This window comes from Glutamicibacter sp. NPDC088483, assembly GCF_044753145.1.
Taxonomy (GTDB): domain Bacteria; phylum Actinomycetota; class Actinomycetes; order Actinomycetales; family Micrococcaceae; genus Glutamicibacter.
Genome location: NZ_JBIVMP010000010.1, coordinates 1 through 54,522, shown reverse-complemented (window position 1 = coordinate 54,522; position 54,522 = coordinate 1). Strand labels below are relative to the sequence as shown.

The 54,522-nt window shown below is 56.9% G+C and carries 69 protein-coding genes and 4 tRNA genes (1 of these 73 only partly in view); 13 read left to right on the top strand and 60 right to left on the bottom strand.

The genetic code is table 11. The features are described 5' to 3' along the window. On the top strand, nt 1-113 hold the end of the coding sequence (locus ACIP6G_RS18060; protein WP_332488239.1) for a hypothetical protein. The gene continues 427 nt to the left of window position 1, outside the view; the window shows 113 of its 540 coding nt (coding positions 428-540); its start codon lies off the left edge, out of view; the stop codon is at nt 111-113. 83 nt (nt 114-196) lie between these two features. Here the strand turns inward: ACIP6G_RS18060 and ACIP6G_RS18055 are convergent, their stop codons facing one another. Both ACIP6G_RS18055 and ACIP6G_RS18050 read right to left on the bottom strand, forming a co-directional pair. Next, nucleotides 197-877 (bottom strand): response regulator transcription factor, encoded by a 681-nt coding sequence (locus tag ACIP6G_RS18055; protein WP_105658784.1) that lies wholly within the window; start codon nt 875-877, stop codon nt 197-199. Then, on the bottom strand, nt 874-2,088 hold the full coding sequence (locus ACIP6G_RS18050) for a cell wall metabolism sensor histidine kinase WalK (RefSeq protein ID WP_388024205.1): 1,215 nt from the start codon (nt 2,086-2,088) through the stop codon (nt 874-876). The genes ACIP6G_RS18055 and ACIP6G_RS18050 overlap by 4 nt, the downstream gene beginning before the upstream one ends. 227 nt (nt 2,089-2,315) lie before the next feature. Between ACIP6G_RS18050 and phoU the strand changes: the two genes are divergently transcribed. Continuing rightward, nucleotides 2,316-2,969 (top strand): phosphate signaling complex protein PhoU, encoded by a 654-nt coding sequence (gene phoU, locus ACIP6G_RS18045; RefSeq protein WP_133835063.1) that lies wholly within the window; start codon nt 2,316-2,318, stop codon nt 2,967-2,969. Between the two features lie 425 nt (nt 2,970-3,394). On the opposite strand, the gene ACIP6G_RS18040 is transcribed toward phoU, so the two are convergent. The 4 genes from ACIP6G_RS18040 to ACIP6G_RS18025 form a co-directional block, all read right to left on the bottom strand. Further along, nucleotides 3,395-3,697: a DUF4193 domain-containing protein gene (locus ACIP6G_RS18040; RefSeq protein ID WP_038993831.1), complete on the bottom strand. Its 303-nt coding sequence runs from the start codon at nt 3,695-3,697 to the stop codon at nt 3,395-3,397. Between the two features lie 198 nt (nt 3,698-3,895). Next, nucleotides 3,896-4,642 carry a phosphoglyceromutase gene (locus ACIP6G_RS18035; protein ID WP_332488251.1) on the bottom strand — a complete coding sequence of 249 codons (747 nt, stop codon included), beginning with the start codon at nt 4,640-4,642 and terminating at the stop codon, nt 3,896-3,898. Between the two features lie 128 nt (nt 4,643-4,770). After that, entirely contained in the window at nt 4,771-5,088 is a 318-nt protein-coding gene (locus tag ACIP6G_RS18030) for a DUF2516 family protein (protein WP_105658787.1), read from the bottom strand. A gap of 70 nt (nt 5,089-5,158) precedes the next feature. Further along, nucleotides 5,159-6,316 (bottom strand): aminotransferase class I/II-fold pyridoxal phosphate-dependent enzyme, encoded by a 1,158-nt coding sequence (locus tag ACIP6G_RS18025; protein WP_332727722.1) that lies wholly within the window; start codon nt 6,314-6,316, stop codon nt 5,159-5,161. Between the two features lie 147 nt (nt 6,317-6,463). Here ACIP6G_RS18025 and tmk point away from each other — a divergent pair, with 147 nt between their 5' ends. The 5 genes from tmk (at nt 6,464) to ACIP6G_RS18000 (ending at nt 11,005) form a co-directional block, all read left to right on the top strand. Then, nucleotides 6,464-7,117 (top strand): dTMP kinase, encoded by a 654-nt coding sequence (tmk, locus tag ACIP6G_RS18020; RefSeq protein ID WP_400291617.1) that lies wholly within the window; start codon nt 6,464-6,466, stop codon nt 7,115-7,117. Continuing rightward, nucleotides 7,114-8,268 (top strand): DNA polymerase III subunit delta', encoded by a 1,155-nt coding sequence (locus ACIP6G_RS18015; RefSeq protein WP_400291616.1) that lies wholly within the window; start codon nt 7,114-7,116, stop codon nt 8,266-8,268. Before tmk ends, ACIP6G_RS18015 begins: the two co-directional genes overlap by 4 nt. A 23-nt stretch (nt 8,269-8,291) precedes the next feature. After that, nucleotides 8,292-9,827, top strand: a complete 1,536-nt coding sequence (locus ACIP6G_RS18010; protein WP_400291614.1) for an alpha/beta hydrolase — start codon at nt 8,292-8,294, stop codon at nt 9,825-9,827. Between the two features lie 82 nt (nt 9,828-9,909). Beyond that, nucleotides 9,910-9,981: transfer RNA gene (locus ACIP6G_RS18005), tRNA-Thr, on the top strand. Nucleotides 9,982-10,252: 271 nt separating this feature from the next. After that, nucleotides 10,253-11,005 carry a YqjF family protein gene (locus ACIP6G_RS18000; protein ID WP_400291612.1) on the top strand — a complete coding sequence of 251 codons (753 nt, stop codon included), beginning with the start codon at nt 10,253-10,255 and terminating at the stop codon, nt 11,003-11,005. Nucleotides 11,006-11,084: 79 nt separating this feature from the next. On the opposite strand, the gene ACIP6G_RS17995 is transcribed toward ACIP6G_RS18000, so the two are convergent. From ACIP6G_RS17995 to ACIP6G_RS17975, 5 genes are all read right to left on the bottom strand, one after another. Then, entirely contained in the window at nt 11,085-11,927 is an 843-nt protein-coding gene (locus ACIP6G_RS17995; RefSeq protein ID WP_105662502.1) for an aldo/keto reductase, read from the bottom strand. A 68-nt stretch (nt 11,928-11,995) separates the two neighbouring features. Beyond that, nucleotides 11,996-12,445 carry a hypothetical protein gene (locus ACIP6G_RS17990; protein WP_105662501.1) on the bottom strand — a complete coding sequence of 150 codons (450 nt, stop codon included), beginning with the start codon at nt 12,443-12,445 and terminating at the stop codon, nt 11,996-11,998. Between the two features lie 153 nt (nt 12,446-12,598). Next, complete coding sequence (locus ACIP6G_RS17985; protein ID WP_073707480.1) at nt 12,599-12,790, bottom strand: YbdD/YjiX family protein; 192 nt, start codon at nt 12,788-12,790, stop codon at nt 12,599-12,601. A 2-nt stretch (nt 12,791-12,792) separates the two neighbouring features. Continuing rightward, on the bottom strand, nt 12,793-15,027 hold the full coding sequence (locus ACIP6G_RS17980) for a carbon starvation CstA family protein (RefSeq protein WP_400291610.1): 2,235 nt from the start codon (nt 15,025-15,027) through the stop codon (nt 12,793-12,795). 109 nt (nt 15,028-15,136) lie between these two features. After that, complete coding sequence (locus tag ACIP6G_RS17975) at nt 15,137-16,114, bottom strand: NAD(P)H-quinone oxidoreductase (RefSeq protein WP_400291626.1); 978 nt, start codon at nt 16,112-16,114, stop codon at nt 15,137-15,139. 62 nt (nt 16,115-16,176) lie between these two features. On the opposite strand from ACIP6G_RS17975, the gene ACIP6G_RS17970 reads away from it, so the two are divergent. Next, nucleotides 16,177-16,264, top strand: a tRNA-Ser gene (locus tag ACIP6G_RS17970). A 49-nt stretch (nt 16,265-16,313) separates the two neighbouring features. On the opposite strand, the gene ACIP6G_RS17965 is transcribed toward ACIP6G_RS17970, so the two are convergent. Beyond that, nucleotides 16,314-18,329 (bottom strand): FAD/NAD(P)-binding protein, encoded by a 2,016-nt coding sequence (locus ACIP6G_RS17965; RefSeq protein WP_332488268.1) that lies wholly within the window; start codon nt 18,327-18,329, stop codon nt 16,314-16,316. Nucleotides 18,330-18,385: 56 nt separating this feature from the next. Here ACIP6G_RS17965 and ACIP6G_RS17960 point away from each other — a divergent pair, with 56 nt between their 5' ends. The 3 genes from ACIP6G_RS17960 to ACIP6G_RS17950 all read left to right on the top strand — a co-directional run bounded on the left by ACIP6G_RS17960 (nt 18,386) and on the right by ACIP6G_RS17950 (nt 21,894). After that, nucleotides 18,386-20,473 (top strand): prolyl oligopeptidase family serine peptidase, encoded by a 2,088-nt coding sequence (locus ACIP6G_RS17960; RefSeq protein ID WP_365945922.1) that lies wholly within the window; start codon nt 18,386-18,388, stop codon nt 20,471-20,473. Nucleotides 20,474-20,536: 63 nt separating this feature from the next. Continuing rightward, nucleotides 20,537-20,628 (top strand) — tRNA-Ser (locus ACIP6G_RS17955). Between the two features lie 84 nt (nt 20,629-20,712). Further along, nucleotides 20,713-21,894 carry a tyrosine-type recombinase/integrase gene (locus tag ACIP6G_RS17950; RefSeq protein ID WP_365945921.1) on the top strand — a complete coding sequence of 394 codons (1,182 nt, stop codon included), beginning with the start codon at nt 20,713-20,715 and terminating at the stop codon, nt 21,892-21,894. A 143-nt stretch (nt 21,895-22,037) separates the two neighbouring features. Here the strand turns inward: ACIP6G_RS17950 and ACIP6G_RS17945 are convergent, their stop codons facing one another. The 5 genes from ACIP6G_RS17945 to ACIP6G_RS17925 form a co-directional block, all read right to left on the bottom strand. Then, the gene (locus ACIP6G_RS17945) at nt 22,038-22,361 is read right to left on the bottom strand and encodes a hypothetical protein (protein WP_365945920.1); all 324 of its coding nucleotides are present in this window, start codon (nt 22,359-22,361) and stop codon (nt 22,038-22,040) included. 168 nt (nt 22,362-22,529) lie between these two features. Beyond that, nucleotides 22,530-22,730: a hypothetical protein gene (locus ACIP6G_RS17940; protein ID WP_400291607.1), complete on the bottom strand. Its 201-nt coding sequence runs from the start codon at nt 22,728-22,730 to the stop codon at nt 22,530-22,532. Beyond that, nucleotides 22,731-23,528: a peptidoglycan-binding protein gene (locus tag ACIP6G_RS17935; protein WP_365945918.1), complete on the bottom strand. Its 798-nt coding sequence runs from the start codon at nt 23,526-23,528 to the stop codon at nt 22,731-22,733. It abuts the gene before it with no gap. A 77-nt stretch (nt 23,529-23,605) separates the two neighbouring features. Then, entirely contained in the window at nt 23,606-24,016 is a 411-nt protein-coding gene (locus ACIP6G_RS17930; RefSeq protein ID WP_365945917.1) for a hypothetical protein, read from the bottom strand. Then, nucleotides 24,013-24,489 (bottom strand): hypothetical protein, encoded by a 477-nt coding sequence (locus ACIP6G_RS17925; protein WP_365945916.1) that lies wholly within the window; start codon nt 24,487-24,489, stop codon nt 24,013-24,015. Before ACIP6G_RS17925 ends, ACIP6G_RS17930 begins: the two co-directional genes overlap by 4 nt. A 111-nt stretch (nt 24,490-24,600) precedes the next feature. Here ACIP6G_RS17925 and ACIP6G_RS17920 point away from each other — a divergent pair, with 111 nt between their 5' ends. After that, nucleotides 24,601-24,801 (top strand): hypothetical protein, encoded by a 201-nt coding sequence (locus tag ACIP6G_RS17920; protein ID WP_400291604.1) that lies wholly within the window; start codon nt 24,601-24,603, stop codon nt 24,799-24,801. Here ACIP6G_RS17920 and ACIP6G_RS17915 read toward each other — a convergent pair. The 4 genes from ACIP6G_RS17915 to ACIP6G_RS17900 form a co-directional block, all read right to left on the bottom strand. Then, the gene (locus tag ACIP6G_RS17915) at nt 24,798-27,056 is read right to left on the bottom strand and encodes a hypothetical protein (protein ID WP_365945914.1); all 2,259 of its coding nucleotides are present in this window, start codon (nt 27,054-27,056) and stop codon (nt 24,798-24,800) included. The genes ACIP6G_RS17920 and ACIP6G_RS17915 overlap by 4 nt on opposite strands. Before the next feature lie 64 nt (nt 27,057-27,120). After that, a complete protein-coding gene (locus ACIP6G_RS17910) occupies nt 27,121-28,581 on the bottom strand; it encodes a hypothetical protein (protein WP_365945913.1) in 1,461 nt (486 codons plus the stop codon). Nucleotides 28,582-28,583: 2 nt separating this feature from the next. Further along, nucleotides 28,584-29,084, bottom strand: a complete 501-nt coding sequence (locus ACIP6G_RS17905; RefSeq protein WP_365945912.1) for a hypothetical protein — start codon at nt 29,082-29,084, stop codon at nt 28,584-28,586. Between the two features lie 30 nt (nt 29,085-29,114). Next, nucleotides 29,115-29,276, bottom strand: coding sequence for a hypothetical protein (locus tag ACIP6G_RS17900; protein WP_365945911.1), 162 nt, complete (start codon nt 29,274-29,276; stop codon nt 29,115-29,117). Between the two features lie 29 nt (nt 29,277-29,305). On the opposite strand from ACIP6G_RS17900, the gene ACIP6G_RS17895 reads away from it, so the two are divergent. Beyond that, nucleotides 29,306-29,701: a hypothetical protein gene (locus ACIP6G_RS17895; protein ID WP_365945910.1), complete on the top strand. Its 396-nt coding sequence runs from the start codon at nt 29,306-29,308 to the stop codon at nt 29,699-29,701. Here ACIP6G_RS17895 and ACIP6G_RS17890 read toward each other — a convergent pair. From ACIP6G_RS17890 to ACIP6G_RS17700, 39 genes are all read right to left on the bottom strand, one after another. Further along, a complete protein-coding gene (locus ACIP6G_RS17890) occupies nt 29,698-30,492 on the bottom strand; it encodes a hypothetical protein (protein WP_365945909.1) in 795 nt (264 codons plus the stop codon). The two genes, ACIP6G_RS17895 and ACIP6G_RS17890, sit on opposite strands and share 4 nt — an antisense overlap. A 2-nt stretch (nt 30,493-30,494) precedes the next feature. After that, on the bottom strand, nt 30,495-31,412 hold the full coding sequence (locus ACIP6G_RS17885) for a hypothetical protein (protein ID WP_365945908.1): 918 nt from the start codon (nt 31,410-31,412) through the stop codon (nt 30,495-30,497). 367 nt (nt 31,413-31,779) lie between these two features. Then, nucleotides 31,780-32,535, bottom strand: coding sequence for a hypothetical protein (locus ACIP6G_RS17880; RefSeq protein ID WP_365945907.1), 756 nt, complete (start codon nt 32,533-32,535; stop codon nt 31,780-31,782). Nucleotides 32,536-32,549: 14 nt separating this feature from the next. After that, entirely contained in the window at nt 32,550-34,529 is a 1,980-nt protein-coding gene (locus tag ACIP6G_RS17875; RefSeq protein WP_365945906.1) for a tape measure protein, read from the bottom strand. A 64-nt stretch (nt 34,530-34,593) separates the two neighbouring features. After that, nucleotides 34,594-34,920 carry a DUF5361 domain-containing protein gene (locus ACIP6G_RS17870; protein WP_365945905.1) on the bottom strand — a complete coding sequence of 109 codons (327 nt, stop codon included), beginning with the start codon at nt 34,918-34,920 and terminating at the stop codon, nt 34,594-34,596. 80 nt (nt 34,921-35,000) lie between these two features. After that, nucleotides 35,001-35,324: a hypothetical protein gene (locus tag ACIP6G_RS17865; protein ID WP_365945904.1), complete on the bottom strand. Its 324-nt coding sequence runs from the start codon at nt 35,322-35,324 to the stop codon at nt 35,001-35,003. A 99-nt stretch (nt 35,325-35,423) separates the two neighbouring features. Then, nucleotides 35,424-35,993 (bottom strand): hypothetical protein, encoded by a 570-nt coding sequence (locus ACIP6G_RS17860; protein ID WP_365945903.1) that lies wholly within the window; start codon nt 35,991-35,993, stop codon nt 35,424-35,426. A gap of 17 nt (nt 35,994-36,010) precedes the next feature. After that, the gene (locus ACIP6G_RS17855; RefSeq protein ID WP_365945902.1) at nt 36,011-36,388 is read right to left on the bottom strand and encodes a hypothetical protein; all 378 of its coding nucleotides are present in this window, start codon (nt 36,386-36,388) and stop codon (nt 36,011-36,013) included. Further along, entirely contained in the window at nt 36,388-36,630 is a 243-nt protein-coding gene (locus ACIP6G_RS17850; RefSeq protein WP_365945901.1) for a hypothetical protein, read from the bottom strand. Before ACIP6G_RS17850 ends, ACIP6G_RS17855 begins: the two co-directional genes overlap by 1 nt. Then, nucleotides 36,630-36,950 (bottom strand): hypothetical protein, encoded by a 321-nt coding sequence (locus tag ACIP6G_RS17845; protein ID WP_365945900.1) that lies wholly within the window; start codon nt 36,948-36,950, stop codon nt 36,630-36,632. The genes ACIP6G_RS17850 and ACIP6G_RS17845 overlap by 1 nt, the downstream gene beginning before the upstream one ends. Nucleotides 36,951-36,976: 26 nt before the next feature. Beyond that, a complete protein-coding gene (locus ACIP6G_RS17840) occupies nt 36,977-37,450 on the bottom strand; it encodes a Gp19/Gp15/Gp42 family protein (RefSeq protein WP_365945899.1) in 474 nt (157 codons plus the stop codon). A 175-nt stretch (nt 37,451-37,625) separates the two neighbouring features. Then, a complete protein-coding gene (locus ACIP6G_RS17835) occupies nt 37,626-38,534 on the bottom strand; it encodes a hypothetical protein (RefSeq protein ID WP_365945898.1) in 909 nt (302 codons plus the stop codon). 12 nt (nt 38,535-38,546) lie between these two features. Continuing rightward, on the bottom strand, nt 38,547-38,990 hold the full coding sequence (locus ACIP6G_RS17830) for a hypothetical protein (RefSeq protein WP_365945897.1): 444 nt from the start codon (nt 38,988-38,990) through the stop codon (nt 38,547-38,549). Between the two features lie 62 nt (nt 38,991-39,052). Beyond that, nucleotides 39,053-39,955: a hypothetical protein gene (locus ACIP6G_RS17825; protein WP_365945896.1), complete on the bottom strand. Its 903-nt coding sequence runs from the start codon at nt 39,953-39,955 to the stop codon at nt 39,053-39,055. Further along, nucleotides 39,955-41,403 (bottom strand): phage portal protein, encoded by a 1,449-nt coding sequence (locus ACIP6G_RS17820; RefSeq protein WP_365945895.1) that lies wholly within the window; start codon nt 41,401-41,403, stop codon nt 39,955-39,957. Before ACIP6G_RS17820 ends, ACIP6G_RS17825 begins: the two co-directional genes overlap by 1 nt. After that, complete coding sequence (locus tag ACIP6G_RS17815) at nt 41,400-42,716, bottom strand: hypothetical protein (RefSeq protein WP_400291598.1); 1,317 nt, start codon at nt 42,714-42,716, stop codon at nt 41,400-41,402. The genes ACIP6G_RS17820 and ACIP6G_RS17815 overlap by 4 nt, the downstream gene beginning before the upstream one ends. Before the next feature lie 127 nt (nt 42,717-42,843). Next, nucleotides 42,844-43,092 (bottom strand): hypothetical protein, encoded by a 249-nt coding sequence (locus ACIP6G_RS17810; protein WP_365945893.1) that lies wholly within the window; start codon nt 43,090-43,092, stop codon nt 42,844-42,846. 181 nt (nt 43,093-43,273) lie between these two features. Continuing rightward, the gene (locus ACIP6G_RS17805; RefSeq protein WP_365945892.1) at nt 43,274-43,597 is read right to left on the bottom strand and encodes an HNH endonuclease signature motif containing protein; all 324 of its coding nucleotides are present in this window, start codon (nt 43,595-43,597) and stop codon (nt 43,274-43,276) included. A 212-nt stretch (nt 43,598-43,809) separates the two neighbouring features. Further along, nucleotides 43,810-43,880: transfer RNA gene (locus ACIP6G_RS17800), tRNA-Trp, on the bottom strand. 259 nt (nt 43,881-44,139) lie between these two features. After that, on the bottom strand, nt 44,140-44,727 hold the full coding sequence (locus ACIP6G_RS17795; protein ID WP_365945891.1) for a hypothetical protein: 588 nt from the start codon (nt 44,725-44,727) through the stop codon (nt 44,140-44,142). Next, nucleotides 44,724-44,942 carry a hypothetical protein gene (locus tag ACIP6G_RS17790; protein WP_400291596.1) on the bottom strand — a complete coding sequence of 73 codons (219 nt, stop codon included), beginning with the start codon at nt 44,940-44,942 and terminating at the stop codon, nt 44,724-44,726. The genes ACIP6G_RS17795 and ACIP6G_RS17790 overlap by 4 nt, the downstream gene beginning before the upstream one ends. A 31-nt stretch (nt 44,943-44,973) precedes the next feature. Beyond that, nucleotides 44,974-45,315 (bottom strand): hypothetical protein, encoded by a 342-nt coding sequence (locus ACIP6G_RS17785; RefSeq protein WP_400291594.1) that lies wholly within the window; start codon nt 45,313-45,315, stop codon nt 44,974-44,976. Between the two features lie 378 nt (nt 45,316-45,693). After that, nucleotides 45,694-45,888: a hypothetical protein gene (locus ACIP6G_RS17780; RefSeq protein WP_365946532.1), complete on the bottom strand. Its 195-nt coding sequence runs from the start codon at nt 45,886-45,888 to the stop codon at nt 45,694-45,696. Then, complete coding sequence (locus ACIP6G_RS17775) at nt 45,885-46,181, bottom strand: hypothetical protein (RefSeq protein WP_365946533.1); 297 nt, start codon at nt 46,179-46,181, stop codon at nt 45,885-45,887. The genes ACIP6G_RS17780 and ACIP6G_RS17775 overlap by 4 nt, the downstream gene beginning before the upstream one ends. Continuing rightward, complete coding sequence (locus ACIP6G_RS17770; protein ID WP_365946534.1) at nt 46,178-46,360, bottom strand: hypothetical protein; 183 nt, start codon at nt 46,358-46,360, stop codon at nt 46,178-46,180. Before ACIP6G_RS17770 ends, ACIP6G_RS17775 begins: the two co-directional genes overlap by 4 nt. Next, a complete protein-coding gene (locus ACIP6G_RS17765; protein ID WP_365946535.1) occupies nt 46,357-46,629 on the bottom strand; it encodes a hypothetical protein in 273 nt (90 codons plus the stop codon). The genes ACIP6G_RS17770 and ACIP6G_RS17765 overlap by 4 nt, the downstream gene beginning before the upstream one ends. Before the next feature lie 68 nt (nt 46,630-46,697). After that, nucleotides 46,698-48,020, bottom strand: a complete 1,323-nt coding sequence (locus ACIP6G_RS17760) for a hypothetical protein (RefSeq protein WP_365946536.1) — start codon at nt 48,018-48,020, stop codon at nt 46,698-46,700. 130 nt (nt 48,021-48,150) lie between these two features. Next, nucleotides 48,151-48,525 (bottom strand): hypothetical protein, encoded by a 375-nt coding sequence (locus tag ACIP6G_RS17755; protein ID WP_365946537.1) that lies wholly within the window; start codon nt 48,523-48,525, stop codon nt 48,151-48,153. 332 nt (nt 48,526-48,857) lie between these two features. Further along, on the bottom strand, nt 48,858-50,105 hold the full coding sequence (locus ACIP6G_RS17750) for a DnaB-like helicase C-terminal domain-containing protein (protein ID WP_365946539.1): 1,248 nt from the start codon (nt 50,103-50,105) through the stop codon (nt 48,858-48,860). A gap of 14 nt (nt 50,106-50,119) precedes the next feature. Beyond that, nucleotides 50,120-50,983: a hypothetical protein gene (locus ACIP6G_RS17745; RefSeq protein ID WP_365946540.1), complete on the bottom strand. Its 864-nt coding sequence runs from the start codon at nt 50,981-50,983 to the stop codon at nt 50,120-50,122. 6 nt (nt 50,984-50,989) lie between these two features. Next, complete coding sequence (locus tag ACIP6G_RS17740; protein ID WP_365946542.1) at nt 50,990-51,358, bottom strand: hypothetical protein; 369 nt, start codon at nt 51,356-51,358, stop codon at nt 50,990-50,992. Further along, entirely contained in the window at nt 51,355-51,597 is a 243-nt protein-coding gene (locus ACIP6G_RS17735) for a hypothetical protein (protein WP_365946543.1), read from the bottom strand. The genes ACIP6G_RS17740 and ACIP6G_RS17735 overlap by 4 nt, the downstream gene beginning before the upstream one ends. Beyond that, nucleotides 51,594-51,884: a hypothetical protein gene (locus tag ACIP6G_RS17730; protein ID WP_365946544.1), complete on the bottom strand. Its 291-nt coding sequence runs from the start codon at nt 51,882-51,884 to the stop codon at nt 51,594-51,596. The genes ACIP6G_RS17735 and ACIP6G_RS17730 overlap by 4 nt, the downstream gene beginning before the upstream one ends. Beyond that, complete coding sequence (locus tag ACIP6G_RS17725) at nt 51,884-52,192, bottom strand: hypothetical protein (RefSeq protein ID WP_365946545.1); 309 nt, start codon at nt 52,190-52,192, stop codon at nt 51,884-51,886. The genes ACIP6G_RS17730 and ACIP6G_RS17725 overlap by 1 nt, the downstream gene beginning before the upstream one ends. Beyond that, entirely contained in the window at nt 52,189-52,542 is a 354-nt protein-coding gene (locus tag ACIP6G_RS17720; protein ID WP_365946546.1) for a hypothetical protein, read from the bottom strand. The genes ACIP6G_RS17725 and ACIP6G_RS17720 overlap by 4 nt, the downstream gene beginning before the upstream one ends. A gap of 175 nt (nt 52,543-52,717) precedes the next feature. Further along, on the bottom strand, nt 52,718-53,026 hold the full coding sequence (locus ACIP6G_RS17715) for a hypothetical protein (RefSeq protein ID WP_365946547.1): 309 nt from the start codon (nt 53,024-53,026) through the stop codon (nt 52,718-52,720). Then, complete coding sequence (nrdH, locus tag ACIP6G_RS17710; RefSeq protein ID WP_365946548.1) at nt 53,019-53,255, bottom strand: glutaredoxin-like protein NrdH; 237 nt, start codon at nt 53,253-53,255, stop codon at nt 53,019-53,021. The genes ACIP6G_RS17715 and nrdH overlap by 8 nt, the downstream gene beginning before the upstream one ends. A 121-nt stretch (nt 53,256-53,376) precedes the next feature. After that, complete coding sequence (locus tag ACIP6G_RS17705; RefSeq protein WP_365946549.1) at nt 53,377-53,850, bottom strand: single-stranded DNA-binding protein; 474 nt, start codon at nt 53,848-53,850, stop codon at nt 53,377-53,379. Then, nucleotides 53,843-54,400, bottom strand: coding sequence for a hypothetical protein (locus ACIP6G_RS17700; RefSeq protein WP_365946550.1), 558 nt, complete (start codon nt 54,398-54,400; stop codon nt 53,843-53,845). Before ACIP6G_RS17700 ends, ACIP6G_RS17705 begins: the two co-directional genes overlap by 8 nt. Nucleotides 54,401-54,522: the final 122 nt, after the last annotated feature.

Genomic DNA, 54,522 nt, shown 5'->3' with positions numbered 1-54,522 from the left:
CAGTTGTCGATGGCACCCTGGCTGAATACCGCGACTTCGTACCAGGCGGTGCTGATCAGTCGGTTACCGAGCACCTGACTCCAGAAGAGACCCACTCCACTTCGGGCCACTAAGCTTCGCGCAAGACAAAACAAGAGCCTCGGACAGAATCGAAAGATTTTGTCCGAGGCTCTTGGCGTATCCTGGCTCTTTGGCTTTAGACCACGAACTTGTAGCCCAGCCCGCGCACGGTCACCAGGCGTTCGGGCACCGCCGGGTCGACCTCGATCTTGGAGCGCAGGCGCTTGACGTGCACATCCAAAGTCTTGGTGTCCCCCACGTAGTCGCTGCCCCAGACGCGGTCAATCAGCTGGCCTCGGGTGAGCACTCGACCGGCGTTGCGCAACAGCATTTCCAGCAGCTCGAATTCCTTCAGCGGCATGGATACCTCGGTGTTGTCGACCGAGACCACGTGGCGTTCCACGTCCATTCGCACCGGACCGGCGGTGACCACATTGCTGATCAGTTCTTCGCCTTCGCCCTGGCGGCGCAGTACAGCACGGATGCGGGCCAGCAATTCGCGGGAGGAGTACGGCTTGGTGACGTAGTCGTCGGCGCCGAGCTCCAGGCCGACGACCTTATCGATCTCCGAGTCCTTTGCGGTGAGCATGATGACCGGGACCTGGCTGTTCAGGCGGATCTGGCGGATCACTTCGGTTCCGGGCTGGCCCGGGAGCATCAGATCCAGCAGCACCAGGTCTGCGCCATGGCGTTCGAACTCGGTCACGGCCTTCAGACCGTCGTCGGCGATCCGGACTTCGAAACCTTCGCGTTCCAGCAGGTAGGACAGCGGGTCAGAGAGCGATTCCTCGTCCTCAACGATCAATATGCGGGTCATCGGCGTCCTCCTTCACGATCGGACGCATTCGTCTCGATCGTTCGTTCCTTCATCGTCTGGCCGGCAAGCACATTGCTGGTCGCCGGTTCTTCGTCCGCTAGGGGAAGTCTTAGGGTAAATGTGGATCCGTGGCCCGGCTGCGACCACAGCGACACTTCGCCGCCGTGGTTGGCCAGCACGTGCTTGACGATGCTCAGCCCCAGGCCGGTGCCCCCGGTCTGCCTCGAACGTGCGGAGTCCACGCGGTAGAAGCGCTCGAAAACGCGTTCCTGCTCTTCGGCCGAAATCCCGGGTCCCTGGTCGGTGACCGAGATCTGCGCATAGCCATCACGCTGCCGGATGCCCACGCCTACCGTGGTGTTCTCCGGGGAGTAGCGGATGGCATTATCGATCAGGTTGCGGATCGCAGTCATCAGCAGGTCCGCATCGCCCAGGATCGGCTCCTCGAGATGTCCGCCTACGGTAATGGCGATGCCCTTTTCCTCGGCAATCAGGTGGCTGCGGTCAACTGCCTCGGCCACGACGCTGTCGATATTCACTTCCTGGCCCTGCACGATGGCATCGGATGCCTGCAGGCGGGAGAGCTCGATAATGTCCTGGACCAGGGCGGCCAGGCGCCGCGATTCCTTGTCCATCCGGGTGGAGAAGCGGCGTACCGCCTTGGGGTCATCGGCAGCCTCGGTAATGGCCTCGGCCAGCAGGCCGATCGCGCCGACAGGAGTCTTCAGCTCGTGGGAAACGTTGGCCACGAAGTCGTTGCGCATCGCTTCGGTACGGGTGATTTCGGTACGGTCGTCGGCCAGCAGGAGAATGTACTCGTCGCCCAGCGGTGCCACGCGCACATGGACAATCAGCTGCCCGGCACCCAGCGTGGAGCGTTGCAGCTCGTACTGGCTTTCGGCAATCACGCCGTCGGCGCGAACCTGCCGCACCAGCGAGAGCAGTTCGTTGTGGACGAGCGTGTGTCCTCGCACCAGTCCGTAGGCGTAGGAAGCGGGGTTGGCTCGAACCACCCCGTCGACGTCATCAAGGATTACGAAGGCGCGTCCAATGACCGACAGGACGGCGGCGGCTCCCTCGGGGAGCACGGGTTCGTCGACCTGCGGCAGCTTCGAGGAGCGGTTCTGGGAAAGCCGGAAGGCGATGACGCCAACGATCCCCAGAGCCAGGCCGAGGACGCCGGCTATAAGAGTCGAGATCACTTCGTTCACATCTTTAGACTAGCTTCACCTTTGGGTGGCACCGGCCCTAAATGACGTGATTTAGTCGATTTCGGCGCGCTGTTCACCAAACGTTCACCTTTCGTGGCATATTCGTTAATCACCCGCTGACAAGCTGGAGCAAGACCCTCCACCATGCCACAAAACTGTTTCGGGGCGGTTGGCTGCCACGGCAGTCCACCATCCGGCATGGATACCGACACTCGAAAGGAACTGCTGTGCGTAAGGTATTTCAAGCAGACCTGCAGCAAATTGGCGAAGAACTCATTGAGATGGCCAACCAGGTCGCAACCGCAATGGATCGAGCTTGGGATTCGCTAGCCAACGTCGACGTCGATCTGGCCCAGGAAGTCATCGCAGCGGACGCGAAGATCGACTTCCTGCAGAACCAGCTCGATGAGCGCGCTATCGATACCTTGGCTTTGCAGGGACCGGTAGCCAGCGATCTGCGCATGATCGTCGGTTCGCTGCGCATGAGTGCTTCGCTGGAGCGCATGGGCGACTTGGCACGCCACTTGGCGCAGCTGGCCCGCCTGCGCTTCCCCAACCCGGCAATCCCAGCCAGGATTTCCGACACCTTTGCCCAGATGGCAAAGATCGATATTGACATCGCCAAGGCCGTTGCGCGTTTGCTCGACACCCGCGATCTGCAGATCGCTACCGAAATTATCGAGCTGAACCACCAGCTGGATCGCTTGCACTCCAGCGTCTTCACCCTGGTCGCGGCCGACGACTGGGATGCCAATGCACCCACCACCGTGGACGTATCGCTGACCAGCCGCTACCTTGAGCGCTTCGGCGATCATGGTGTGTCCGTAGCTCGCAAGGTCACCTATCTGGTGACCGGCGAATGGGACCCCACCGAGATCTAGGTCCGCGGACCTAAGCTATAAGGCTGCGCCTTGGCGCCTGCCATCCGGTACCACCGGATGGCAGGCGCCATTTTTGCTCTCCAGCTCATTCAGCACTGAAACTGGGTGTCCGGGGTCCGGGAAGCCTTCGCATCGCGGCGCGAACTGGGTACCGTGCCGTGGCCCGCGGCCCCGTTGGCATGGCAGTGCTGCGCCTCGTCCGGCCATGCAGCTCCACGCGCTCACGGTGAGCGCACGTCCAGCCATTGCCCCGGCAGGATGCCAGCGGACGCACGACGCAGCGCTGGGCACCCCAGGGACCGCCGTTGGAGTCCGGTCCCATCCGGGGAATCCAGCCCGTTAAACCAGCAGAGGGCAGTCCACCGATCGGTGGACTGCCCTCGCAGGTTGTTGGCGCGCAAGTGGCGCCAGCGTCTAGCGGGCTTCTAGCCTTCGCACTCGACGCAGAAGCCTACATTGCCCTCTTCGCGCACCAGCTGCGAACGGTGGCGAATCAAGAAGCACGAGCCGCAAATGAACTCGTCGTCTTTCTGCGGAATGACCGTAACGGTCAATTCCTCGTTGGATAGATCCGCACCTGGCAGATCCATGCCATCGGTGTGGTCGGTCTCGTCGAGCTCGCGCACCACCGACTTGGCGTCCGGTGCGTTTGCGGACTTCACCGCATCCAGAGAAGCCTTACGTGCCTCAGCAACGTCTGGGCGGACTTCATCGTAATCAGTTGCCACGAATTGCATTCCTAACGTGAGCCATTGAGCCTATTCGAAATAGGAGATTACAGCATACTAATGCCAAAAATACAATCGTGCGCAGTTGTTTCGCTCACAGCCGGATGCTTGGCGTTACCTCGGCGTTAACAAGCGGACGGCGGCATCGCGAACTACTGGCGAGTAGCCAGCAGCCTCGATGCCGCCGAAAAGCGTGTCCTACTTGCGGCCTTGGTTGGCAACGGCCTCGATGGCGTCCGCAGCGGCTGCTGGATCCAGGTAGGTTCCGCCCTTGGTGATTGGCTGGAAGTTGTCATCCAGCTCATAGACCAGCGGGATGCCGGTTGGGATGTTCAGGCCAGCAATGTCTTCATCGCTGATGCCATCCAGATGCTTGACCAGCGCACGCAGCGAGTTGCCGTGGGCGGTGACCATGACGGTCTTGCCTGCCGACAGGTCGGCCTTGATGTTGTTCTCCCAGTAGGGAAGCATGCGATCCAGCACGTCCTTGAGGCACTCGGTGCGTGGGGCGGAGTCGCCCAACGCCGCATAGCGCTCGTCGTTGATCTGGCTGAACTCCGAGGAATCATCCAGTGCTGGTGGCGGGGTGTCGTAGCTGCGACGCCATTCCATGAACTGCTCTTCGCCGAACTCGGCCAAGGTCTGCGCCTTGTCCTTGCCCTGCAGCGCACCGTAGTGGCGCTCGTTCAGGCGCCAGTCGCGGTTCACCGGGATCCACGAACGGCCAGCGGCCTCCAGGGCCAGGTTCGCGGTAACAATGGCGCGGGTCAGCAAGGAGGTGTGAAGCACCTCCGGCTTGTAGCCAGCTTCGGTCAGCAGCTGGCCGCCGCGGGCAGCTTCAGCACGGCCCTTCTCAGTCAGCGATACGTCGTACCAACCGGTGAACAGGTTCTTTTCGTTCCATTCGCTCTGTCCGTGGCGAAGCAAAATCAAAGTGTGGCTCATGTAATCCATCCTAACCAATGCGCAAGCCTGCTCGTGCGAAAGTTAAGGCCCGTGATTAAAGTGCGAAGACCTGCAGTCCGCCAAGATGCGGATGCAGGTCTTCGGGAAAACTTGGTGCCTTGGCACGCCTAGTAGTTGTACCAGCCGCCGCCTTTGCCGCTGACGGCAGGCTTGACGTCCGCGAGGTACACGCAGGCGATGCAGGCGCCGATCAGCTGCAGGAAGCCGATTCCGCCCTGGCTGAAGATGCCAAGCAGTGCCACGGCGGTGCTGGCGACGGTCAGTCCAAGCCAGAACCCCTTGGTGCGCTTGCCTTCCTGGGCGAAACGATCTGCGCCATGACGCAGGCAATCAACCAAAGCCCAGACGGCGAGCGCAACGATGACAATGCTCAAAGCGATCATCATGTAGTACTCGATTATTTGGGCCATGCGCAACATGTTCATGCTTGTACTCTACCTTTTTGGCGCAAATGATGGGCGCTGTGCCACGCGCGGAAATCAGCGCCCGCGGGCATCAAAGCCGGTCCAGCGCTTGCTGCAGATCGGCCCAGAGGTCTTCCACCTCTTCAATGCCTACTGACAGTCGGATCAGGCTGGCCGGGACGCTGGCCGGCTCCGAAGCGTGGCGGGCCCGGCGCTCAGCTAGGGATTCCACGCCTCCAAGCGAGGTGGCGCCGGTGATGAGCTGGAAGGCTTCCAGCACCCGGTCCGCTTCTTCGGCGGTGCTTCCCGCTTCAAAGGCGATCACCGATCCGAACCCACCCATGAGGTCCGCGGCGCGCGCGTGGCCCGGGTCGTTGGGCAGTCCCGGGTAGCGTACGGCCTGCACCTTGGGATGTGCCGCGAGGCGTTCTGCCAGCACCTGGCTGTTTGACTGCGAACGCTGAAGGCGCACGGCCATGGTGCGCACCCCGCGTAATGCGAGGAAGGTATCCATCGGGCCGGCGATCGCGCCATGCAAGGTCCGGTACCCATGCAGGCGGCTGTGGAGCTGCTCGTCGCTGGTGACCAGCGCGCCCATGATCACGTCCGAGTGGCCCGACAGGTACTTGGTCACCGAGTGAACTACAAGGTCGGCACCGTGGACCAGCGGCTGCTGGAGCAGTGGGGTGGCAAAGGTGTTATCCACGATGCTCACGACGTTCTTCGCTTTGGCGGCAGCCAGCAGGGTCGGCAGGTCGGCGACTTCCAGCATCGGGTTGGTTGGCGATTCCACCCAGAGCACATCGGCCCCATCCAAGGCAGCGAGCACTTCTTCGGTGTTGGCAATATCCACCGGGCGAATGCGCAGCCGTCCCGCATCTTGCAGCTCTGCGCTCAACGCCAGCGAACCGTTATAGGAATGCTGCGGCATCACCAGCACGCCGGCCTCTGGCACGATGCTCAATGCGGCGGCAATAGCTGCCATGCCCGAGGAGAACACCAGGGCAGGCAGCGTTGCCGCTTCGAGCTGGCCCAGTACTTCTTCAAACGGATCCCAGGTCGGATTGGAGAAGCGCGCATATACGCGTTCACCCGGCGCCGCCTGGCCTTTGGAATGGTAAGTCGAGGTGAAGGTTACCGGGTGGTTGACTGGAGCATCGTAGCCATGGGCCGGACGCCCGCCGGCAACGAGCAAAGTTTTCGGATCCCAGGCCGGATTGGCGCCTGATTCTGCGGTGCGGGGGTTCATGGAAAAAACTCTACGCTTCCTTTGACGCTGCCAGCCGGTGGATTTCACTACATTTCATCTGACTGATCCACCACACTGGGCGCATTTTCGTTGCACATCCTGCCGTTGCAGCGCACATCTTTAAATGTCCTTGGATAGGCTAGTGGGGTGAGTATCGAATCGAGTACCCCAACCCGTGGCTTGTTCATCGTTTTTGAAGGCGGTGACGGCGCTGGGAAGTCCACGCAGGTCGCCCTGGCCCAGCAATGGCTGGAGTCCCGTGGCGCCAAGGTCACCACTACCCGTGAGCCAGGCGGAACCCAGATCAGCGAAGAGCTGCGTTCCTTGGTGCTCGAACATGGCCACGGCGAGATCGATGCCCGTACCGAGGCCCTGATTTACTCGGCGGCGCGTGCCGCCCATGTCCAGCAGGTCATCTCCCCCGCGCTGGATGCCGGAACCCACGTCATCTGCGACCGGTTTGTTGATTCCTCGCTGGCTTACCAGGGCATGGGCCGTGCCCTCGGCTTTGATGCCGTCGCATCGATTAACGACTTCGCAACCGGCGGACTGAAGCCTGATGCCACCATCATTCTTGATATCTCCGCCGCGCAAGGACGTGCCCGGCGCATTGCGGCCAGCGGCGGCGTGGAGGATTCGGATCGCTTGGAATCCGAGCCGGATGATTTCCATGAACGCATCCGCAACGCCTTCCTCGACTTGGCGGCCCGTGATCCGCAACGCTATCTGGTCCTGGATGCCACCGCCAGCGTGGAGAAGCTGCACCAGTCGGTTGCGCAGCATTTGGCAGGCTTGCTGTGACCCGGCCGGTCTTCGCAGAACTTGCCGGGCAGGAACGTGTCATTGCCACGTTGACCGCTGAGGTTGATCGCGGCAACCCGACCCATGCCTGGCTGGTCACCGGTCCCCCGGGTTCGGGCCGCACCACCGCGGGGCGGGCTTTCGCGGCAGCTTTGCAGTGCACCCAGGCCCCGGCCGGCTGCGGGCAGTGCGCCAACTGCAAAATGGTCATGAATTCGGAGCACCCGGATGTGTCCTTCGTATCCACCGACAAATTCGAGTACCAGATCGCTGACGTCCGCCATCTGATTACCCGTGCACAGGAAAGTGCTGGCACCGGCCGCTGGCGCATCATCATCATCGAAGATGCCGACCGCATGTCCGAGCGCAGCACCAACGTGCTGCTCAAGGCCATTGAAGAACCGCCCGCCAAGATGATCTGGATCCTGAGCGCCCCGTCTCCTGCAGATGTTCTGGTGACCATTCGATCACGGTGCCGCGCGGTAAATCTCTCCGTGCCGTCCACCCAGGATGTTGCCGATCTTCTGGTGCGCCGTGACGGCCTGGAACCGGAACAGGCGCTGTTCGCTGCCCGTGTCTCGCAGTCCCACATTGGCGTAGCCCGTTTGCTGGCCCGTGACGAGCAAGCACGCATCCAGCGTGAAAAAGTCGTTACCTTGCCGTTGCGCACCACCACCTTGCCGCAGGCGATGGCCGCTGCCGCAGAAATTTCCAAACTGGCCAGCGAGCGTGCCGAGAACATTACCGGCACCGATCTGCAGAACAAGATTGCCCAGCTGCGCCACGCCAACGGCTTGGGTCCAGAGGAGAACATCCCCGCTGGATTGCGTGGACAGTTCAAGGCGCTGGAGGATGATGCCAAGCGATTCGCTCGGCGTGCAGCTTTCGATGCCTTGGACCGTACCCTGACAGACCTGACCACATTCTTCCGCGATGTTTTGAGCATCCAGCTGAAAACCGGAATTGAGCTGATCAACGAGCACCTGCGCGAGCAGCTCGAACGTTTCGCAGCGGAACAGTCCAGCGAGAAGTCCTTGGCCCAGCTTGATGCCATCAATGAAACGCGCAGCCGCTTGGCTGCCAACGTCAACCAGCTCATGGCCCTGGAAGCACTCATGACCCGTTTGCTGCCTCAGCCGGGACGCCGTTAACCCATCACAAGGAGACACTAAAAGTGCCTGCACGCTCACCGATGATGCGCTTGGCCGCAGTGGGGACCGCTCTGGCTTTGACCCTGGCCGGCTGCTCTTCCACTACAGCGGATTCGCAGTCCGGCGCATCGGATGCGTCGCAGTCCGCGCCCAACGCCAGTACACCGGAAGGATTGGAATCCTTCTACAGCCAAGACCTCGATTGGGAAGAATGCGGCAGCATCATCGAATGCGCCACCATAGAGGTTCCGCTGGACTATGCCGATCCCGAAGGCGAGAGCATTGATCTGGCGTTGAACCGCCGCGCAGTGGACGGAGCGACAGGCAATCTGCTGGTAAACCCCGGCGGCCCAGGCGGATCCGGCCTGGATCTGGTGGCGTCCTCGGTACCAGGCATGTTCAGCGCTGACCTGCAGCGCACCTACAACGTCATCGGATTCGATCCGCGAGGCGTGGGAGAAAGCTCCCCGGTCACCTGCCAAAGCGGTGCCGAGACCGATGAGGGACGCCAGGAAAACCTGCGGGCTTGGGTTCCTGAAGACCAGGACGAAATTGTCGAGGATACCGAGGACTACGCAGCTGACTGCGCGTCCAATACCGGCGATCTCCTAGGCCACGTCGATACCGTTTCGGCAGCGAAGGACATGGACGTGATCCGTGCTGTGCTCGGTGATGCACAGCTGGACTACCTCGGTTTCTCCTATGGAACCTTCCTCGGAGCAACCTACGCTGATTTGTTCCCTCGGAATGTGGGTCGCTTCGTACTCGATGGCGCCATGGATCCAACCAGCACAGCTTCGGACCTCACCTTGGCCCAGGCCGTTGGCTTCGAGAAGGAGATCGACGCGTGGCTCGCCAATTGCCTTGAAAGCGGTGAGTGCCCGTTCACTGGAACCGTTGAAGAGGCCAAGGTGCAGCTGCAGCAGTTCTTTGCGCAGGTGGAGAACGAACCAATGACTGCCAGCGACGGGCGTGCAGTGCCGATCATCGACTTCATCAACGGCTTCATCTTGCCGCTGTATGACGATTCCAGCTGGCCCATTATAACCGATGCGATGAACGCTGCCGTCAACGACGCGGATGTGGATATGATCCTCGGCTTCGCGGATCTCTCGGCGGACCGCGAGGGCGACGGCACGTATGCATCGAATTCCACCGATGCTTTCACCGCCATCAATTGCCTGGACCGTCCAATGGACGCCAGTCCAGAAGCGATGCAGGCCGAAGCAACAGAGTTGATGCGTGCGGCCCCGACCTTGGGCAAGTATCTCGCCTACGGCGGCATCACCTGCGAGGCCTGGGACCACGACGCCACTGGCAAGCCTGAGGTCCTCGACGCGGAAGGCTCGAATGAGATCCTCGTCATTGGCACCGTCGGCGATCCAGCTACCCCCTACGCATGGTCTGAGGCATTGGCGCAGCAGCTGGATAACGCGACCCTGCTGACCTATGAAGGCCATGGCCACACCGCATATGGACGCTCCAATGAATGCATTACCAAAGCGGTGGATGAGTACCTGATTGACGGCAAAGTCCCCGAAGCCGGCACCCGGTGCTGATTGGGCTTGATGATGTCGTCGCCGTTTTGACGTTCAGACAATTCCTCGGATAAAGTGACGTGGTGCCTGTTTGCAGGTACAGGCCTCCTTAGCTCAGGGGTAGAGCAGCTCCCTCGTAAAGAGCAGGTCGCCGGTTCAAATCCGGCAGGGGGCTCGTTGTGAAGAAAACCCCGGAATCGCGCTTGCCGCATGATTCCGGGGTTTTCGCAATTTTCAATGGATTTTCATGACTGGTCCCGGGGTCTTCGATTCCCACGCAGTCCATTCTTATCCCGCATCTTGCCCAACGGCGCTTTTGGATATTCAATTAGGCCAGAGCCGGCAAACGATTCTTCACTCCGCGATCAGCAGATCATCGATCCTGGTTCGCGACCGGCAATAGCGGTATAAGCCTTCGACAGCAATTTCCAAGGAATTCCAAACTGATGCAATCCTTGCAGTACTCCCCTGAACCGCCATCGCTAGGCGGCAACGCGATCATGCGCCAACGGTGGAGCGAAGTAGCGTTCCTGCATTGGCGGGTTAGCCCGGATGAGGTGGCGCCGTACATGCCCGAAGGATGCCGGCCAGATATTGTCGCCGGCAGCGCTTGGGTGGGCCTCGTCGCTTTCCAGATGTCGCGCAGTGCGTTCTTCTCCGGTCCTGCGATTCCGTGGTTGGGTGACTTCCCGGAGATCAATGTGCGCCTCTATTCCGTTGACAATCAAGGACGCCGCGCAGTGGTATTCCTGAGCCTTGAAGCATCACGCCTGCTACCTGTGCTCATGGCGCGGGCAGTCTTCGGGTTGAAGTACCAGTGGTCGTCCATGAAAATCCTGAAGAAGGCCGGCACGATCAGCTATGCAACACGGCGCATCGGAAATCCGAGCGCACGTTCCCGCATCGTCGTGCGTCCGGTAGAAGCTTCTGCCAGTGCCGGTCCAATTACCCCGGGTTCGCAGACCGCCATCGCGCTATCGGCACAGTGGGCGTTCCACCAGCGGCATCTTGGGCGCACCTTGCACTGCCGGAACCACCATGAACCGTGGCCGCTGCAACCTGCACAACTCGTTGAATTCGACGATGGCCTGCTGCGTGCCGCCGGTTTCGCCACTCTCGCTGATCGAGCTCCTGACTCGGTTCTGTACGCCGAAGGCGTCGATACGCTGTTCGCTGCACCAACCGTACTGGACTGCTAGAGGCCAGGCACAAGGCAGTTGCGGCAGAAGGCTCCCGGTTTCGGAAGAAACCGGGAGCCTTCTGTTCTGCCTAGCTTTTTTACTCGAAATCGGCGGTTGCCGGGTCAGCCGAGATACGGCCTTCCGCTCCGCGGTCCAGGGTAGCGATGGCAGCCAGATCTTCCTCGTCCAGATGCACGTTCAGCGATTCGAAGTTCTCGACGATGCGCGATTCGGTGGTCGACTTCGGGATGACCACGTTGCCTACCGCCAGGTGCCACGCGATGACTACCTGTGCCACCGATGCTTCATGCTTCTTGGCGATCTCCACCAGCACTGGGTCGCTGAGCAGTTCGCCGCCGTGGCCCAGCGGGGACCAGGACTGGTGCAGGATGCCGTGCTCGGCCTCGTAGGCGCGCAGCTCGCCCTGCGGGAAGTACGGATGGGTTTCGACCTGGTTGATCACCGGGCGGACGCCGGTTTCGGTGTAGAGCTCTTCCAGTGCTTCCTTGGTGAAGTTGCAAACGCCGATGGACTTGGCCTTGCCGTCCTTCTGCAACTGGATCAGTGCCTTCCAGGTGTCCACGTAGGTGCCGCGCTTGGGCTGCAGCCAGTGGATCAGGTACAGGTCGACGTATTCCAGGCCGAGCCGTTCCAGCGAGGCATCCGCTGCGGCGAGGGTCTTCTCGAAACCCTGGTCCGAGTTCCAGACCTTGGTGGTGATGAAGAGGTCTTCGCGTGGCACGGTGCTGGCTGCAACTGCGCGGCCGACGCCAGCTTCGTTGCCATAGATGCGTGCGGTGTCGATGTGGCGGTAGCCGGCGTCGATGGCCTGGCCAACGACTGCTTCCGCGTCCTCGTCGGCGACCTTCCAGACGCCGTAGCCAAGCTGGTCGATGGTGTTTCCGTCAAGGAACTTCAGTTCAGGAATTGTTTGGGTCATGCAACTAATTTAGTCCACTGATGCGCCCTGCGCGGTGGAACACCACGCGAGCGATCGGGAAAACCCAATTATTCGCTGGAAGCGAGCAATTGCACGGCCCGGCTGACGTCTTCTTTCACCAGCATGGCACGATGGCGCACGGCTTCGATATCGATCGGCTTGCCGGCTTCGGCCTGCATGCGCATCATCGCTACGACCTGTGCGGTCGTCGCCAAATCATTGGCGGCCTTAGTCAGCGAACGATGCGCCGCAGAGGTCAGCTGCGGGATCGTGTCGTCATTGCTCGGGGTGATCCGATGCGCCGCACAGCAAAGCTGGCGTACGGTCGGCAACAGCACAGCCATCTCATTGGCTTCTCGGACCAGCTGATTGTAAACCTGGTCATCGTTGATGCCCTCTACCACCTGGAAGACCCGGTCCAATGACCGCTGGAAACGGTCATGGGCGCGACGCCAGACGCCCTCGCCAAGTTCGCGAGCAGCAGCACGCTCAGCGCGCAGTCGTGAAAAGAACGCCATTACACTTCTCTGCCGGTGGATTCCGATGAATTACTGGTTCTAGCCTACCGGGATCACCGCAGTGTTCCCGGCAGCGGGGTCGACATAAAACGAAACCGGCCGCGAGCCCCATCCGCTTTCGCCAATGGTTCTCACGGCCGGTACCAGTCGCGTTCAGCAGCAACGCCCTTCAGGATTCTTTTCCTGCCAGTCGGTGTAGTCCTTCCAGAATTCGCGCTCGGTCATTGGCTTGGCGCCAGGATGATTGCGTTCGTGGTGTTCCAGGTAGTGCTGGTACTTGTCGGCCCCGAGCACCCCGTCGACAAACTTCTTGGCTTGCCCCAGGCGTTCCAACAGCGTCGCCATGGCTAGTGGCCGCCTCGCTGGACTTGGGCTCCGGCAGGGATTTGCTTCCAAGCCTTTTCAAGTTCCTTTTCGGCAGGCGACGAGATCAAGCCGGCGGGTGCGTACATCTTCGATGGCACGGCAGGATCCTCGGTGCTGTTGCCACCACCGCTCTGCTTGGCCTTGGCGGTTGCGACAACAGCCGATACCAGCACGATGGCGGTCAGTACCAGGAAGACCACGGACAGCCAGCCCTGGACACCGGTGTTGCGGACCACGGCCTCCATGGCTTCGACGCTGCCCGCCGAGCCGAGGGAAGTCTCGCCATTGGCCAGAGCTTCCTTGTAGGCGTTGTGGTTGGCGAAGTAGCCCACCTTGGTATCTGCGGAGAAGATCTTCTGCCAGCTCGCGACGAAGGTGATCACCACGGTGAAGGCCAGCGGCAGAGCCACGACCCATAGGTACTTGAAGTTGTTCTGCTTGGCGATGATGGTCATCACCACGGCCAGCGCTATCGCAGCCAGCAGCTGATTGGCGATGCCGAACAGCGGGAAGAAGGTGTTGATGCCTCCCAGTGGATCTGTCACGCCGAGGATGAGGATGTAGCCCCAGCCGGCAACCATGATCAATGTGCACAGCCACACGCCCGGACGCCACGAGGTGTCCTTGAACTTCGGGAAGAAGTTGCCGATGGTGTCCTGCAGCATGAAGCGCGCAACACGGGTACCGGCGTCAACCGCGGTCAGGATGAACAGTGCCTCGAACATGATCGCGAAGTGGTACCAGAAGCCCATCATCGCGGTGCCGCCGAACCACTGGTGCATGATGTGCGCAATGCCCACAGCCAGGGTCGGAGCGCCACCGGTACGCGAGACAACCGAGCTCTCGCCCACGTTATTGGCAAGTTCGGTCAGCTGGTTTGGATCCAAGCTAACGCCGGCCAAACCCAGCGAGTTCACGAATGCCGCCGCGGTTTCCACCGTGCCGCCGGTAGCGGCAGCCGAGGAGTTCATCGCGAAGTAGATGCCGCGGTCGATGGAAATCGCTGCAACCAGCGCCATGATGGCCACCATGGATTCCATGAGCATGCCGCCGTAGCCCAGGAAGCGGGTTTGCTTTTCCTTCTCGACCAGCTTCGGGGTGGTGCCCGAGGCGATCAGTGCGTGGAAGCCCGACAGCGCACCGCAGGCAATGGTCACGAACAGGAATGGGAAGATGTGCCCGGCAACGACCGGGCCATCGGCACGGCCAGCGAACTCGGAGAAGGCCGGAACATCGATTTCCGGACGGACGACGATGATCGCCACGGCCAGCAGGCCGATGACGCCGATCTTCATGAAAGTCGACAGGTAGTCGCGAGGAGCCAGCAGCAGCCATACCGGGAGCACCGCGGCGATGATGCCGTAGATGATGATGGCCCAGGCGATGGTGGTGCGATCCAGGTGGAAGAACTCGGCACCCCACGCAGACTCGGCAATCCAGCGGCCGGAGATGATCGCGAACATCAGCAGCACGAAGCCGATGATGGAGATTTCCAGGACCTTGCCCGGGCGGATGAACCGCAGGTAGATGCCCATGAACAAGGCGATAGGGATGGTCAGGCCCACCGAGTAGACACCCCACGCGGACTCGCCCAGTGCATTGACGACCACCAGCGCCAAGATGGCGGTAATGATGATCATGATAGCCAGGGTGGCGATCAGGGCAGCGGTGCCGCCGATCAGGCCCAGCTCTTCGCGGGCCATCTGGCCCAGCGAGCGTCCGCCACGGCGCATGGAGAAGAACATGACGAGATAGTCCTGGACCGCTCCGGCCAGCACCACGCCCACGATAATCCAGATGGTGCCAGGCAAATAGCCCATCTGCGCTGCGAGGATCGGTCCAACCAGCGGACCGGCGCCTGCGATGGCGGCGAAGTGGTGGCCGAAGAGCACGCGGCGATCGGTGGGAACGAAGTCACGGCCGTTATTGACCGATTCGGCCGGGGTGGCCCGGAAATCATCGGGTTTGGCGATCTTGCGCTCGATGAACTTCGAATAGAAGCGGTAGGCAATCAGGTAGGTCGCAACAGCGGCGAAGACGAACCAGATGGCATTGATGGTTTCCCCGCGCGAGAAGGCGAGAATCGACCATGCGATTCCGCCGACCAGCGCGATGGCAACCCAGATGGCGATCTTGGCGGGGGTCCAACGCTTTTCTTCGCGTTCGGCAACCTCAGGATCGACACCCGCTGGTGGCAAGGTATTTTGGGTACTCAAATCGAGCAACCTCCTAGGAACAGTGCAAGTGATGTGCGCGACCAGCGGTTATTAGGCTAGTCACGCATTAATGACTACTGAGTCACCTTACAACTGGTTTCCCGCTGCTTTAAACCTCTATGACAACTTTTCCCGTATGTTCACCGGAATCGAAGTATTCGTGGGCAGCGGCCAGCTCCGGGAATCCAAAGGCCTTGGTGACGTTCAGTGCCAGTTTCCCCTGTTCCAGCAGCGGCATCACGCGGGTAATGGTCTGGCGAACGATCTCCGCCTTCTCATGCAGCGGGCGGGAACGCAAAGTTGTGCCGATGATCCGCGCCCGCTTGCTCATCAGCAGCCCCAAGTTCAGTTCTCCCTTGGCTCCGCCTTGCAGTCCGATGACTACCATCCGTCCGCCGACGGCGAGCGCCTTGACGTTCTCCCCCAGGTATTTGGCGCCCACGACATCCAGGATCAGATCCACGCCCCTGGCGTCGGTCAGTTCCTTGACGCGTGCAGAAAAGTCCTCTTCCCGGTAGTTGATCCCCTCGTCGGCGCCGAGGGTACGGCAGTAGTCCAATTTCTCTGCCGAGGAAGCGGTGACGATGACGCGGGCGCCAGCGGCTTTGGCGAGCTGTATGGCCATGGAGCCGATGCCGCCGGCTCCGCCATGGATCAACAACGCCTGGTCTTGGCCCAGTCCGCCTTCGATGAAGAGGTTGGAGACCACGGTGGCGGCGACTTCCGGCAACCCGGCGGCTTCGATGCTCGAAACCGTTTCAGGGATTTCGATGAGCAGTTCTGCCGGAACATTGACGTACTGCGCATACCCGCCAGCAGCGAGCAGGGCGGCAACTCGCGCTCCCGGTTTCCATCCGCTGACGCCATCGCCGATCTCCACGATGCTGCCCGAGACTTCCAGCCCGGGGATATCGCTGGCTCCGGGAGGTGGCGGATACACTCCCTTGCGCTGCTGCACATCCGCGCGGTTCAGTCCGAAGGCCTCGACCTTGACCAGCACTTCCCCAGCTGCGGGGACCGGCATTGGCCGTTGGACCAGTTCAAGGACTTCTGGCCCACCGGCACCGTTGTAGATATAGGCGTTCATAACGTCGTTCATGGCCTTCAATTCCTTTCAACAGGGGTTCATGCCGTATACTTTTTCGGGTTGGATGGTTGTCCGAGCGGCCGAAGGAGCTGGTCTTGAAAACCAGTAGGCGGCAACCCCGTCTCATGGGTTCAAATCCCATACCATCCGCGCTTTTCGAGTTTGGCGGGCTGATCCTTGGATCAGCCCGCCAAACTGCTTAATACTGCTCCGCGCTTAATCTTTCGTTGACGATCAGCCCCGCCAGGCGAGCCACTTCGTTCACTACGTTGGCTGCGTCTTGCAAGGTTCGGGCCGCGGGGTGGCGCAGGTCGCCCGCTTGCGCGGCAATAGCGGTCCCCCACTGCGCTGATGACAATTGCAATCCCAGCACGAATAGCCCGCGGTGCGCCAGCCCATCGCTGTTGACCAGACGGTATGGTTCACCGACCACGTCGAAACCGGATCCAGGCAGGCTTTCGCCTTCCGTGTTCTTCCAAGTGTGCACGCGCGCTACGTGATCTCCCAAGAGCTGCTTTATCAGTGCCGCGTTATTTTGCAGCACGCGGTTACTCGGCATCATCGCTTCGCACATGGTCTTCGCAGTGTGCACCTCCGCATCTACCCAGGGCGAGGATGCGGTGAACTGCTCGGAAACCTCGTCGAAGCCGAACTCCGGGTCCGGACCAAGGAAGGTTACGATCCCGGCGCGCGAGAGCGCCAGCAGCTGTTCAATGCGTTCGAGCGGCGGGCCTGAGGACAGCCCTTCGACCAGTGGCTCGAAGTGCGCTTGGATTTCTTCAATGCGCGACTGCTCGTCGATCACGCCGGAAGCAATCAGCTCCTTGACCAGCATGCGTCCGGCATTCATCGTCATGATGGCGCATGACAACGGGTCTTCTAGCCCGCCGGTGCTGTGCCGGGCATTGCCCACGAGGTAGTCGCGTACTGCCTGCTGGTATTGCTCATCGGAGCTGAACCCGAGTTCTTCAAATGGCCTTGCCAGCTTTGGCACATCGAGCCACTGCAACTGCGGGAACTGCCCGACGAACTTGCGCAGTTCGCTAAGCCACACTTGGCTTCCTTCATGGTGCTCCGCAGAGAGGATCGCTTCGAGCTGATCAACGAATTCTCGCTCATCGAGACCTTCCGGGGCACCATGCGCGCGAGCGCAAGTGCTGTAGTAGGCGAACAAGATGTCCCGGTGCAGTTTGGGCCAAATATGGCGTGAGAACACCAAGGAGGAGGCAGGGTTGGTGGCGCGTGCTTCGGCAAGGCGCCCGATGAGTTCCGGAGCGTCGAAGTAGCGTAGTTCAATTTCATCAGGAATGAACTGCTCCACTACTGGCTTGCCCCAGTAGGGGGTACCTCGGCGCGAAGCTACGATCAGTGCCGGCTCCCGGCCTGAGCCGATGTACTGCAGGCGATGCCCCGGCTCGGTGCTGGCCTCACGGAAAATCCCGCCGCGGCCTGCCGTCAGCTCGGCCATGCCGTCAAAGAAATTCAAGCCCAACCCGCGGATCAACGCAGGCTGGCCCTCCTTGAACTGGGAGTAGTCGAGGTCCGCTGGAACATTCGGTGGCAGGTAGGTGGCCCCGGCTTGGGAGGCAGCATCCTTGAGTTGCTTCTGCCATGGGTTCAGTTCTGCCGGCTGGTGGCCCAAGGCCAGCACCACAGCGTCAGCGGCCAGCTGACGGGTTTCGGCACCCTCCAGGTTACTGCGGAAATCGATCTGATAGGCGTTGCCGACGGGGCGGACCGCAACGACTTCTGCGGCTACATGTTCGATGCTGAAATTCTCGTGGGTGGCAAGTATCGCTGCGCTGCGCTCATACACGTGCTCAAGGTACTCGCCATAGATTGCGCGTGAGGGATAGGAGCCGGGTTCAATTTGCCCGATCAGCTTGGCATGCTCATCGGTGAGCTTGCGTCCATCGCCGCGCAGTGCGACGAACTGGCGAAAGCTCAACCCCGGTTCATCGCCCAACCGTTCGGGGGCCACTGTCGGAAATGATGACGGGGTGTTCATCAGGAAATGCTCCGACTGTTTCGGGTTCCACACGTGGCCGGAGCCCGGAGGGAACGGATCAAAGACCGTAACTTTCAGAACGGTGCCTTGGGCCGGGAGTTTCAACGCCAAGTTAGCGAGTCTTTCAACCACGCTCGTGCCGCGTGGGCCTGCCCCGACAAGGGCCAGGCTGAACTCGTTCTTTGGTGTTGCTATCTCGCTGTTCACTCCTCTAGGTTATTACCTTTGGAACAGGGCATGGGCCAGACGCATAGACTATGGCCATGACTGAGCATGATTCTGAGGTTGCAAGCGCTGATCCGTATTCCTGGCTTGAAGGAATTCACGACGAAACGGCACTCGAATGGGTGCGGGATCAGACCCAGCGTACCGAGTCCGAGCTGTACGACGACTCGTTCCATGCTACTGCGGAGCGGATCAAAACGGTTCTGGATGCCCAAGACCGCATTCCCATGGTGACCAAGCGTGGCGATCACTACTACAACTTCTGGCGCGATTCCGCCCATCGTCTTGGACTTTGGCGTCGCACCACTTGGAATTCCTACCTCAGCGACGACCCGCAGTGGGAAATCCTATTGGATCTTGACCTGCATGCGCAGTTGGAAGGCCGCGAATGGCATTTCGCTGGTTCAGCACTCCTGCGTCCAGCGGCCGGCGGCGCCTACCAGCGGGCCCTGCTTCGCTTGAGTCCTGACGGCGGCGACCAGGTGCGCATTCGCGAATTCGATCTGACCTCCAAGAGCTTCGTTGCCGGCGGTTTCGACCTTCCCGTTGCGAAGACCCAAGCCTCGTGGATTGACCACGATACGTTGCTTGTCGGTTCCGCCAGCAGCGAGCAGTTCACGACCCGTTCGACCTACGCGAAGACGTTGCGAAGGCTCAGCCGCGGCATGGAGATCGAAGAAGCGCCAATTCTCTTCCAAGTCGATAGAGAACATGTCGCAGCCTTCGGCTACTTCGATTCGTCTCCGGGATTCGAACGCGTGGTCACCACTGATGCCATCGACTTCTACAATTCCACTGCCGGTGTCCTCATCGACGGGGAACACCATCTGATCGATGTTCCGACCGATGTGCAGGTCAGCCTGCACCGGCAGTGGGTCCTCTTTGCTCCCCAAACCAATTGGGAACACCAGGGCCAGAAGATCGCTGCGGGTTCATTGGCTATCGCCCGGCTGGATAGATTCCTCGAGTCCGGCAGCATCGAGAAGGTTCTCTTCGTCCCGGATGCGCACACTGCGCTGGAATCACTGAGCTTTACCGCCAATTATCTGCTGCTCACCGTATTGCATGATGTGGCTTCGCAAGTGCGCATTATTGATCTCGCAGATCATTTCAGCCAGTCGGACATGCCGCTGATGGATCCAATGCTCAGCGTCTCGGTGGGAGCCGTTGATGATGAGGACCCGGAGCATGGCGATGACTATTGGATGACCATCACCGGATTCATTACCCCTACTACCTTGTTGCGCGGCACAGTTGGTTCGGCAGCAAAGGTCGTGAAGAAATCGCCGGATCGCTTTGATGCCGGTGGTTTTGAAGTCACCCAGCATTTTGCGACCTCTGCGGACGGCACCAGGGTTCCATATTTCCAGGTCGCGGCATCCGACTTGGTTCACGATGGGAAGAACCCGGTGCTGATGGACGGCTACGGCGGTTTCCAGCACAGCATGACTCCTGGCTATGCAGCCGCCATGGGCACCGGTTGGTTATCGCGCCGTACCGTTGAGGGCCGCAAACCGGTATACGTCATGGCCAACATTCGCGGTGGTGGCGAGTACGGGCCAGATTGGCATCGTGCTGCCCTGCGTGAAAAGCGCCATCGTGCCTACGAGGATTTCGCGGCCATCGCCCAGGACCTGGTGGCTCGCCGGGTGACGTCCCGCGCGCATTTGGCCGCGACAGGGCGTTCTAACGGCGGGTTGCTCATGGGCAATATGATCTCTGGCTACCCGCACTTGTTCGGAGCAATTTCCTGCGGCGTCCCGCTATTGGACATGCAGCGCTACACGCAGCTAGCTGCCGGCCATTCCTGGATTGCCGAGTACGGCGACCCGCAGGTTCCCGGGGACTGGGACTTCCTGCGGACCTTCTCCCCCGTGCATCGACTCACCGACCAGCCTCATCCAGCCAATGACTATCCGGCCTCGTTGATTTGGACCACGACTTCTGATGACCGTGTCGGCCCTTCGCAGGCACGCATCATGGCAGCCAAAATGATGGATCTGGGCATTGCCAATGTGCGGTACCACGAGCCACAGGGCGGTGGCCATGCCGGGTCAACGGATAACGAGTCAACCGCCAAAATGCTGGCGACCAGCTACGAATTCCTGTGGCGACAGGTGCGTTAGCTCTCTCGTTTTGGAACACGCGCCCATCTTCGGGTAGGCTAGATTCTGCTGGAAACAGCGGATGGACACGTGCCAGAGCGGCCGAATGGACTTCACTGCTAATGAAGGGTCGGGCTAAAACTCGACCGGGGGTTCAAATCCCCCCGTGTCCGCCAAAGGAAGCCCGGAAACTCAACGAAGTTTCCGGGCTTCCCCCCATTATCGGCGAAAATCCCCCCAAGGGCAGGTAGAGTCGATTCATGGCAAGCGTAGAACCACGCAAAAACAAAGACGGTAAAACCACCAGCTACAGAGTTGAGTGGACCGACAACGGCAAGCGAAATCGCATGTCATTCAAGTCCCAGGGCGAAGCTGACAAATGGAAAGCCCTGCTCGAAGCGGTAGGCGAGGACACCAAGCAAGCGGAGCGCGCCTTGCTCCGACAGTCCTCCCAGTCCCCCACTTTCGAAGAAGTTTCCAAGGGTCATATAGAGCGGCTTATTAACGTCCGCGAATACACGATCAAGCGATACAAGGGGTACATTCGAAACCACTTCGAACCCATATCCCACATCCCGGTAGACCAAGTAACTGAAGACGACATGATCCGCTGGATCAAATACATGCTCAAAAAGGGCAAGTCGCCAAAGACCATCGCAAATGTACACGGTTTCATTCACGCTGCTATGAACTCTGCTGTTCGCCGTCGCTTGCGTCCAGACAACCCATGCAATGGCCGGCTGCTTCCGCAGGATAGCTCCACCGAAGATAAGGCGATGTTCTTGTCTATGGTGCAAGTCAATCAGGTCATCGATCATTCCGTTCGATGGCACAAGCCAATGTGGTCCCTCCTTATTGGCTCGGGATTGCGCCTAGGGGAAGCGACCGCGCTAACCCCTGGAGACTTCCAACTTGATTCAGCGATTCCATCTGTACGTATCACTAAGGCGTGGCAAGAGACAGAATCAGGCTGGGTAGTGGGGCCACCGAAGACCAAGAAGGCACGCAGGACCGTCGCCCTAGCGCCTTCCACTGTATCGGCCATTCGGGATCGAGTTGAGTCAACCGCGCATGGCGATTACGTTTTCAGCATGTCTCCCGAAACGGAAACATTCCCACAGCACCGGCAATGGCTCGACGCTTGGTACGACGCTATAAAGGACGCGAAAACCAACGAAGAGAATCCCCTCAAGTTGGAGCGCCGTCCACGCATCCACGATATCCGGCATTCGCACGCGTCCATGATGATCGCTGGCGGAATGAATCTGTTCGAACTGGCGGATCGGTTAGGACACGAGTCAATCACAACTACGACTAAGACCTATGGCCACCTTGTTCCGGACGCTCACTTCCGAGCCGCTGCCATGGTGGAAACGGCACTGACCGGTAAGCCAGCAGAGATTGAAGCTGTCGAAATCGTTGATGAAGTAGCTACCACTTAAACAAAAATAGACCCCGCAGAAACGATTCTGCGGGGTTTATTTATTGCTCGTCTTGCTGTTCTACTTCTAGTTCGTCCCACCATTGCCGGATTTTGGGGTCTTGGTAGGGGCCGAGGTTTCCGTACTGATCCATAAGGCGAATTCTAGTCGCGCTTCAACTGGGGTTGGTAATCGATCATTTGGTCTTGGTTCTCGTGCCAATAGTGGTCGTCTTCGGTTGTGACCCATGCTGAGTCTTCGCGGCGGATTCGGTGACACGAGTTGGCGGGTATCCAGAGTGTTTCTTTTGCGCCGTTATCTACCCAGCCGAGTTGGTCTTTGATTCGGGCGATCATGAGCATGTCACCTTTCCAGCCTTGAGCTTGGGCGTGGAATAGTTCGCCGCCGTGGTTTACCTCCACGTAGGGGTATCTGTTGGTCTTATATCGGTAGAAGCCTGGCTGGCTTGGTTCCTCGTAGTAGTCCACCTAATGATTGTCTCTTAACGCAGAAAAGACCCCACCTCAATGCGAGGTGGGGTCTTTTTGTGTACGTGTGTGCACTTTCGTCAATGTGCACAAACCTACACATTATGCCGGTTCGCAACCAGCAACCCGATTCCTGGGCTGATAGTTGCGCGAACGGCAAGATGCTACCTATTCGGCTACATGCTTGCCGGGGTCGTCCTGTGACGGTACAAGCCAGCCGGCGATGATAACCAGCAAAGTAGTTACCGCGCCCTGCACTTCGCCGGGTGCGTCAATTCCGAATCCGGTGAGGACCCAGAAGATGATCGTGGTTAGCGCTGCTGCTCCTGCTGCCGCGCCGGTCACTGGTCCTACAGTACGAGATGCCATTTACTTCACTCCTAGTTTCTTGAGGGTCTTGGGGCCTGCGAGCCCGTCTACAGCGAGTCCTACACGGCGTTGGTAGTCGCGGACGTTGGCGGCGGTCTGGTCGCCGTAGTAGCCGTCTACGGTCTGCTTGGTGTATCCCTCGTTGCGGAGGGCTTGCTGGACTGCTTTGTTGAGGGTGAACGCCTTCTGGGTTACAGGGCCCCAGTTTCCGTCCTGCACGAGGTTGTGGTGCTTCTGGAAAGCCTTCACCGCCGCTTTCTGCATTGGGCCGTTCACGCCGTCGATGACCCCGACTTTGAGGCCCATGGTTTTGAGCGCGGTCTGAATCGAACGGTTTTCGTCAGTGCCCTTAGCCTTTGCTGGCTTCGGCTTGCTGACTGGCTTAGGCTTGGACGCTACAGGCTTCACCGAGCCGCCAGAGTATCCCCAAGCCCCTGCACGCTCAGCACTCTTGCTGTGCTTGATCGACACGTGAATGTGCTGAACGTGTGGGTTCGAACCGGTGTAGCGGCGCTTAGCGAACGAAGACGCACCGTAGATGCTGTGGTTGTAGATGAAGTAGTTCACGCGGGAATCGTTCTTCAGTACAGACATCAGCTTGTTCACGTCGATGTCGCTGATGTCTACGTCGATAGCACGGACAACACCACCTGCCGAGTAGTCCGGGTTGTGGTCAGATTTGCGGGCACTATGGCTCAAATCCCCCACCCATCCGTCGGACTTCTTGTCACGGCCTGGATGTGCTGCGTCAATCTCGTCGCGCAACTGCTTCAACGAGGGCGCTAGATAGTAAGACATGCTTGCCACCTTTCGGGCATGAGGGAAGCCCCGCCACACACCATGACGGGGCAAAAGGAAAAGACCGCTAACGGCGGTCAGTCGATATGGACATTAGGGCGTGGAGGAGGATGCTCAGACTGGCGGTAATGCTGCCAACGGCTAGTCAGGTCATCCCAAGCAGCAGTGAACAAGCGGACAGCATCACGCAGGGTGCGGATCGTTTTGTCCTGCTCCCGGATATGCGTTTCTAACGAGTCCACACGCCCAGTAAGTTTCTGTCGTGCATCCCGTTCAACCTTCAGGTCTTCACGAAACTGGGCGAGGTCGGTACGCAACGACTCAGCATTAGCTAACGCCATCTGTTGCGACTTCTCCGCCGCCACAATTGCAGCGTCCTTCTGCTCTACTGGTTCTTTACGTCGTGCGATCCGGTACTGCCAGAACCCGACACCACCCACGGCGGTGAGGATGCCGACGATGAGCGCAACAATCAGTTCGGGAGTCATTGTTCACCGTGCACTTCCGCGATGTCTTTGCGGGTGGTTTCTTCGATCTTCTGCACGCTGATGACACGGATAACGCAACCGATGCCGAGCATGAGCGGGATGCCCCAGGAGAACACGGACCCGATGTAGCTGTACCCTACGGTGAGTGCGTAGGTGATAAGTCCGCCGCTGGAGAGCATCCAGCCGAAGCGTTCTAACGCCCATCCGTGGTCTACCTCGTTACCGGGCCAGTTCAACCCGATAATTGCAAGCAACCCGCCTGCAACAAGGAATATTGCTACAGCGACGGCGACCCAGAACGGGAACTTGTCTATGCTCTTCGACGGCACAAACACCGGTATCAAAGCCGACAAGATAACGATCGTTCCGAACACGACACTGATAAACGCAACAGTCGTATCCAGCGGGTGAACCAACAGCCTGTCCCACCACGTCGGCGGGTTGCGGGACGGCTGAAAAACATGAGTAGGCACGAGGCCTCCTATAGGTCTATAACGTTTATGCAACGTTTGGATAGTTGGTGCGGCAACACTTGAACCAACATGATTCAATTAGTCACGAAGCACTACTACAAATGGGGAAACATGCCTGTAGAAACAACCCGCGCCCGCCTTCTCATGGAAGTACCGTTCACCGATCAATTCGGCAAGGTGCGAGAACTCCCAGTAGGCACAGTCGTAGACACATGGGAATCAGAAGTCGGCGAACCAAACGCCTCCTACAACGACGGGAACTTCAAGTTCACCGGCGTCATAGAAGGCGTTCAGTACACCACCGATGACTAGCCCCACACTTCAACAAGGCGTAACGTCACCGAATCTGTCGCGTTAGTGGTCAACCCGGCCAACCTGACAAACGAATCCGTATCAGTTAGGTTGGCAGTGCGTGCAGCAAATGTGCGGTCATTTGGCGCGCCTTCAACATCGAGCGACGAAAACACCTTCTGGTTGTTCCCGTCCGCCGAGCACACAACTTCCCAAATTGCCGTGAAGTGAGCGCCGCTAGGAGTGCCAGCAGGAATCGTCACGTCAGTCATGTAAGTGCCCGCTGTCCGATTGAGGATGCGGAATGGTGCAGCCAACGCATTATTGACCGTCCCTCGCACAACTACATTGAACCGCTTGCCAGCAGTAGTGTATCGATGAGCCTTTACCGCACCGGTGAAGGTGTGGAACTCGGTTTCTGTAGTAGGCCCTACTAACTGCTTATCCGCGTATGACGCTGCAACAGTTACCAGCGGGCGGTGTCCAACATTAGTTGTTCGCGCCGTTGAAGAGTCCGCCCAGCCCCACACACTGAGTTCGGTGCCTGAACCGGACGTAAAGAACTCACGAGTGTTCGCGTCGGCTCCGGTTCCCCACTTGATCCCGCCTTCATTGTGGATCTCAGAGTTGATGTTGGCATAGCCGAGCCCGTTGCGTTTCAGGCTGATCGACTTCACATTGGTAACACAGTAGCCGTTCATTTCCACACCGGTCAGGCAGTCCTCAACGTTCAGGTAATCGAGGTGGCCTACACAGTTTTCTTTCGCTTGGAACCCGACTTCACAGTTCCGGATAGTCATCTGCGCTTCGTTCGAAGCAACATTGTTGAAAGAACGAGTGACGTGGAATAGTTCTTGGATTCCGTTAGTCACCATGTTTTGAATGAGGCCGCCTGCCACGTAGTAGCGGCAATGCGAGTTGATAGCCAGGCCAACACTGCCCACGCTCTTCCCGTCGGCATGGAAGTTCCGCAACCATAGATAAACGTTACGTCGAATATCCGCTGCGATTGAGAACCCGCCCTGGATTTTAATATCTTCCAGCCAGAACGCCGCCCCATCTTCGGCGGTAATGCCTGAAGTGGCGGAGGTGTCCGCGTCGTAATCGATGATTGCCGTGGGTGCAATCGGATGCCCGACAGATGGTCCTACGATGCGTAGGAAGTCATCCTGAGATTTGCCCCGCGAAAGGGGCATCCTAATCCCGCCTTTGTAGGTTCCTGCTCCTACGTCGATGATGATTGATCCTCTGAGGATCGGCCCTTCACGGTCGATTGACGCTACGGCAGCACGAATTTCCCTGAACGCGTCCGTGGTACTCGTGCCACCATTCGAGTCGGACCCGTCAGCACGAACATAAATACGGCGCGTGGTGCCACGAGTACCGTACTTGGTTTCTTTGCCTGCGAGGGCAGTGTTGACGGCTGTGGTGTCCGCTTTTTCTGCGAGGGCAAGTTCGACAGGTATGCTTACCGGCTTGTCCGTGTCAGCAGTGTTATCCACATTGGACAAGCCGACCAGGGTTTTGTCTGCGTCAGCCCATTCGGTGGCGGCACCGTCCAGTGTTTTGCGGACTACTTGCAGTGATTCGCCACCAGCAGGGATACCCTCACCAGTGTCGCCCTTATCGCCCTTTTCCAGCGTGATGTTGAGGACGGCGTGCTGTTCATCGCCAACGTTCACCACACCAGCCGAGGGTCCGGACACCACATCACCAATTTCGAGTGTGGCCGCTTCACCATTGAACACACCGTTATCAGCGTCCTCACGGATCGACTGGGCAATGGCCTCAGCACGCAACACGGCTGCTTCAGCCTGCGGGAGACTGTAACCGGGCGAAGACGGCACCTTGGCAACCTTCGTCAGGTCAACAGTCTCCCCAGACGGCAGAGAGAAGCCATGTGCCGGGATCGCCAGCTTGTATCCGTTGACCGGTTCAAAAATATAGGTGACGTCCCAAGTCCAATTCTGAACCGCCAAATCAGGATCATCCGTCGCGATCAGCCGAACCCCACGATATTGCGGTTCCAACGTCCCAGGGAACGGAGTGCACAAGAACCCGTCCGAATCCAGCACACCCACGATAGGGACCTGCATGATCGTTACCGGGTACGGATCAGCAGTGGGGTTCGGCAGGTAGGCGACAGATTTCGTGAAAACGATGCGCCCCTGAACAGGTACCGCATCCGGTTCCTGGTCAGGGTCAACACCATCGACAATATCGGCGATATACCGGCCAGTGACCATGCCTGTGTCAACGTTGGTTGGAAGTCCCAAAATACCCTCCTAGGGCATAACAAAAGCCGCCACGAAAATTGTGACGGCTCAGAACGGAATTGGTTTACGGCTGATCTGGCTTAGGTCGCCCGGAGAGGATCGCGGCAGCAACCATATGTTGCCCAGCAGTATTCAGGTGCGTGTTGTCGCCCGAGTTGTATTTCGGGTCGAGAACGTCAGCACTGTTAGCGACGGCCTGGGCGCGCACATGGCACTGGAGAATGTTCTTCGGCAACGTGTACAGCCACGAGTTGAATGCGCGCCGCGTGTCACGAACGCTGATCGTCTCGTAGGCTCGCGGGAACACGTCCGTCGCTTCAAACGTGTCCGACAAATGAAGGCGAACCCAATCAGCGAAAGCGTTGAATCGAGCCTGAAGCACAGCCAGTGAGTTCTCGCCGTAGACATCATTCGATCCAGGGTTGCCGATCACCTTGTCAGCGCGGGCGATGGTGGAGAACTTGCCACGGACATAGTTGTTCGCGCCCACCCACGAATCCAATGTGGTCCCAGACTGGCCCAATAGTGCAGGGATCGCCCCGTGCGCTTCTGCGTGCCGCCAGCCCCACACATCACGCAAAGGATGATCCGTGTTCAAGCCAGTCTCAGATGACGAGCCAGGGTAGACGTAGAAAGGAACTTCAGGTGGCGCTTCCAGCTTCAAATACACATCCAAGGGAGTGTACTGTGACCACTGGTTCGATACCGGCGACGTAGACCCGGCGCCAGCAGGCAGCGTGCCCAAGTAGGAGCCGCCGATGCCCATATGGTTCGGTGTGCCGCCCGGTGTTTCGTAAGCGTACGACAGGATGTATTCGGCGTTAGCTTCAAGCTGATAGTGGATATCGGTGATCAGGTAGCGTTCCGATGTCCCCGTACCGTACTTCACCGGCAACCCGAGGTTAGTCGGCGATTCAGCGAATTGTGCGGTGTAAGTTCCATCCGGGTTCTTGAACCGCTTGCCAATGTAAACGCCTTTGAAATCCAGTGCCCCGAAGTTAGTTGAACTACGGTCGTTGAAGTTCTTGAACGCCAGCTCCCACGAGTCAATCGTGCGGAACAGTTTCACCGGGATCCGCACGTGACGGATCGGCTCAGTATCGGTCAAGGTCGGTGCCCCGGCCATCGACAACCCATGGAGAACGGTGCGGTACGCCTTGTCTGTGCGCTTCCAGTCCGTGCGATTAGAAGACGTGCTAGACACAATCTTTTCGAAGGTGCGCCGTGGAGCCTGGTATTCAGTCCAGACGATCTTGGAGCCACCGCTGGCCATCGGCTCAATCTGTGCGAACGCGGGACCATCGGAACCCGCAGGACGACCGGTCACTCCTTGCGCTGCTGCCGCCGTAATGAACCGGTACATGCCCACAAGGGACGTGCCCAACCATTCGTCAACGTTCAAAGAAGGAAGTTCAGAGGTAGGGCGGTAACGTAGCGAATCAGCTACACCCTCACCCTTATCGCCCTTATCACCCTTCTGACCCTTGATGTTCGAAACCAGGACCACGGATTTTGCGAGTGCCATGTTTACACCCCTCTGTAAATGTTGTCAGTGTTCTTGCCGTTGAGATTCAGCGGGTCATCCGGGTCTGATTGCCACCAGAACTGTCCTACTTGGAGGTTGTCTGGCCGGGTCAGTGACATCATGACCAGGGTCAGGTTCGGCAGTGATCCGCCCCAACCGCCCTGGGGAGGTCCGAGCACAATGTAGTTGCCGATATGCCCGCCAGATGTTGGTACACGGATCTGCCAGTTCGGGAAGTCCATCTGCCCGCCAGCGCCGTCCACCCACTCAATGCGCAGCGTGTAATAGCAGTCATTGAGCATCACCGTTGTCGCGGTCAGGTTCGCTGTGAAGTCACCGTTGGAAGCCGGTGCGACCCTGACCTCAGCGGTAGCGTGAATCGTGCCCGGAGTAGTCGTTGCAGCCTGAACCATCGCCTCATTCGGGCGGAACACCAACACCCCTTGACGGTTGGACAGAGCCGCACCCACAAGGTCTTTCAGGCTTCCTGTAACAGCAGGCATCCGGCCTCCTTAACTAGAAAACCCACCGTGCTATGCGGTGGGTTGAGTTGCGTATTTGAGTTTTGCGTTGGCTTGGGTGAGCGCGAATTGCGTATCAGCTAACGCCTGCCGGTACTCGCCGATCACATGTTCAGCGAGAAACACCTGCTTCTCTAGTTCCGTGATGCGCCCTGTTTCGTCTTGCTCTGCCATTTGTCGGCTCCTTGAATTAAACTGTGGACATGCGCCCTAAACTTTTTGCTGTACTCGCCATATCCGCCGTCGCACTTGTAGGGTGCTCAGCAGCAGCTCCCGCCAGTGAACCGGCACCGACCGGGGTCCAGGCAAGTGCGCCGGTACAAACTGCCGTTCCAGAAGTGGTCGAAACCCCAGCGCCGGAAGAAATGTTCCTTGACTCGCTGAATGCCACATTTGACGGCAAAGAGTCCCAAGTTGATAAGAGCGTTCGCCACAAGATGAGAGATTCATATATCTCCGAACGCGGCGAAGAATACTGCGAGCTAGTTGAATCAGGAAAGCCAGTCGAGCCAATGACCGACACCTCGCTGAACATCGATTACGAAATTGAGAACCGTATCTTGTCCAGCGCCCAGACTTTCCTTTGCCCAAGTAACTAGGCAGGGGCCCAGGAAGTTCGATAGATGCGACCATTTCCATCGATATATAGGTTCGGCACGAACCCACTTCCACTTGCTTGAGGTAGTCCAGTGGCGAAAATTTGGCTAGAAATTCTAGTGGTAGCCGCGTTTAGCTCAACAACTGGCCCATCAAGGCGCACTCCAATTGTGTTGTTTAGCAATGCCCCAAACTGACCTGATGACAGTGACCCATTTAGGAAGTTGATCTGACCTCCGTTGGCAGGCTCAATTTCTAGGCTTCCTGCTTTGATCTTGCCACCAGTCGTCACGTTCAAATCGTTCTTGAGTGTCGTTACACCTTCGACTGAAAGTGTCCCCTTTGTTGACATCGCCCCGGTAACGTCGAGCTTGCCCGAGATCGTTGAGTCTCCCTCAATGGAGAGTGTCCCGGTGATTGTGGTGTCTCCACCGATGTCCAGTACCCCGTCCAAAGTGGTTGGCCCGGTGACGTTCAGCTCGCCGGTAATGTTCGTATTACCGCCGATAGTCGTCGTACCCGTAACGTTCAACGGACCAGTAATCGCAGTGCTGCCGGACAAGTTGATCTGCCCGGAGGCGTTCAACGTACCCGTTACTGATAAGACACCAGAGACCGTTGCTGTTCCTGCGACACCCAACAACCCATCAATATGAACGTTCGAGCCCTCAGCCCAATGCGTCGAACCACGCTCAACCACCGTTGATGCGAGGTCTGTTTTAGTGCCGTAAGTGCGTACCTGCCGCTTCCGCTCGTTCACCTTATTGCTTGTAAGGTCATTCAGCTTAGCCACAATCAACCACCCTTCGGCTGGAACTCAAGAGTCACAAAGTCACTCGAAATATCACCCGAATACTTGATGACGCGCCAGTCACGCCAACCAGTAGTGAAATACGGATCATCGCGGATATACCAGTGAACATTCGTGCCAGGGCGAAGATCCCACATGCTCCCCAAAACGGGCGAATCGAGCTTTATCTGGCAGCCCGCTTGTCGAATAGCCCCATTGTTTGCGACCAACGCTGAAGCGGCATGATCGTAAAGCTCGGGCCCTTTCTTGATGTTCTTGAACTGCTCTTGGCGTTCCATCGCTGGGTAATCGGCAATGTTCGCTGACTGCGACTCACGCACGAGAAGACCAGGACTTTTCGCTGTTTTCTTGCCCTGCCCCTCACCAATTGCGAACATCTGCGTGGCCACAGCCTGCGCGTTAGTTTTGATCCACAACCCCTTGGCAGGTGCCTGGTCAGCACTGAAGTTGATTTCAATATCGTTCAAGGTCAACTCACCAGTTCGCACAGTGAACCGAACACCACCAGAACCGTTCCATTCAGGACGGAAATCAATGTCAGGGCCATCCGTAAGATCCATGATCTCTGTCATGGCATCCATGAGGGTATCCAAGTTGTACCCGTAATAGGTTCTCGACCGCCCTCCCGAGTAGTCATCTTCATAGACCATCGGAATGTTGCGCCCAGATCCTGACACGGCGAGCTGAACAAGGCGTTTGATAATGGTGTCGTACTCAAGACCGGAGAACGTCGTCTCCCAGTTCACAATGTCTTCAGTGCGCACCGCACTAATTAGCCGTGCATCGAACAATGACCAAATATCGTTGTGCGTCACGCTGAGCTTCTGCGAGTCTCGGTCGTAATTCGCTTCCCAGATGATCCCGGCATAAACAACCACGTCATCATAGTCAACGACGATCATTCGCTGCCCAGGATAAAGCTCCGTGAGGTTCGCATACGCCGCAACAGCAGGATCTCCGAGGTTGAAAGTCGCGTTACCTCCCGACCCGCCGTTCATCGTCCTCGACCAGCTACAGGAACTGGGAAACAGTTCGATCCGGCCAGCCCACGTCTTCGTTGAAACACTCCATACACGGTAACCCGCCATTAGATCCGCCCATCAAGACGAGCACGAATCGCCGCAACGTAGGCACCGAAGTGAGTTTTCGAGCGAGCCCCAGGGATCCAGCCGGCCCAATCAGCTACTACGTACCCACGAAACGAGTCCCGCTCAACCTTGTGACAGCGAATTGAGCGGAGCCAGCCAATAGAAATGCTCATGATCGCTCCTAAATGTAAGTGTCGTTGTAGCGGACGGTGATTGACCCGTAAGATCCGGTGCCGGTGCTGATCGACATGTTCTGCGCCGTACCAGGATTGACGGGCGAAAAATTCGCCGTACTTAGCCCTCCCCGCACGACCGAACCGCCAGCGCGAAGAATGCCAGTCCTGAAATCAATCTCATGCGGGCTGGACGATGCGATAGCACGCGTAACCACAACCTGCCGGCCATTTAGCGTGAGGGTATAACCGCTTGAAGACGAAGCAGAAACCGTCACCACAGGCCATGCAGGAACCGTCCCACGATGAAACAAAGAAGCCGCATCAGAAGTGTTCCCAGTGACCGCATACGACTCGCCATACTTGAACGGGTCGCCAGCTTTCAACCTGATCTGGAACCGTGAAGCATCCAACGTGTGAGCCGTCCACGACGTACCCAAAGACCTCACGTCGGCATACCGCGACAGCCCCGCATCAGTAACCACTAGTTTCTGACTTGTCAGCTTCGCCAAACTGTTGAACCGTTCCATCGCCGAAACAAGCTCTCCACGCGACCGATGGAACAGAATGCCATCCACAGTGACCATTCGGGGCCCGTAGTTCACCTGCCCCTCGAAGTCACCATCAGATAAGGGTCGAGCTTCACCGCCGCCCTTGGATTCCGGTGCTTCATACCAGCCGGTCAACTTCTCCACCACCCACTGACCGGAACGATCCTGACCATGAAGAATCTGATCACCAAGAAGAACCTGTTTTATCGGCATTAGTCACCAGCCCTCTAAATCGCACCCATTTGACGAAGCTCAGTGAACATTCGTGCGTTGGACTCTTGAATAATTTCCTCAGTGTCATTTGCGTGGATCTCCTGCTTGACAGTCAAACCTTCACCGCGCATAGCAGGATCAACCGACGCAGCAGCGCGAGAGGATGCAGTAGGAACAGCCGAAGCCGTAGCGCCGATACTCGCGTCAAGGTTCGGGTCGATACCGTTCTGGATCATCCACGAAACATCAGACAACGTAGACCCAAGCGCCGGCATCGAGGATTCAATACCCTTGCCCAAGCCATCCATAATCCAACCGCCAGCGGGAACCAGCAGCGCCAAGTCGTACGCCTTAGGGCCCTTGTTATCGGCGATCCACGAACCGATACCACCAACGAAGTTCTTGACCTTGTTGAACCCATCAGTGAGGCCGTTCAAGAAGCCCTCAAGGATCTGCTTGCCAGCGTTCACCAGCAGGCTGCCCAGATCACCTAGAGCGCTGAGAATGGCTCCTGGCAGGTCGCCGAAGAACTGCTTAGCGAACTCAACAATGCCGTTCCAGATGTCCACAGCGACTTGGCTGATGCTCTCCCAGAACACGCCCCAATCGCCACGCAGCGCAGCAGAGAACGCGGTAATGACCCCGGAAATAATGTTCAGCACAGTCGTGATCACCGTTTGGATCAACCCAAACACCACAGTCACAATCGGCATGAGCGCAGCAAGTACACCCTGCAAAATAGGGCCCAACGCTTGAATGACCGGTTGCAACGCCGCCATCAACTGACCCATCACACCTACCAATGGTGGGAGGATCGTAGACCACAACTCAGTGAACAATGGGATGAGGAACCCTGCCACCTGTTGCACCAGCGGAATGACCGCCTGCAACAGTGTGGAGATGACACCAGCAATGTTGAAGAACAGTGTCTCAAGCATCGGCAACACAGGTAACAGCGACTGGAACAGCAACCCCATCGGAGACAAGCTCGTAACCAGCTCAATAACCTGCGGGATGATCGGCGCAAAAATATCACCAAGGATCCCAAGTAGAGGCCCAGCAACGGCACCAATCTGGCCGAAAATTTCAGGAATCTTCTCAAGCGCAACCGGAATTGCAGTCGAGGCCCACGCTCCGAAAGACTCCATAACAGGCTTCAGGGAAGTGTTGATTCCGTCAAGCACGGGGATCAGTGCGTTAGCGCCCTGCCCGACAATTCCCAAGAATGGCTTCACCAGCGTCTCGCCAATGCGATTCATCGCCGCCGAAGTATTAGCCATCGCGCCACGGAATGTATCGCCCGATTTGAGCGCGGCTCCACCCATGCCCTTTTCCATAGCGTTCTGGAAAGTGGCAAAGTCAATCTCGCCTTTGGAGGCCATCTTCTTGACTTCAGCGGATGATTTGCCAAGCTCATCCCCGAGCAACTGCAAGATTGGAATGCCACGGTCGCCAAGCTGAGCCAACACGTCGCCCTGGATCATGTCTGAGCTGGCAACCTTGTTGAAGATTGCGCCCATCTCGCCCATCGAGGAACCAGCAATAGTGGCCCCATCGCCCATGAGCTTCAGAGTTCGCTCAAGTTCTTTGCCGGGCTTTACCCCAGCAGCAACAGCCCCAGCAGCAACAGCAGCAGCATCGCCGAGGCCGAAAGCAGTACCCTTGACCGAAGCACTGGCGTTGTCCATAATGCTAGTTACGGCATCCGCTGAGTGACCAAGGCCCGCAAGCTTCGCCTGAGCATCTTCAATGTTAAGGGCACGGGAAATGCCGCCTTTGATGAATGCAGCACCGGCTAGAGTTGCCCCAATTCCAGTTGCTAGTTTTGCTACTCCGGCAATACTTGGGGAGAAACCACCTAGGAAACCCTTTCCGGCTTTCTTCCCCGACTTATCCCCAACACCGCCAAGCTCCGACTCAATACCGGAAGTCATGCCCTTCGCCGTAGGAATGATCGTGACCCACGCCTTAGCGATCTCGCCGCCATCAGCCATACCGCCACCACCTTTCGGGCATAAGAAAAGACCGCCCACACACGTGGACGGCCTCCCCTAACTACTATTCGGTTACAACATTCGGGCTGCCATCGCCCCACCATGCATCCCACTGATCCATCGGGATAGCACCACGGCCAATACGATCCGTATTATCTTTCGACCACGGACGTTTGATCGGCTTCGGACGATCCCTGCCCCGCTGACCAGCTTTCGAGTTCTGCCAAATCAGAATGTTCGTCGCATCCAACAACCCGGCCAAAAGGTTCGGCACAAGCTCAGGACCAGTCCACGCCGCATACTCAGGATTCTTGAACCTGTAATGTGCTGAGTCAGAGCCGAGATGCTTGATGAACGCGAACAACGCACCCCACGACAGCTTGTAAGGCACATCGGATAACTGCCACCCACAGCGCATGAGGTCAGCCTGAATCGCTTCAAGCTCACCCTTCGGCAGGGATAACAGCCAAACTATTTTGGGAACTCAACCCCAGTGAACGAGAAGTATGCACGGCTGAAATCTTCCAACTCCGAAAGCTTCAAATTCAACGTGTCCGCAATATCCTGGGGGAAACCGGAGCGCAACATGCGCAACAGTGCTGCCGAAGCCTGCAACCCATTACCTGATTCCTCAGCCTCAGCAATAGCCAACGCCGCATCAGCATCCGGATCGAACACCACATCACGCGGAATGCGGATCACCGAACCAGTCTTGGAATGGAAAACAAACGGCTTATCCTCGGGGAGCTTCTGCTCAACCTGCGGACGGTTACGATTCTTGTTCTTATTACTCACTGGGCGCTCCTAAAAGTTTATTGGGCACAAACTATGGTTAGTGAACCTGTGCGGGGCAGAGCGCCCACCCATCCCCGCACAGGAGTAAAGAAACACCGGTCAGGCAGCCTTCTCGGTGTAGATGTAGATCTTCTCGCCAACAGAATCGACAAGCGCACGAACCTGAATCTCCAACGGGGTCTGCTCGCCCTTACGGAAAACAAGCTCACCCTGCGACTCAATCGCACCGTTAGGAATCACCACACGACGCTTGCGATCCAAATCCTTCATATTGAACAGCCAGCCACGGTTACCAATCTCCTTCGAGTTGATCCGCACCGTAATCTCAGTCGCGCCGTCATCAACGTTCTCCGCACCGAAGTAAGCCCGCAGCCCCTCGACAGTCCAAGAAATGATCGTGAACGTCAAGATCGAAGAATGCTCAGTCAACAGCATTCGAACATCATCAAGGTTCCAGTCGCGGATCACCTCAACGCCGCGATCAGTTTCAATCGCTAGACCATCTTCGGAAACATAACCAATATCCTCAGCAGTGGCCGGAAGGACTGCCTCAGTGGTCGTCGGCGTATCAGTTGCATTGGCGTCGAAGGTGTACGCGTACCCAACAACACCAGCAACAGTGGATCGGTCAGGCGCGCCAATTAGCACATCATCAGTAGTAGTCGCCATCTGGCGGCCTCCTTAAATTAAGAAACCCGCACATGGCGGGTATGAATAAGAGAGTTGAACTGCCGTCGAAACAAATCCGGCTTGTCAGGATGAGGAAGATTGATAGGCAAAGTGGACTCAACGTCATAGAACTGGGCATCACCAACCAGGCGGCAGTCCAGATCCTCAACCAACGCCCACACCTGATTAGCAAGATTCACCGCCAAGGCTTCACGTTCCCCATAGCAGTCAAAAACCACACGAGGACGACCAGACACCAACGTCGCCTTAGAACCACCAGTAGTGAACAACACAACCTGGTTCTTAGCCGCGCCAAGCTTCGTAGCCACAGGAACACTCAGGCGCGACTTCAGATACTCGACCAACACAAACTCAACATCAGCAGGAGCAAGCATCAGCCACCACCCAAAGCCTTGAGAAGCGTCGCATTACGAGCATTATCGTTATACGCAGCCCAATCAGTTGCCGCAATAAAAGCGTGCGCACGATTACCACCCGTACCCCGAACAGCCTCATAACCCCGGCCAGACGGAACCCGCTTCTCAGCCTCATCCATCACCGCGTCACGAACCTCAACACTAGTAAGCAACGCCCGAACCTCACCAGAAGAAAGTTTCACCTTCACACGCTTAGCCATCACACCCCATCCCGACGACGCTCCAAGCGAATGCGCAAATGATCTACACGCATCCCAAACTTCCACGGCTGAGGCTCGCCCATGAGGATGAACTGACCAGATGTAGTTGGTAACTCAACCCGGAACGACTCGACAGGCAAAACCGTTTCAGGAGGAAGATAAACCGTATAGTCAGCAGTCAAAGAATCAGCATGCTCAAAGTCCGCCCCACCATTTCCAGGCTGAACGCTACAACCAGTAATAGTAGAGCGGACCGGATCAGACCAATCTTCGACAGTTTCGCCTCGTTCCTCAATGAGGACAGGGGTCAAAATGTTCACTGACTGTCTAGCGAATCGTGGCAACATCAGTACTCCCAGAGCGGATATCCGCCAGTCAAATCAGCGCCACATGAACAGTACGTCGCGCCGAACGCGAGATTGCACCACGGCTGATGCTGAGCACCAAGACCGCCCGCGACCTGCACACCAAACGCCGACTGCTTGCCGCACCCAAGGGATTTCTTCTCCTGCTTCGTTAAGTAAAAGTCACCAGTAGGGTTCGATGCAGAAAACTGCATCGAAACTCCGCCGGCAGTCTCAGACATAGACGAAACGCCCGAAGGTAAGCCCTGCTCCATTGATCGACGGACAACCGCACAAACGATACGCCTGCGCGTAGCCTCAGCCGCATTCCCAGCCGATGGGCACACGTCTAAGATGTACTGAGACGCATCCTCTAGCAGGACCTCAGCATGAGCTTCACCGCCCACCGGGAAATCTGGCCAGCGTGCCTTCAGGTCGTCAACAGTGGCGAATGGGAACGGTATAACATCGGCCATAACCGCCCCCTCAACTAGTCGTCAGATTTGTTTTTTGCAGTACGCCGCGAAGGCGATTTAGCAGGCTCCGCTTTAGGCTTGTCGGCAGGAACCCACTCACTACCCAAACGGGAAGCAGTGGATTCCTGCACAGACATGACAGCCCCGGTCACCTTGTTACGAAGGCGAACCATGTTTAGGCCTCTGGGACCGCATCAACGATCTTGGCGAAGTTCTTATTCAGCTCGGCAATGCCCCAACCGTAAACAACCTCGGCACGAACCGCGATCTGGTTGTTTCGCTTCAAGTCGCCGCCACCGTCAGGGTCACCAAATCGGATAACTTCAAGACCAATGGACTTCTGAACGCCCCATCGAACAGCCGAGAAGTCACCGACAACAGACAGCAGGTTAGATGGAGTAGTTGCAACACCAACAGCGCCTACAGTCTTCGAAGTCGCAGCACGCAGACCCTCAAACACGGAATCTTCATTAGCGAAATTGAAGTCCGGGTAAAGCTTCTGTCCGGTAGTATCAACGCGCTGACCGGCGATCTTCGCAGCGAATACAGGGTCAAGCGCCAGGCCATTAGGAACGCCACCAGCAGCCAGGACTGCAGCAGTCGCTGCGTCAGTGGATACGTAAGGGCGGTCAGCGGCAGCGTACTCAACAGAATTGGTGGTGTTCACCAAGCGCTGAGTCATCGCAGTAACAGGGTCGCCAGTAAATGGGTTGATGCCGTGGATTACACCGTAATCCAGGGCGCGAGAAAGGGCCGGCTGAATCTGTGCCAGCACTTCCTCAATAACACCCATCTGGTGATCCTCATCAGCCCACTGAACTTCCTCAGTGAAACGGATAGTCTTCTGGAACTTGAACGGGTCAACAGTCTGAGTAGTCGAGGTGACAGTGGACGAAGACTTGTTAGCACCTTCGCCAACGTACTCAGCTTCACCCGAGTCGAAGACGAACGCCTCGCCCTTACCGAACTTCATCGGGGTCGAGCCTGAAAGCTTAGAAATAACGGAACCCTTATGGATGTTGTTCACCCAAGGGGTCAAAAGCTGAGTTGGAATGGTCAGCGAACCAGTAGTCAAAGTAGCCATTGCACGGCCGTCCTATTCTTTATTCTCAAAAAGGCTACGGGTGAGTTCCCGCAGCGGGTTATCCTGAACGTTTTCAGGACTCTTGCCCTGCGAAGGAATCACAGGGGCGGAAGGTTGCGAACCGATCAGTGCTTTCAGGTAGTTGGCATGCTCCGTAAGGTCTTCTTCGGTCGTGCCACGCAACGCTTTCGCATCAACACCCACCGCCTCAGCAACCTTCGAAACCAACTCAGAGTGAGCCTTGGCAGACTCAAACCCGGTCACCTTTTCAGACAGCTCCGAGTTCAAAGACTCAAGAGACGTAGCCTTAGAAAGTGCTTCGTCACGCTCACGAGTCAAAGCATCAACAGCCGCTTTGTTCTCTTTCGAGCGCTCTTCCCACTTTCTAGCCTCAGCCTTCCAGTCGGTCTCCTGTGCAGGAGGGGCCGGCGTAGGCGTAGGTTCCTGATTACTCATTTGCAACCATCCTTATTTCTGCCGTGCGGCATTAAAAAAGACCCCGTGCGGGGTCTTGAAATCTATTTGACGCCAAGGTCTAAGCGCATGGCCGAGAGAATGTCTGCGGTGCGTTCCTTGGCGTTACGGGCCTCGCCTTCGGCGTTGACCCATTCGTATTTGTTCTTGAGTCGTTCCTCAGTGCTAACGTCAGTGACTTTCAGTGTCAGACCGTCGTTAACCTTGTCCGCCGATTCACGGTATGCCTCGTAATAACGATCAGCGTCAGCTTGCAACTGCGCCTCATTACCCGCAGTTAGGGCAACAACCTCGCACCGGCAGTGATCGTGGAAAGATTCACCGATAGCGCGGGAACCACGAGTCTTGATGCCACGCCCGCGCCCTTTCGAGCCACGCCCTTGACCCTGCCCAACGGGGACACCGCGCCCGCCAACGACACCAGCGGATTCTTCGCTGTAGACAGCACCGCGACTCGCCAGCATCCCGCAAAACGCGCAGCAACCAGGCTTAGGAACACGAGCTGCCGACGTAGCCACTGACTGTATCGACGCGTTGCCGATCATCGTGTCAGCAGCGAACTCCGTCAACCGTTTAGTCAACCCACCCGCGATCAGCGAGTACGCCAGCAGCATCCCGCCACGCTCTAGGGTGCGGTCAGACAGCCCAAACCCAGCTAGAGCAAACCACGACTGCGCAGGAGGCAAAGCAAGCGTCTCAGGAGCTACAGGCTTCTTGACTTCCTGTAGCTCCATCAACTCAGCGCTAAACACCGCAGCAACTTCACCAGTCGCCGACGCATACTGATCCCCAAGCGTCGGCAACAGATCCATCATCGCCTCACGCTGAACAGCCGGCGACTCATTAGCAACCGCACGCATGATCTTGTCCAAATCAACCAAAGCCGCATCAGACAAAGCCGCACGAAGCAACGAATAACTCTGCGTCACGCTATAAGGAATCAGCACTACGCCTCCTGGTTATTCGAACCCGCCTGCTGAGCGTCAGCAACGTTCTGCGGTACAGCCTGCGCGTTAGCGATACGATCCACCAGCGAAGCAACAGAAGCCTTCTGCCCATCAACGCGAATACGCTCAACCTCATCAGCAGTAAAAATGCGCTCAAGCAACACAGGCTGATCAACAAGGCTTGGCATGGCCGCGCCGATCTTCGTAACCGCGTCAGCCTCAGCCGACAACGACCGGAACTCAGGATCAATGAACCGAACCGACAAGCGCCACATATCGTCAGGAACGACAGTCGCGTTATCGCGAACCATCACCGCCAACTCCATAATCTGCTTTACAGACTTAGGATGCACACTGTTGTTGTGATAGCTCGCATCAATCAGAAGATCATGCTCAGCAGCACGAATAGCCTCAGCAGAAGCCGGCTGATCATGAATGACACCCAGCGATGACGGAGGTAATGAAGTCTCACCACTAAACGCCATCGCAATAGTGCGCATCATGTCACTGTGAGGGGTCATCGTCGCCTGCTGCAACTGCTTCAGGTCAGGCTTATCGCCATCCTCGTCCTTGGAAATCGCAAGTAGGCGATCCATGGCAAGCTTGAACTTCTCAGATTCCGACATGGCATTATCGCCATAGAACGATTCGTAATCCACACCCAACAGAGCGATTTGTGGCGACGAATAGAACTCAGCGTTGCCTTCCATGCGCCCAAGAGTACGAACCGCCATGTCATTCAAACGCATCACAGCATTAGTCAGACGCGAACGCCCAAGCGGACGATTCAACTGAGGATCATTCAAAACAGGAACAGCCAGAACACGCCCAGTACGGTTACTCTGCGAGAACGAAGACCAGCCAGAACCACGAATAAACGAACAAGTGATGACCTCATTAGGCAGGTACACTACAAACTCAACAGGCCGGCCATCTTCATCAACATCAGCAATAGTCAAAGCCGAAGCAAGACGACGCGTCCGCTTATCCCACCGAGCAGCACAAGCCTCAGCCGAATGCCCAATAATCTGAACCGGAGCCTCACCAAGCCCACCCTTGGCTACAGTCACCAAAGACATGCCATGCTTATACGCCGAAACAACCGACTGCGAAAATTCCAAGTCGAAACTGTTCGCGTCCAAAATCTCGCCAAGCTCAAACGGATCATCAACACCCGCAAGACGCAAACCATCAAACTGAGATCGCAAAGCCGGCTTGCGAACAGCCTGCGTAGCCCAACCCAAAACATAATTGCACTTACGCAACTGCGGAGGCATCGCAATACCAAGATCCTTGAAAGCCTGCTCCGTATCGAAATACAGGTTGCGCTTCAAATTCTTAGTGCGATGGCTATCCCAAATCCGCAGCAAGCCACGAACTTCACCAAGAACTTCATCCGACAAACCAGAGATACTGAGACTTCGAATATCATCAGTAGACCAAGTCATCTGAACCTCTGCTTTCTTCCAGGATTACGTTTAGTCGTGCGCGCTCCCCAAAAAGCGAGCGTCACGGCATCAACGAACGAAACGGAACCAGTAGAGCTAATAGGAGCCCACCCGAAACCGCCATGAGCGCCAATCTTGCGCCGTGTAGTGTCACCAATTTGCTTATCAAGAACGTCCTGCGAAGCATGGGTCAAAGTACCCTCAGTCAACGCCTGATCGAACATCGTGTGGCCAGTGATTACCTGATCAACAGCGGGCGGAATAATAATCTGTTTGCCGATACCCTCGGCCCGCAAAGCCTCAATGAGATACCCCGCACCAGACTTGCCATCAATGACAATCTGCGCTGTGCGGTCCTTGCGCTGAACTAAGTAATCAACAAGCCACTGCGTGCCCTCAGATAGAGGTGCTGAGCGTATAGCCTCTACGTGAACAGTGCCGTCAGGAGAGCGCGCACCCGCGCCTAACGCGACCTCAGAGCCATCAAGGGAGAACTTCACACCAAAGCAACGAATACCGTCAGCAGGTGGCGTGCCAGCTCTTTGATTCCAAATGTCAATATCAAAAGCGCGAGAACCATTAGCGCCAACATCCCAAAAACCGCAACGCTCACGAAAGAACATCTCCGCCGACATAGCACCGAATTCATCCGCAACAGTCGTAATGTTCAAACGCAAACCCAAACTAGGATTCGTCGCATACCACGTAGCCCGATCAGAAATCTTCGCATTAGGCTCAGGTGACCACTCACACCAAGCAACACGCTTATCCCGGCCAGAAACGCCAGCCTCACGCAAACGCGTAAACACGGACCCATCCATGCCAGGAGCAGGTGGCGTGCCAAGCAAAATCTGAATAGGATCACCAGAAGGGGCAGAAGAAATCGTAGGCAACAATGCCGCCTGAGCATCTTCCCCATACTCCTGCGCCTCATCACACACAAGAACATCAACAGTGAACCCGCGACCCGAACCCTTAGAGCGGGCGATAAACTCAACCGAGCCACCATTCCCAAGAATGATCGCTTCCTGGCCATTGGTCTTCCGAATACCACCGGGAGCGACCATCGCCGCCAACTCTGGATACTTACGCTCATTCTCAAAGAACGACAAGATACGCAAGAAAGCCTTACGAGCCGTCTTCACCTCGTGCGCAGTATGAAGAATCTTCAAACCAAGCGAAACCATGAAAAACAGCTCAACCATCTCAAGAATGCCGTTCTTGCCATTCTGCCTCGGCACCGAGATGCCCCAGCGACCAGCAGCCCAACGGTCATCCTTCGATTTGCCCATCCAAGCCTGCAAAACATTCATCTGCCAAGCATCAGGCTTCAAACCATAAGTCGTAGCCAAGAAAGCGCAATCGTCAGCGTCATTCCACTTAGCAGGCGGGGCGGTCATAATCCGAGGGGTCTGGCAACCAACAGCCACCACTCACCACCTAACCGCTCTTGCGCTCCTTGGCCCGAGCCTCACGACGCAACCGCAACTCATCAATACCCGTCAACGGCTTACCCGACTCATCCGGAACCTCAAACTCAGCCAACTCGCGAACAGTGTCCCTAATCTCCAAAGACAAAGCCTTCGCATCACGCAGCGACTCGCACTCGTCATACTTCGCCGCGTTAGCTATCAGAAGCGCTTTAAGCACCGCTTCGCGCCCACCTGAGACTGCATCAGAAACACTCATTCAGGCAGCCTCCTTAAACAAGAAAAAGCCCCGCCTGTGGAAACAGGAAAGGCTCGGGGGTATCGCTATGCCGGAAGGGCGATCGTGGGAGGGGTGGGCACCGGGTTATGGGTGGGTTTCGTGACAGTTTGATCATTTTTTTGGTATTTATTGATCATTTTGCGCACTTTTACCCTGATGGTCACCATTCGAACGAGGTGTTGGCATCAATCGGTTTGGTGTTGGCTTCTCGCTTGGCTTGGAGTTGTTTTGCTCTGCCTTGTTTGCCTCCGCGTTTGCCGTTGCATAGTCGGCAGATGACGCGAAGGTTGGACGGGCGGTTAGTTCCGCCTTGTTCCCAGGGGATGATGTGGTCTGGTTCGGGGCTGTTTGGTTGCTTGGATTGGTTCCAGTTGAGCCAGGTAGAGCACAGTGGGCAGGTTGCTTGACCGGCCCCCCGGGCTTCTTTTAGTACGGTGGCTCTTACGTTCTTCCATTCGGCTGTGCCTGTGCGTGATGTTGCCACAGTGTCACCACCCTTTTGTTGCTACCCGCGTTGGTTGTCCGGTTCCAACGCGGGCGGCTTTGTGAGTGTCGTCAGCCAGCACTCACGCTGGCCCCACTGTTGGGCTGTGTAGGTTGTGCGGGCAGGTCTATCCTCGGGTTGTTGAAGACTAAGCGTGTGCTTACTCGCAACCGTCTTGGGTAGCCTTCACTCATTGGAGTGTTGACCCGTCGCAGATCATGCAGGAATCGAACCTGCGCTTACGGTTTTGGAGACCGTCGTGATACCACTTCACTAATGACCCTTGTGCAGATGTTCTTTTGCTTTGCCCTTGCCCACTCGCTAGGTGGGAAGCACGCGCTCCGATGCTTGGCGGTTCATCTGCCTCAGGTTTACGCTGCCTGAGTTGCCCACTCTGCTGTGCAGGTCTGGGCTTTGTGTTTGGGGTTGTTCAGGCGGTTCGCCCCATGCCGCCGTGTATGCCGTTGGGCATAAAAAATAGCCCCAACCAGATTGGTTGAAGCTTCTCACTGTGGGTACACGTATCCGCAGTTGGTACCAGATTAACAGTTGTTTGCGGTTAGTGCAACTAGAACCCATTTGATTTCGTTTGTTCCATTCCAGTGTGTTCCGCAGGCGTTACATTCGACGCTCCATTCTTGGTGTGGTTTGAGGTTTTCGTTGTCGGCCCAGCAGTCTACGTAGAGTGCGGTGAGTCGGTCTTCGCTGTAGGTTGCTTGTCCGCACGATGGGCAGGTTACGCCGTCGAGTCTGCGTAGCTTCTTGGGTCGCAGCATGGTTTCAATTTCGCTGGCTACCGATTGGAACAAGTGGGTGAACCAGTCTTCCCAGTCTGGTTCATGTTCGGTGTTGCTAATGGTTTTGACGCATCGTTTGAGCGTTGGTGCGCCTCGCTTGAAGCGGATGGTGTATCCGCGTTTTATGTCCCTTTCGATCTTTTGATGTAGGTCTAGAGCTTGCGCGTTGACGAGGATGCCTACTTTGCTTGATGATCCTCCTGCCCCGGTGTCGCTTGATCCGTAGATGGCTGAGGCTAGTTCGTCTATGAGCGCAGGTACTTTGCCGATGCGTCCTCCGATCATTTTCATGTGCGGTTCGGTTAGCTCTTGCGCGAGTGAACGCAGGGTCATTTTTCCTCGCTCTCGTAGATTTCGTCGTATGCTCGTTGCGCTGCTGTTGGCAGGGTGTTGTAGTAGGCGGTGATGGCGGCTTGTGCGTCGTTCCTGTATGCGAGCTTGTGTACGCCGCGTATGTTGTCCCAGTCTTCTGGTTTGCGGGTTGTGTTGCGGACGCTGACGAATAGGGCGATGGCGGCCGCTTCGTGGGCTTCTGGATCGAGTTTCACTGCCCCTCCTGGATGGTGGTTGGGGTGATGTTCATGTTTGGTACATCGCTTTCTGTAGTTTGTTGAGGTCTTCGGTTCGGATGTTGTTGTCGTCGCCGTGTGCTTTGCCGGATTGGATGATGAGGCGGATGACGGTTTGTGATACGGCGAGCATTTGGGCGGCTTCTGGGATGGGTGTCATGCCGATGCCGTTGCGGTGTGCGTGTCTGGATTGTTCGCCGTGTGTTCCGCCCATGTGGAAGTATCCGCAGTGGGTGCATTTGTAGATGTGTTGGTTTCGGTATTCTTTGCGTCGGCGGAATTGTTTGGCTTGGTTGCGTGTGGTGAACATTGCTTTGCCGGTGGTTGGGCATCCTCCGCGTCGTTCACTCACGGGTTTTCCTTTGTGTTTTCGTTTACAACGTTTGTTTCGTGTGCGTGTGGGAGTGTGGCGAAGCGGTGGAGGGTTATGGCTTCTCGATCTCGTTGTTTCAATTGCGTTGGGGATGAGAATGCTGTGGAGATTTCTATGGCGATACGTCGTTGGTACATTGCGTGCCAGTATTCGGCTGCTAGTTCGGCGTCGCTGAATCGCTGGCTCATGGTGTTTTCCCTTCGCTGATGTACTTTTCGAACTGTGATGCCACCCTGATAACTATGTCTGAGCCTCTAAAGTCTCTTGTTGGTAGGCGGCTGTTCATGTCGATTATGAAATTCGCGGAAAGCTTCAGCGCTTCGAGGCGTACTTGCATTGGGTCCATTGCTAGCTCTCTCATCGTGCTTGGATTCCGTCTCTGGTTGTGTTGTTGTTTGTGTTTTGTTCGGCTCGTTGGGCGTGGTTGCTGTTTTCGAATCCGGTTTTCATGCGTTCGAGTGTCGCTCGGTCGGTTGCTTGTGCCATCAGCTGGTTGTTGATGGTTAGCGCGTAGGTGCCGAGTGGCGTCTCTTGAATCGCGTAGGTGCTCATTTGTTTGGTCCTACTAACACGTAGTTCGTCTTGTGGTCGATGCCAGCTTCAGGCGCGAACGCTTTGGAGAAGCTTTCGAATATGTCGGCCCATTGCTTTCCTGTTTTGGTTATCGCGTCTCCGATTGATTGGAAGGCCTCCGTTAGCTGCCGCGCTTGCCATCCGATGGGGTTGAGTTCTCGTCGCTGCTGGTTGGTCTGTTCGAGTGCTTTGCGCATGTAGAGCTGGGCTAGGTTTGGCTGGCCGGTTTCGATTGCTTTTTGTGCGCGGGTTATGAGTTCGTCGGTTCTCATTTCCGTTCCTTTCGTTTGCGGGCTTGGAGTTTGCGGGTGTGGTTGATTTGGTGTTGCAGGCGGTTTTTGCGCCATTCCGATTCGCAGCCGGTGAAGAACTCAAGCTCGTAACGCAACTGCTTTTCGCGTTCAATCGACCGTCGGATGGCTACCCGGTACGTGCGAGAAGTGAAGATCATTTGAGGAGATCCTTGATTTCGTGCGGGAGCGCAATGATCGGACGGGTAACCTTCTCGGTCAGCGGCTCAGAGTTAGGCTCGTTGGTGAATGCGCCTGCGAAGTCGAAGAGCAGGAAGTTGCCGTCTTCGTTCTGCACGAACTGTTCGACGGTGAACGTCATTGATTCCAGGTCGTAGTCAAGTGATCCTCTGCGCGTGATGTTGAGTGGTGCGCCGTTCATTGCGCAGAACTTGTATTCGGCGCGGTAGTACTGATCGATGGTTGCCATGACTTGCCTTTCGTTGCATAAAAAAGAGCGCCACAACGGACGCTCAAAGGGGTGGGGTGGTGCTGGGTTTAAGCGGTGTATTCTTTGCCGTCGATGATGGTTCTGCCGTCGATGATTTGGTAGACGAACGGCCATGATTCGGTTTCGTTGTAGTAGGAGAATCCGAGGCCTTGCTGCCAGTCCTCGACGATCTTGGCTGGTTTTCCGTTGGCTCCGATTGCACCGTTTACGGATGGCACTGAACCGTCTACACGGCACATTGCGCCTGGGTTGGCGGAGTACCTGCGGAGCGGTTCACCCCGCGGGCCGATAACGGTGTGGTAAGTGATTTCTGCGCGGTGAGTGTGCCCTGCCCAGGTGTTCAGGTGTGGGTGTTCGTGAACGTACTGGGCGGTTGTGGAGCCTTTCGAGTTAGCGCGGGTTCCGTGGATGTTCCTTGTGGTGTCGTTGTCCCAGTCGGTTGCTGCCGGGTACGCGTCAACGTATCGGATGTTGAGCTCTTCGAGGCGCAGCAGGTACGGGATCGACATTGTTGGCCACGAGTTGGGCATGTTGGCTCGTTTGAGCCCGAACGCTGCTAGTGCGTTGGCTTCGACGAAGTTTTGCATGCGTTTGTCGTGGTTGCCTTCGATGATGATCATTTCGGCGTTGGGTGCTACTGCGCGTAGTTGTGCTAGCCATGCGTGGGCGGTATCTAGTGCTGGTTGGGTGGTTCGTGCGAACGATGCTTCTTGCGCCCACCGGGATTGTGATGGCAGGTCCAGGAAGTCGCCTAGGATCTGGATCTTGTCTGGCTGGTAGACGGCGCAGGCTTGGGTGAAGATGTCCATTGGTCTTTGGTCGTGGAATGGGTCGAGTGTGCCGTCTTCGAGTCGCCGGTAGCCGATCTGGTGGTCTGCTGATTTGAGGGCTAGCTTGTAGTTTCGTTTCGGTGCCGGTGACGGGGTTGGCAGGTTCACGACGACTGGTTGTGCTTGCTGGATGACCGGCCACGCTGGTTCGCCATCCTTGCCGGTTTTCGGTCGAACGTCGTTGATTTTGTTCCAGTACCCGCCAGCAGGGTTTGTCGTTACACCCCATTTGAAGGTGACTTGATCCGGGTCTTGGCCTTTGGATTTGATGAAGTTTCGGAAGTCTTCGTATCCGAATGCTCGATTTGAGGTGAGCAAGTAGCTGTCAGCGAGTTCTTCGGTGCCTGATTCCGACATGACGCCATCGACTGGAGCGGACTTTTCGATGCAGGTGCACCCTCCTGATCGGTGGCTGTTGATCATTGATTTGCTGACTGGGTGGCCGTAGTCGGCGAGTTCTTTCGCCATTTCTCGTGAGGGTGCTGCGAGGTCGTTCAGCCCGGTAATTTTTAGGGCTATGGCGTATTTGCACTGTGGCATTAGGTTTCCTTTGGGTATGCGTAAAGCCCTCAGAATCGTTTCTAAGGGCTCAGGAATGTTTGAGTGTGAACTTGTTCGGGGGCGATACGTTCGTGCGCCCTTGATGGCGTAGAAGGTTAATCAGCGGGTGTTACTCGTATCGGCCGGGTTGCGGTTCGCCAGTTATGAGCGCGATCAGGTCATCAACGGTCATCGTCACCCACTGATCGCCGGGCTTACCTTTGCCGTGACGCTTATGCACGATCACGCCAGCCAGCGCGTCGTCGTTGCCGGCCTCAACGTGTGCTTCAGTGATCCAAGTCCCGAGGTTGATCCGCGAAGTGTTCTTGCACTCCAACACCAGCCGTTGTCCGTGAACCCTGACCCCGCCAATATCGCCTCGGTCTTTCGCGCCGGTCTTCACACGCCGGTCGATACGGTCATCAACCGTCTTCGCCAAATGATCCGCAATGTCCCGTTCAAACTTCGAGCCAGCCGCCTTAGCTGATGCACGACTACGCGCCATGTCCGCCTCCTTGGGCATAAAGAGAGCCACCCTCGTTGAGAGTGGCTTGGGTTTCGTATTGGGTTTCGAGTTCTTGCAGGTACTCGGCCATCACTTCACTGATGTGCATCGCAGTGGCACCCCTAACCGGTAGAGGCATTCACCTAGCATGCGGTCCAGCTCGTCATAAGTGACAGGCAGATCCGGCCATGGGAACCTAGGCGGGATCGGCAACGCTTTGCTGTATGCGAATGGTCGATAAAAGTTCTCGTTGGACAGTTGCGCCAAGTACTCGTGCTGTTCGTGGATGCGCGGCAACAGTTCTTGCAACTGTTCCTTGCTCATGTTTTCCATCAGACTGCTTTCTGGTAATGGCCCTTGAACTCAAGTTCGAAGTTGCCGGTCCGTCCGTGCCTGTTCTTCGCGACCCCAACCATGAGCCGGGTCTTCGCTTCCTCGTCCGAACCGTTGATTGCACGGTGCAAGAGGATTACTACTGATGCGTCCTGCTCGATGGCACCTGACTCACGCAAGTCCGACATTTTTGGTGGGTCGTCGGTTTGGGTGCTGTTTCGGTTCACCTGCGACAGGAGGATCACGGGCACCTCGTACTCGACTGACAACATTTTTGCTTGCCGTGAGAACTCTGCGATCAGTTCGTGCCTTGGCCGCCGGTCACCTGACGGGGTGTTGATGAGTTGCAGGTAGTCGATCACGATGCCGGAGAGTTTCTGGCGTCGGTGGACGTTGTGCACGAACTTCTTGATCTGCGACATGGTGAGTGAGTCGTTAAGGATGGCTATGCGTCCTTGTGCGATTCGTTTTGCCCGCCATTGGTCGATGAGTGCTCGTTCTTTGTCATGGAGGTTGCCGGAGTCTACCCGTGACAAACTGATTTCGGTTTCGTTGGCAATGAGCCGTTTGCCGATTTCGGTTTTGCCCATTTCCAAGCTGATGAATGGGACTGCCCCGTTGGCTTCCATGGCTTGGGCGAACTGCATGCCGAGCACGGATTTGCCTACGCCGGGTCTTGCGCCGACGACGTACACGTTTCCAGGCCTGAGTCCGCCGATGATCGCGTCAAGGTCGGGCCATGGTGTTGCTGGGTAGTTGTGCACCTCATCCAGGCTGGCGATGATCTCGTCCACGTCGTCAGCGAGGAAAGACACTTTCGGCCCTTTGGCGCCGGCTACAGCGTCAGTGATCCGCAGCCGGGTTTCTTCCACGGTGTCGCCAATGTCCACTGGGGATGCGATGGCTTGCTGTGCGCCTTGGAGCACTGCCATGAGCCTGCGCCGTGTCGCTGCTTCGGAAACAATGTTTTCCAGGACTTCGATGTTGTCGTAGTCCGGGATTTCCTGGGCGGCTTCACGAATGGTCAACGGGTCTACACGGAACTCGCTGCCTCGTAGCTCGTTCTCAAGAGTGAGTTGGCTGATGCCTCGACGTTCGTTGTACATCGTCAACGCGGCTCGGTGGATGACCTCGTACTGTTTCGAGGCGTAATCTGCTGGGTCGAGCGTCATCTGGGAAATGATGCCACCACGGGTGTTGATGATCATCCCGATGATGGATCGTTCGACTGTGTGAGTGTGTTCCAAGTTTGGTCTCCTTCCTAGAAGTCGAAGCCCTTGAGCTGCTTAGGGGCTGATTCGTTGATTGATGCTGTGCCGTACTTGATTGAGTTGCGCACCCAATTCCGGTACGTGGCATCCCAGTCGAGCTTCACGCCCTTTTGTCCTGGTGCTGCCAAGAAGTGGTCAATGAATTTTCTGAGTTCAGCTTCTTGGTCTACCTGTGGAAGTTCTTTTGAAATTCCCGCGGTGGTTGTTTGCTTGGGTGCCCACTCTTCGAAGATCCTTGATCCGCGCTTGGACTCTTTTTTGTCCCCGCCGTCTGCTGGCGGGGTATTACTTGTAGTAGTAGCTGTAGTAGTAGCAGTAGCACCTGGGGTAAGTTCATCTGACGTTACGGCGTAAGTTATGCCATAACCGATGCCTTGACTGATGGCTTTCATGTCTTCGTAAGGCTCACGGAGGATACTCTGTACACGCGACTCTTCCCAGCACTTCAACCCTGGATCTGATTCGTTGATCCTTCGAAGCTCATGCACAAAAAAGCGTCTAATCTCCGGGGATGAAATGTCCGCGTATGCGTTAGCCATTGCAATGGGCAGCCGGTACCTGGACAGCAGTCCGTCGTGCCTAACGAATGACCTGATGAACACTTCTTCAGTTTCGTCATCGACGTAGATGTAAGAACCTGCTTCCAGTTCCTTCGCTGCTGCTCGCACGTCGTCGGCAGTCACTCCGCGAGTGATCTTCGCGATTCGCCCCGGTCGCCAATCTGCAACGCCGGCATAGTTCAGTGTTGGGTGGATTAGCAACAGCTTGTATAGGTGTTGCGCAGCCAATCCAAGGTCGCGGTAGTCCGTGTTGGATAGCATGTCCACACGAATATTCGCTCTGTCGCGTGCCACTTGTGGTTACTTCCTTTCTCTGTGTATGAGTTGTTGGATGTGTCCGGTGATGGTTTGTTCTTGGCTGTCCAGGTGGTCTTGTAGGACTTCTTTGTAGCCGTCGTCTTCGGGCATGTAGTCGTCTTGGGTTTCGTCGTCCCAGAGCGACCGGGTGTGGGTTTGTGCGCGCCAGTTGATGAGCCCGAGGATGTTCATGCATGACGTGTCTGATGGGCGTTGGTTAGCGAGCCGCCAGATCCGTCCTTGCAGTATGAGGAACTCTGGTTTGCAATCATCGTTACCGTGCTCCCGGTAATAGTCCTGGAACAAGTTCTCGATATAAGTGCATCGGTCTTTAAATGACAGGTCACGCGGCGTTACGGGTTGAATACTCATGACTGCTCCTTGTATGGGTTGTAGGTGTCGTCTTCTTGGCAGTAAGCGCAGTCGCCGCAAGTTCGTGGGCATGCGATTTTTTCGACGTACCATTTGACCGCTTCATCCCACGCTTTGGCCTTGGCTTTCTTGACTTCGGCGCGGAGTAGCATTTCGGTGGCATTGTTGTTGCGGACGATGATGTTAGCTAACCGTCCACAACGTTCCATAAGCTCCTCGTAAGTGGTTTCGTCGTTCATGACAGGTCCTCCTTGTACTGGTTTGCGCGGTTCAATAACTCGTCTTCGATGCCCCGGCTTACTAGATCGCCCCCGTTGTCGCGCACCCAGTCCGCCGCTTCGTTGAGCGCTTCTGCTTTCGCTTCGGCGCGGACCTTGGCGATCATGCGGTCAAAACTTTGCATCAGTGGTTCAATACGGCTCTTGCTATACGCCATGGCCAGCACCCAAGTTGCTCTGGCTTCATCCGGCGTCGGCACGTATTCTCCGCCGTGGTAGGTGGCAGCGTGCTTCTCATTAGCGCCCATCAGAGCGTCACCAAGAATCCGCTGAACGGGTGGACGCGCTTATCCTCGTGCCCGTAACGTTCGAAGTGCTCGGGCACAGTTAGAAGCTCGTCATCTTCCCAGCGGCTCGGCTGAATCCCGCCACACCGCCACACAAGGTCGCGGTGATACTTGAACTTGAGCTGATCCTCGTCTTCCAGGTAGGTTCCTAGCTCACGGTCGTTATTTCGGATAGCAACCTCAGCACTGTGCGCGTCGGTCGTGCCGGTGACGAGCCAGTATTCGCCGTCGTCGCCGAGATTGAATACTTCGATGTTTTCGTTTTTCATTTGTTCTGTTCCTTGCCGGTGATGGTGATTGGGGTTTGGGGTCTGATGTAGTGTTCGTTGCCGTAGAACCGTCCGCGCACAGTGAGTAGGATTGCGCTACTGAGGTTCGGTTTGGGGTTGAAGTTGATCAGCTTGCCGTCAAATTCCCGACCTGCCATGTCCACGCCTTTGACTGTTTTGCCGAGGTCGTTGATAGCGAGGTACCGGGCTTCTCGTGCGATCACTGCTGGCTCCATGTCGGGGATTCGGGCGAGGATTGGTGCGAGGATTGGTGCGAGTGCTTCGATGCATGACAGGTCAAACTGCTCACCGAGTACGTCGTTCTGGATCTCTTCGTCTTGGATGCTCATCGTTTAGCTCCTAATCTGTTTAGTACTTTCCGTGAGGTCGGATCGTTGTAACCGAGGTTCACCGGGGTTTTGATTGCTTTCAGGTGCTTCTCCACATGGCAGAAACACTCCTTGTCACGGCACATGAAATAAGGTGCTTTTCCTGCGCAGCACGAGTCGCACTCAGGTTTCTCATTCATCGGGTCACCATGCGGATCTTCTGCCGGCGTTCCATGCGTTGCCGGGTCTCGCTGATCTGCTTCAGGAACGCGTCAGTGTTCGCCTTGTCGCGCCTGATCTTCGGATCGGTAACAACACGAGGTTGCTTAGGCTTAGGGTTCCTGCGACGCTCCTTCTGATAGCAGGTGCCGCACTCGCCAGCAGCTCCACGCGCACAAGTTCCTGGGTAGTCTTCGATGCTTGTCCGCTCTGGCCTGATGGGCATCTTGCAGTCGTCGTTGACGCATTTTGGCAGGTCACTGATGCTGATCTTTGCCTTAGCCATGGTTCTGCTCCTTCAGCTTTTGGATGAGGTCAGGTCGGAAACCTGACCAGTGAGTGAATTCGTCCACGTACACGACGGGTGGTTGCTGGTGTCCGAGACCCATGATGAATTCGAGTGCTTCAGCGTCTTGGGAAACGTCGATCACCTCGTAGGCGATGTTGGCTTTCTTGAGCGCTATATAGGTTGCGTTGCATTGGACGCATGACGGTTTCGAATAAACCTTGATCAAAGTAAGTTCCTTAGGTATGACTGCGGGGCCGGTGTGATGACCGACCCCGCGTTTTGGGTACTAAAAAAAGCGCTACCCGGTTTGGGTTAGCGCTTGTGGCTTCTTGGTGGTAAATGAGTGGTTAGAACGGTGGTTTGTCGTTAGCGAAAGCTGGTCCCCACGGGTCAGCAGCCGGCGCATTCCATCCACCACCCTGCTGTGGCTGTGGTGCGGACTGCTGAGGGGACTGCTGAGGCTGGGCGTTGAAGCCACCACCATTGCTGTTGTCACGCTTCGGGATGATGCGCACACCCCACGCAGTAACGTCCAACGAAACACCCTTGCCTGAGCCGTCGTTCTTGTCGTACTCGCGCTGGTAGAACTCGCCTGTAATCTGCACCCGCGTGCCCTTGGTGAGCTGCTTCGCGTAGAACTCGGCAAGCTCACCCCAGATCGCCACGTTGAACCAGTTCTCGACGACCTTGTCCCAGCCGCCCTGGTCGTTCTTCTTCGACTTGGAATCACCGATACGGAAGTTCAGCACAGAACGTCCACTAGGTGTGGTGCGCAGTTCCGCGTCGGCTCCAAGGTTGCCAGTTGCTACGATCTCAGCCATTTACTTGTTCTCCTTCGATTCGCGCTTGATGCGCTTGGATCTTACTTAGTACTTCAGGTGTTGCTCCGGCTGCCTGCGCATCCATATACAGGGCACGCAAGTTGTCGATCGTCGCCACTGTTTCCGCAACTTCCAACCAATCAACAGGCGCTTGCTCAACAAGGGGTTTGACCGTGTAAGGTCCCTTTACGGCCTGCCGAATAGTGATGCGCACCGTCGTCGGCTTATCAATGTGACTCATATGCGAGATCTTGATACCACCAACCTTGTTCGGTCCAAACGTCACGTTAGGGTCACCGAACAAGGTCAGCTTGCGTCCGATATACAGATCAGACTTTCCGCCCCACACCATTTGCAGGACGCGGCGCATGCTCTTGTTTGGCTTGTATGGCCGTCCAGGATATTCGGCAAGTTCCAACCAGACCGGCTGCTGGTTAGTTTCCGGGTCAAGTATTTTCTTGCCCACGATGGTTACCGTCCGACTTCCTGCAATCAGGTCGTCGTAGTTGAGCTGGTCCGATTTCGGCGCCAGCGTGTCTCCGATGTCCATTAGTAGATTTCCTCCTCTGCGAAATGATCGATGTATTCGGTGGCGGGTCTGTTCGCCACTGCTTCGAGGTACTTACTGATAACTTCGGTCGCGTGTTTCTCGAAAGCGCTCACTGCTTCGAT

Bases quoted from the DNA above. Each gene is read 5' to 3' on its own strand.
- ACIP6G_RS18055 (WP_105658784.1), bottom strand. From the start codon at position 877: ATGACCCGCATATTGATCGTTGAGGACGAGGAATCGCTCTCTGACCCG.
- ACIP6G_RS18035 (WP_332488251.1), bottom strand. From the start codon at position 4,642: ATGAGCCACACTTTGATTTTGCTTCGCCACGGACAGAGCGAATGGAAC.
- ACIP6G_RS18030 (WP_105658787.1), bottom strand. From the start codon at position 5,088: ATGAACATGTTGCGCATGGCCCAAATAATCGAGTACTACATGATGATC.
- ACIP6G_RS18025 (WP_332727722.1), bottom strand. From the start codon at position 6,316: ATGAACCCCCGCACCGCAGAATCAGGCGCCAATCCGGCCTGGGATCCG.
- ACIP6G_RS18000 (WP_400291612.1), top strand. From the start codon at position 10,253: ATGCAATCCTTGCAGTACTCCCCTGAACCGCCATCGCTAGGCGGCAAC.
- ACIP6G_RS17995 (WP_105662502.1), bottom strand. From the start codon at position 11,927: ATGACCCAAACAATTCCTGAACTGAAGTTCCTTGACGGAAACACCATC.
- ACIP6G_RS17990 (WP_105662501.1), bottom strand. From the start codon at position 12,445: ATGGCGTTCTTTTCACGACTGCGCGCTGAGCGTGCTGCTGCTCGCGAA.
- ACIP6G_RS17985 (WP_073707480.1), bottom strand. From the start codon at position 12,790: ATGGCGACGCTGTTGGAACGCCTGGGGCAAGCCAAGAAGTTTGTCGAC.
- ACIP6G_RS17975 (WP_400291626.1), bottom strand. From the start codon at position 16,114: ATGAACGCCTATATCTACAACGGTGCCGGTGGGCCAGAAGTCCTTGAA.
- ACIP6G_RS17960 (WP_365945922.1), top strand. From the start codon at position 18,386: ATGACTGAGCATGATTCTGAGGTTGCAAGCGCTGATCCGTATTCCTGG.
- ACIP6G_RS17950 (WP_365945921.1), top strand. From the start codon at position 20,713: ATGGCAAGCGTAGAACCACGCAAAAACAAAGACGGTAAAACCACCAGC.
- ACIP6G_RS17940 (WP_400291607.1), bottom strand. From the start codon at position 22,730: ATGGCATCTCGTACTGTAGGACCAGTGACCGGCGCGGCAGCAGGAGCA.
- ACIP6G_RS17935 (WP_365945918.1), bottom strand. From the start codon at position 23,528: ATGTCTTACTATCTAGCGCCCTCGTTGAAGCAGTTGCGCGACGAGATT.
- ACIP6G_RS17930 (WP_365945917.1), bottom strand. From the start codon at position 24,016: ATGACTCCCGAACTGATTGTTGCGCTCATCGTCGGCATCCTCACCGCC.
- ACIP6G_RS17920 (WP_400291604.1), top strand. From the start codon at position 24,601: ATGCCTGTAGAAACAACCCGCGCCCGCCTTCTCATGGAAGTACCGTTC.
- ACIP6G_RS17910 (WP_365945913.1), bottom strand. From the start codon at position 28,581: ATGGCACTCGCAAAATCCGTGGTCCTGGTTTCGAACATCAAGGGTCAG.
- ACIP6G_RS17905 (WP_365945912.1), bottom strand. From the start codon at position 29,084: ATGCCTGCTGTTACAGGAAGCCTGAAAGACCTTGTGGGTGCGGCTCTG.
- ACIP6G_RS17900 (WP_365945911.1), bottom strand. From the start codon at position 29,276: ATGGCAGAGCAAGACGAAACAGGGCGCATCACGGAACTAGAGAAGCAG.
- ACIP6G_RS17895 (WP_365945910.1), top strand. From the start codon at position 29,306: ATGCGCCCTAAACTTTTTGCTGTACTCGCCATATCCGCCGTCGCACTT.
- ACIP6G_RS17885 (WP_365945908.1), bottom strand. From the start codon at position 31,412: ATGATCGTCGTTGACTATGATGACGTGGTTGTTTATGCCGGGATCATC.
- ACIP6G_RS17880 (WP_365945907.1), bottom strand. From the start codon at position 32,535: ATGCCGATAAAACAGGTTCTTCTTGGTGATCAGATTCTTCATGGTCAG.
- ACIP6G_RS17875 (WP_365945906.1), bottom strand. From the start codon at position 34,529: ATGGCTGATGGCGGCGAGATCGCTAAGGCGTGGGTCACGATCATTCCT.
- ACIP6G_RS17860 (WP_365945903.1), bottom strand. From the start codon at position 35,993: ATGGCGACTACTACTGATGATGTGCTAATTGGCGCGCCTGACCGATCC.
- ACIP6G_RS17855 (WP_365945902.1), bottom strand. From the start codon at position 36,388: ATGCTTGCTCCTGCTGATGTTGAGTTTGTGTTGGTCGAGTATCTGAAG.
- ACIP6G_RS17850 (WP_365945901.1), bottom strand. From the start codon at position 36,630: ATGGCTAAGCGTGTGAAGGTGAAACTTTCTTCTGGTGAGGTTCGGGCG.
- ACIP6G_RS17840 (WP_365945899.1), bottom strand. From the start codon at position 37,450: ATGGCCGATGTTATACCGTTCCCATTCGCCACTGTTGACGACCTGAAG.
- ACIP6G_RS17835 (WP_365945898.1), bottom strand. From the start codon at position 38,534: ATGGCTACTTTGACTACTGGTTCGCTGACCATTCCAACTCAGCTTTTG.
- ACIP6G_RS17830 (WP_365945897.1), bottom strand. From the start codon at position 38,990: ATGAGTAATCAGGAACCTACGCCTACGCCGGCCCCTCCTGCACAGGAG.
- ACIP6G_RS17820 (WP_365945895.1), bottom strand. From the start codon at position 41,403: ATGACTTGGTCTACTGATGATATTCGAAGTCTCAGTATCTCTGGTTTG.
- ACIP6G_RS17815 (WP_400291598.1), bottom strand. From the start codon at position 42,716: ATGAATGTTTTGCAGGCTTGGATGGGCAAATCGAAGGATGACCGTTGG.
- ACIP6G_RS17810 (WP_365945893.1), bottom strand. From the start codon at position 43,092: ATGAGTGTTTCTGATGCAGTCTCAGGTGGGCGCGAAGCGGTGCTTAAA.
- ACIP6G_RS17795 (WP_365945891.1), bottom strand. From the start codon at position 44,727: ATGACCCTGCGTTCACTCGCGCAAGAGCTAACCGAACCGCACATGAAA.
- ACIP6G_RS17780 (WP_365946532.1), bottom strand. From the start codon at position 45,888: ATGAGCACCTACGCGATTCAAGAGACGCCACTCGGCACCTACGCGCTA.
- ACIP6G_RS17775 (WP_365946533.1), bottom strand. From the start codon at position 46,181: ATGAGAACCGACGAACTCATAACCCGCGCACAAAAAGCAATCGAAACC.
- ACIP6G_RS17770 (WP_365946534.1), bottom strand. From the start codon at position 46,360: ATGATCTTCACTTCTCGCACGTACCGGGTAGCCATCCGACGGTCGATT.
- ACIP6G_RS17765 (WP_365946535.1), bottom strand. From the start codon at position 46,629: ATGGCAACCATCGATCAGTACTACCGCGCCGAATACAAGTTCTGCGCA.
- ACIP6G_RS17760 (WP_365946536.1), bottom strand. From the start codon at position 48,020: ATGCCACAGTGCAAATACGCCATAGCCCTAAAAATTACCGGGCTGAAC.
- ACIP6G_RS17755 (WP_365946537.1), bottom strand. From the start codon at position 48,525: ATGGCGCGTAGTCGTGCATCAGCTAAGGCGGCTGGCTCGAAGTTTGAA.
- ACIP6G_RS17740 (WP_365946542.1), bottom strand. From the start codon at position 51,358: ATGAGTATTCAACCCGTAACGCCGCGTGACCTGTCATTTAAAGACCGA.
- ACIP6G_RS17735 (WP_365946543.1), bottom strand. From the start codon at position 51,597: ATGAACGACGAAACCACTTACGAGGAGCTTATGGAACGTTGTGGACGG.
- ACIP6G_RS17730 (WP_365946544.1), bottom strand. From the start codon at position 51,884: ATGGGCGCTAATGAGAAGCACGCTGCCACCTACCACGGCGGAGAATAC.
- ACIP6G_RS17725 (WP_365946545.1), bottom strand. From the start codon at position 52,192: ATGAAAAACGAAAACATCGAAGTATTCAATCTCGGCGACGACGGCGAA.
- ACIP6G_RS17720 (WP_365946546.1), bottom strand. From the start codon at position 52,542: ATGAGCATCCAAGACGAAGAGATCCAGAACGACGTACTCGGTGAGCAG.
- ACIP6G_RS17715 (WP_365946547.1), bottom strand. From the start codon at position 53,026: ATGGCTAAGGCAAAGATCAGCATCAGTGACCTGCCAAAATGCGTCAAC.
- ACIP6G_RS17705 (WP_365946549.1), bottom strand. From the start codon at position 53,850: ATGGCTGAGATCGTAGCAACTGGCAACCTTGGAGCCGACGCGGAACTG.
- ACIP6G_RS17700 (WP_365946550.1), bottom strand. From the start codon at position 54,400: ATGGACATCGGAGACACGCTGGCGCCGAAATCGGACCAGCTCAACTAC.